Origin of the sequence: Amycolatopsis sp. FBCC-B4732 (genome assembly GCF_023008405.1) — a bacterium.
Taxonomy (GTDB): domain Bacteria; phylum Actinomycetota; class Actinomycetes; order Mycobacteriales; family Pseudonocardiaceae; genus Amycolatopsis; species Amycolatopsis pretoriensis_A.
In genome coordinates, this window is record NZ_CP095376.1 from 6,555,067 (window position 1) to 6,612,737 (window position 57,671).

Here is a 57,671-nt window from a genome sequence, read left to right on the forward strand (position 1 = left end):
AGCGTCACGGTCAGCGAGTCGCCGACCTTGACCGGCGTGAGGAAGCGCAGGTTCTCTAGGCCGTAGTTGGCCAGCACCGGGCCGGGCTCGGGCGAGACGAACAACCCCGCGGCGAACGAGACGACCAGGTAGCCGTGCGCGACGATCCCGCCGAACAGCGGGTTCGCGGCGGCGGCCTCGGGGTCGGTGTGGGCGTAGAACGTGTCGCCGGTGAACTCGGCGAAGTGGTCGACGTCGGACTGCAGCACCTCACGCGGCCCGGCGGTCACCGAGTCGCCGATGCGCAGCTCGGCCAGGGACTTCCGGAACGGGTGGACGTCGCCTTGCGCGCGCGGGGCGCCGGTCACCCAGCGGCCGGTCACCGAGCTCAGCACAGCCGGCGAGCCCTGGACCGCCGTGCGCTGCATGTGGTGCAGCACCCCGCGGATGCCGCCCATCTCCTCGCCGCCGCCCGCGCGGCCGGGGCCGCCGTGGACCAGCTGCGGCATCGGCGAACCGTGGCCGGTGGACTCCTTCGCGTCCTCGGCGTCCAGGACGAGCAGGCGGCCGTGGAACGGCGCCGCGCCGAGGACGACCTCGCGCACGAACTCCGGGTCCGCGGAAACGACCGACCCGGCCAGGCTGCCGCCGCCGCGCGCGGCGAAGTCGACGACCTGCTCGGTGGACGTGTAGGGCATCAGCGTCGAGACCGGGCCGAACGCCTCGACCTCGTGCGGCTCCGAGCGCTCCGGGTCGGCCTTGAGCAGCACCGGGGAGATGAACGCGCCGCGCTCGGCGTCGGCGTCGACCACGTCGACCTTCTCCGGGTCGCCGAAGACGACGCTGCCGGCGTCCAGCAGCGCCTTGAGCGAGCGCCGGACCTCCTCGCGCTGCTCCAGGCTGGCCAGCGCGCCCATCCGGACACCCTCGGCCGCCGGGTTGCCGACGGTCACCTTCGCGAGCCGCGCCGACGCGGCAGCGGCGACGTCGTCGAGCAGCTCCGCGGGCACGAACGCGCGGCGGATCGCGGTGCACTTCTGGCCCGCCTTGACCGTCATCTCGCTGGTCAGCTGCTTGACGAACAGGTCGAACTCGGTGGTGCCCTCGACCGCGTCCGGGCCGAGGATCGAGCAGTTCAGCGAATCGGCCTCGGCGTTGAACCGGACGGCGTTGCGGATGATCGCCGGGTGCGCCCGCAGCTTCTGCGCGGTCGAGGCCGAGCCGGTGAAGGACACCAGGTCCTGCGCGGTGACGTGGTCGAGCAGGTCGCCGACGCTGCCGGCGATGAACTGCAGCGAGCCCTCGGGCAGGATCCCCGACTCGATGATCAGCTCGACCAGCCGCGCGGTCAGGTACGCCGTCGAGCTGGCCGGCTTGACCAGGCTCGGGACGCCGGCGAGGAACGCGGGGGCGAACTTCTCCAGCGGGCCCCAGACGGGGAAGTTGAACGCGTTGATCTGGACGGCGACGCCCCGCAGCGGGGTCGCGATGTGCTGGGCGACGAACGTGCCGCCGCGCGAAAGCGGCTCGACCGCGCCTTCGACGTAGACGGTGTCGTTCGGCAGCTCGCGCTTGCCCTTCGAGCCGTAGCTGAACAGGACGCCGATGCCGCCGTCGATGTCGAACTTCGAGTCACCCAGCGTGGCGCCGGTGCGCGCGGAAAGCGCGTACAGCTCTTCGCGGTGCTCGCGCAGGTGCGAGGCGAGCGCCTTCAGCAGGGCCGCGCGCTGGTGGAACGTCAGCTCCCGCAGCGCCGGGCCGCCCACGCGGCGGCCGTACTCCAGCGCGCCCGCGAAGTCGACGCCCGCCGACGAGATCCGGGCGACCTCCTCGCCCGTGGCCGCGTCGTGCAGCGGGACGCCATCGCCGGACGCCGTGTGCCACTCCCCGGAGACGTAACTGCGCAGCAATGCCATCAAGTCCGACCTCTCCCGCCGAATTACCTACCGGACGTTCAGTAATTGCCATGGTAGCCGCCGGCCCCGGAGATCGGAAGGGGCGGTGCTTGACACGGCCCCGAGCACTGCCTTTACTGAGCGACACCGCGAGGTGACCGTCCATTCGGTCAGTCTGGAGAGCGAGCACATGACCAACGCCGCGCACACCATGTTCGCCGCCGACGAGGCTTCCCGCGCGCTGGGGATCGAACTCGCCGAAGCGGGCGAAGGCCGGGCCGTGGCGACCATGACGATCACCCGCGAGATGGTCAACGGCCACGACATCGCCCACGGCGGGTACGTCTTCCTGCTCGCCGACACCGCGTTCGCCTGCGCCTGCAACACCCACGGCCCGGTGACCGTGGCCGCGGGCGCCGAAATCTCGTTCGTCGCGGCCGGCCGGCTCGGCGACCACCTCGTCGCCACGGCCACCGAGCGCACCCGCTACGGCCGCAACGGCATCTACGACGTCACCGTGCACCGGGAGACCCCCGGCGGGCCCGAGGTCGTCGCCGAATTCCGCGGCCGCAGCCGCGCCATCTCCGCGAAACGGGGCGACGCATGATCGAGGCGAACATCGGCGCGGACGAACTGGCCGCCCTCCAGCTGGAACGTCTGCAGTGGACGCTCAGGCACGCCTACGCGAACGTGCCCGCCTACACGCGGAAGTTCGACGCCGCCGGCGTGCACCCCGACGACTGCAAGGAGCTCGCCGACCTGGCGAAGTTCCCGTTCACGACCAAGCAGGACCTGCGCGAGAACTACCCCTTCGGGATGTTCGCGGTGCCGCAGGCCGACGTCCGGCGCATCCACGCCTCCAGCGGCACCACCGGCAAGGCCACCGTCGTCGGCTACACCGAGCGGGACATCGACACCTGGGCGACGGTGATGGCCCGGTCGATCCACGCCGCGGGCGGGCGGCCCGGGCACAAGGTGCACGTCGCCTACGGCTATGGCCTGTTCACCGGCGGGCTCGGCGCGCACTACGGCGCGGAGAAGCTGGGCTGCACGGTGATCCCGGCGTCGGGCGGCATGACCGCGCGGCAGGTGCAGCTGATCACCGACTTCCGGCCCGAGATCATCATGGTCACGCCGTCGTACATGCTGACGCTGCTCGACGAGTTCGAGCGCCAGGGCGTCGACCCGCGTTCTTCTTCGCTGAAGGTGGGCATCTTCGGCGCCGAGCCGTGGACCGAGCAGATGCGCGCGGAGATCGAGGAGCGGTTCGCGCTCGACGCCGTCGACATCTACGGGCTGTCGGAGGTGATGGGGCCGGGCGTCGCGCAGGAGTGCGTCGAGACGAAGGACGGCCTGCACATCTGGGAGGACCACTTCTACCCCGAGGTGATCGACCCGTACTCCGAAGAAGTCCTGGGCAGCGGGGAAACCGGCGAGCTGCTGTTCACGTCGCTGACCAAGCAGGCGCTGCCGATCATCCGCTACCGCACCCGCGACCTCACGGCGTTGCGCCCCGGCACCGCGCGCCCGGCGTTCCGGCGGATGGACAAGGTGACCGGCCGCACCGACGACCTGATCATCCTGCGCGGGGTCAACGTCTTCCCGACGCAGATCGAGGAGATCGTGCTGCGGACCGAAGGGCTGAGCCCGCACTTCCAGCTCGTCCGGTCCACGCGCGGACGGCTCGACCACCTGACCGTGCTGGTCGAGGCGCGCCACGACGCTCCGGGCGCCCTGCGGGAAGCGGCGGCTGCCGCGCTGGTGAGCGGGGTGAAGGACGGCGTCGGGGTGACCGTGTCGGTGGACGTCGTCGACCCGGACACCCTCGAGCGGTCGATGGGCAAGATGCGGCGGATCGTCGACCAGCGGGAGACGCCGTGACCGCGCCCCGCCGCGGGCGCCCCGGCTACGACCTCGAATCGCTGCTGCAGGTGGCGGTGAAGCTGTTCAACGAGCGCGGCTACGACGGCACGAGCATGGAGGACCTCTCCCGCAAGCTCGGCATCACGAAGTCGGCGATCTACCACCACGTGCCCAGCAAGGAAGAACTGCTGCGGCTGTCGGTGGACCGGGCGCTGGACGGGCTGTTCGAGGTGGCGGCGTCGACCGACCGGCTCGACGGCCCCGCGATCGACCGGCTGGAGCACCTGGTCCGCGGCAGCGTCCTGGTCCTCGCCGACCGGCTCCCGTTCGTCACGCTGCTGCTGCGCGTGCGCGGCAACACGAAAGTGGAGCGCGCCGCGCTCACCCGCCGGCGCGAGTTCGACCGCCTGGTGACCGACCTGGTGAAGCAGGCGGCGGCGGAGGGCGACCTCCGCCCGGACGTCGACCCGGCGGTGACCGCGCGGCTGGTCTTCGGCATGGTGAACTCGCTGATCGAGTGGTACCGCCCCCGGCGCGGCTCGTCGGCGGAGGAAGTCGCGGACGCGGTCTGCAAGGTGGCGTTCGAGGGCCTGCGCACCGGCTCGTGAGTCACTCGCCCGCGGTCCGCGGGGGACGGCCCGACTGCCACAGCAGTGCCTCGCGCAGCTGCTCGATCAGCCGTTCGTCGTCCGCTTCGGACGGGTCGATGCCGAGCGGGATCCACTGCTCGGAGACTTTCGCACCCTCGTCGTAGCCGGTGATCACGATGCCCGAGTACGAAAGCGATTCCTCGTCCGCGCAGTCGCCGTCCGGCGGTGGCTCTTCGACCTCGAAGCCCTCGTCGAAGCTGACGTGGCGATGCTGCAGGCGGACACTCACCCAGCGTCCGGCCTGCCGGATCGGCGCGTCTTCTTCGGTCATCGGCTCCTGCCACCGGTCACGGGTCCCTGCCGTCTCGTCGCATCCGGGTGCCGGGGAGTTACCGGCGGGTTGTTCCGGTTGCGTAACGGCGGCGGCCGGCGTGAAACATGCCGTGCCCGCCACCGGAGCCACTCCTCTTGACGAGGGGTCAACTACTTGTTGACAGGCTGCCGATCCCCCGCGAGGCTGAGCGGATGACCAGTGGCACCCGGCCGCGGCGCCGCCGCCTCGAACCGGCCGAGCGGCGGGCGGAGATCCTCGCCGCCGCGCGGCGCCTGTTCGGGGCGGGCAGCTACGCGTCGGTGTCCACTTCGGACATCGCCGAGGCCGCCGGGGTGGCGCGCCCGCTGATCAACCACTACTTCGGCGGGAAGCGCGAGCTCTACCTGGAAGTCGTGCGGCAGCTGATGATCGTGCCCGCGCCGGTCACCGAAGCGCTGCCGGACACCACGATGGAGCAGCGGCTGGCGATCGGCGTCGAGCGCTGGATCGAAGTCGTGGACCGCAACCGCGACGCGTGGCTGACCGTCATCGGGCCCGAGTCGGCCGGGCGCGACCCCGAAATCGAGCGGATCATGCTGGAGGCCGACGAAATCGCCGCCGACCGCGTCCTGGAGGCCGCACTGATGACCGGCGTGACCGAAGGCCGCGAAGAGCTGCGCGCGATGATCCGGTCGTTCGGCGGGATGCTGCGGGCGGCGTCGCGCGAGTGGCTGATCCGCGGCACGCTCGACCGCGCGGCCCTGCGCACCTTCCTCACCGACTCGATCCTGAACCTGCTGAAGCTGACCTACCCGGCGGTGCTTGCCGAGCGGCGCGGAAGCGACGGGCGAACGCCGCCGGCGTCATCCCGGTCCAGCGCTTGAACGCGTAGATGAAGCTCGACGCCTCCGCGTACCCGAGCCGGTAGGCGACGTCCTCGACCGACAGCACGCCGGTGTCGAGCAGCTCTTCGGCCAGCGTGTGGCGGACTTCGTCGACGAGTGCCCGGTAGCTCGTGCCCGCTTCGGTGAGCCGACGGCGCAGCGTGCGCGTGCTGAGGGTGAGCTGGCGGGCGATCTCGTCCATCCCCGCGTCGACCCCGCCCAGGCGGACCAGCCGTTCCCGGACCTGCTGCGAGATGCCCGAGCGCTGCCGCCGCCGCGTGACGAGCGCTTCGCACTGCGCGGCGCACAGGGCGACGGTCTGGTCGTTGGCCTGCGGCAGCGGGAGCATCAGCAGCTCGGGGTCGAGCGTCGCGCGGCAAGCGCCGGCGTCGAAGCGGGGACGCAGCCCGAACGTCGTCAGGTAGGCGTCCGGTACCCCGGGCTGCTCGTGCCGGAAGCTCAGGTCGTCCAGCGCGATCTCCGGCAGCAGGTCGCGCATCACGGTGAAGATGGCGGCCAGGTCGCGCAGCACCAGGAACCGGGCGACGTCGGCGGGGACGCGGGTGTCGTCGAGCTCGAGCGTCAGGCGGTCGCTTTCGAGCGTGACGCGCGGGATGCAGAAGGCGAAGCTGAGGTCGAAGTAGCGCAGCGCGAACAGCATCGCGTCGCGCAGCGTCGGGCTGCTGATGCAGGCGAAGCCGAAGATGCCGAAGGTGGTGACGCGGTAGCGGCTGCCGAGCTCCAGCGCCGTCGCGTCCGAACCGTCCAGTTCGCTCAGTGCCCGGACGACGGCGAGTTCCTGGCGGGCGTCGACCTGGACGCCGGCGTCGGTGAGCAGCTCCGGCGACAGCGTCGTGGCGGCGAGCAGCTTTTCGGCGGGCAGGCCGCGTTCGGCGGCGAAGCGGGTCATCAGTTCGATGCTCGCGGTGCCGCGCGGGAAGTCCCAGTCCCCGACGGCGGGCGCGGCGAGCTCGGCCATGGCCGGAAGTATGGATCACGCGCTATCCGCGTGCAATCGAGGACCGGAACTGTCCGGGGTGATCGTTAGGGTGAGCGCCGTGGAGACCTTGAGCCGACGGGCCCTGAACCGGGCGACGCTGGAGCGCCAGCTGCTGCTCCGCCGCGCGAAGATGTCCGCTTTCGAGGCGGTGGAGCACCTGGCCGGGCTCCAGGCGCAGGCGCCGTTCCCGCCGTACTACGCGCTGTGGCCGCGGCTGCACGGTTTCCGGCCGGCGGATCTGGCCTCGCTGCTTGAGAGCAGGCAGGTGGTCCGGATCGCGCTGATGCGCGGCACGGTCCACCTGGTGACGGCGGCGGACGCGCTGGCGTGGCGCCCGGTGGTCCAGGTGCTGTACGAGCGCGACCTGAAGTCGAACACCCAGCACGCGGCTCCGCTGGCCGGGCTGGACCACACCGAGGTCGCCGCGGCAGCGCGTGAACTGCTCGCGCGCTCGCCGCTGTCGAGCACGGCCCTGGGCGCGGAGCTCGCGCGGCGGTGGGACGCGCCCGCGGCGTCGCTGACCCACCTGGCACGGGGGCGGCTGCCGCTGGTGCAGACCCCGCCGCGCGCGATCTGGGGCAAGGCCGGGCAGACGACGTACGCGTGCTTGGAGGAGTGGGTGGGCTCGCCGCTCTCACCGCCTTCGCCGGCTTCGCTGATCTCGCGCTACCTGCGCGCGTTCGGCCCGGCGTCGGTGGCGGACGTCCAGACGTGGGCGGGCATCACGCGCCTCGGCGAGGTGGCGGCGTCGATGGACCTGCGGCGCTACCGCGATCCGGACGGCCGGGAGCTGCTCGACCTGCCGGAGCTGTCGGTGCCGGACCCCGACGTGCCGGCGCCGCCGCGGCTGCTGGGGCCGTTCGACCAGACGATCCTGTCGTACGCGGACCGGACGCGGGTGGTTTCGGACGACTACCGCAAGCGGGTGATCACGCAGAACGGGCTGGTGAAGGGGACCTTGCTGGTGGGCGGGTACGTCCGCGGGTTCTGGGAGATCAAGACGGCGAAGAAGGCGGCGGTCGTGGAGCTGACGCCGTTCGAGAAGCTGCCGAAGCGCGACTTGGCGGCGTTGGAGAGCGCGGCCGGGCAGCTGATGAGCTGGGCCGAGCCGGCCGCGGAGACCCAGGAGGTCAGGGTGCTGGCCGCAGCGTGACGCCGGCGGCTTCGAGCACTTCGCGGACCCGCGGCACCTCGGGGCCCACGACGGTGAACGGGGCGGTCGCACCGGAACCGCCTCTCAGGCAGTCGGCGAGCGCGTCGAGGTTCCGGCCGAAGTACCCACCGGCCATTCGACCCGGTCGTGCCCGGCCCCAAGGTTCTTCGCGGCCGGGGTCCAGCCGGCCACAGCCCCCGATCGGCCGCGCGGCCGGCGCGGGCGGGTCGTGGAGCGGCTCGCGCAGCACGAGGTCCGCGTGGCGGCCACCGCGCGGAAACCACTCGGCGATGTCGAGCCGGAGCAGGCAGCGCACAGCCCCCGCAGCCTGAGCGGCGCTCCCCCGGGGCCGGTGAACACGCCTTCGGCCGCCGCGCACGGGATGCGCCGGTCGCCGTCGTCTTCGACCAGCACACACCGCGGGAGCCCGTCCCGACCCTGTCGTGGCCGGAAATCTCGATCTAGTGACCGATCGTGTCCTGTTGTCACAGCTTCCCGATGCGTAACTTCCCCTGCATGAGTAGTTCGGCGAAGGGGCCGTCGGTGCTGATCGTGGGCACCGGGTTCGGCGGGATCGGGACGGCGATCGAACTGCGGCGCGCCGGGTTCACCGACTTCACGATCCTGGAGAGCGCCGCCGAGGCCGGTGGGGTCTGGCGCGACAACACCTACCCCGGCGCCGCCTGTGACATCCCGTCGCCGCTGTACTCCTTCTCCTTCGAGCCCAACCCGCGGTGGCCGAAGCGGTTCTCGCACCAGCCGGACATCCTCGCCTACCTGCGCGGCGTCATCGCCAAGTACGGGCTCGAGCCGCACATCCGGTACCGGACCGAAGTCACCTCCGCCGCCTTCGACGAAACACGCGGGCTCTGGCGCGTCGAGACCGAAGACGGCGAGACCTACGAAGCGAACGTCTTCGTCCCCGCCGTCGGGCAGCTGTCGCGGCCGGTGCTGCCCGCCATCCCCAACCGCGAGAACTTCACCGGTGACGCCTTCCACTCGGCGCGGTGGGACCACGACGTCGACCTGACCGGCAAGCGCGTCGCCGTGATCGGGACCGGGGCCAGTGCCGTGCAGTTCGTGCCCGAACTGCGCAAGCACGCCCAGCACGTCACCGTCTTCCAGCGGACGCCGCCATACGTCATGGCGAAGTCCGATCCGAGCTACCGGCCGTGGCAGCACTGGCTCTTCGAGCACCTGCCGCCCACGCAGCTGCTCGGCCGGCTGCGGATCTTCCTGCTCGCCGAGTACGCGACCTACGCGATGACGAAACACCCCGTGCTGGCGAAGATGTTCGAGCTGCGGACCGCGCAGCTGCGCCGCCGCCACATCAAGGACCGGGAGCTGCGCGCGAAGCTGACGCCGTCCTATCCCCTGGGCTGCAAGCGGATCCTCTTCACCAACGACTACCTGCCCGCGCTCGCCCAGCCGAACGTCGACGTCGAGACGCGGCGGATCACCGAGATCACCGAGAAGGGCGTGCGGGTCGAGGACGGGACCGAGCTCGAAGCGGACGTCCTGGTCTACGGCACCGGGTTCGCCGCGACGGAGTTCCTCGGCCGGCTGTCGGTGACCGGCCTCGGCGGGCGAACGCTGCAGGACGAGTGGTCCGGCGGCGCGCGGGCGTACCTCGGCATGGCCGTGCCCGGGTTCCCGAACCTGTTCTGCGTCTACGGCCCCAACACCAACCTCGGCGCCGGGTCGATCATCTACATGATCGAGCGCCAGGCCCGGTACATCCGGCAAGCGGTGGAGCAGCTCGCGCGTCCCGGCGTGTCCTATTTGGACGTCCGGCCCGAAGTCGAGCAGCGCTACGACGACGAAGTGCAGAAGCGCCTGGGCCACAGCGTGTGGAGCGCCTGCACGAGCTGGTACCGCCAGGCCGACGGCCGCGTCACGACGAACTGGCCCGGCCTGGTCACCGAGTACGACCGCCGGACCCGGCGGCTCGACCCCGCGGACTACCGCATGGGAGCAGTGGCGTGACGGACTACGACGTCCTCGTGATCGGCTCGGGCTTCGGCGGCAGCGTGACGGCGTTGCGGCTGACCGAGAAGGGTTACCGCGTCGGCGTGCTGGAGACCGGGCGCCGGTTCGCCGACGACGAATTCGCCAAGACGTCGTGGCGGCTGCGGAAGTACCTGTGGGCGCCCGCGCTGGGCTGTTTCGGCATCCAGCGGCTGACCCTGCTGAAGAACACCTTCGTGATGAGCGGTTCCGGCGTCGGCGGTGGTTCGCTGGTGTACGCGAACACGCTGTACGAGCCCCCGGACAAGTTCTACGAAGACCCGCAGTGGGCGCACATCACGGACTGGAAGGCCGAACTGGCGCCGTACTACGACCAGGCGAAGCGGATGCTCGGCGTGGTCGAGAACCCGGCGACGACGCCCGCGGACCGCGTGCTTCGCGAGGTGGCCGACGACATGGGCATCGGGCACACGTACCGCCGCACGCCGGTCGGCGTCTACTTCGGACAGTCCGGGGTGGACCCGTTCTTCGGCGGCGCGGGCCCGGCACGCCAGTCGTGCACGCTGTGCGGCGAGTGCATGACCGGCTGCCGCGTCGGCGCGAAGAACACGACCGTCAAGAACTACCTCTACCTGGCCGAACAGGCGGGCGCGGTGGTCCACCCGCTGACGACGGCGGTGTCGGTCCGGCCGGTCGACGGCGGGTACGCGGTGGACACGGTCCGCACCGGCCGCCGGTCGCGCCGGACGTTCACCGCGCAGCAGGTGGTGTTCTCCGCGGCCGCGCTGGGCACGCAACGGCTGCTGCACCGGCTGCGGGACAACGGGACGCTGCCTTCGCTGTCGCCGCGGCTCGGGCTCTTGGCGCGGACGAACTCCGAAGCGGTGCTGGCGGCGCGGTCGTTGCGCGGCGACACGGACTACACGCGCGGCGTCGCGATCACGTCGTCGATCCACCCGGACGAGGTCACGCACGTGGAGCCGGTACGGTACGGCCGCGGCAGCAACGTGATGGGCCTGATGGCGACGGTCCTGGTGGACGGCTCGCCCGGGCGTCGTCGCTGGGTGCTGGGGTTGCGCGAGCTGTGGCGTTCTCGCCGCGACCTGCTGCGGATCCACAACCCGCGCCACTGGTCGGAGCGGATGATCGGGCTGCTGGTGATGCAGACGCTCGACAACTCCGTGACGACGTACACGAAACGCGGCCTGTTCGGCCGCCGCATGACGACCCGCCAGGGAGCGGGCTCGCCGTCGCCGGAGTGGATCCCGGCGGGCCACGAGGTGACCCGCCGGGTGGCGGAGAAGATCGGCGGCCTCCCGCAAGGCGCGTGGACGGACATGGCGAACATCCCGATCACGGGCCACTTCATCGGCGGCTGCACGATCGGCGACTCCCCTTCGACGGGCGTCGTCGACCCGTACCAGCGGCTGTACGGGTATCCGGGGTTGCACGTGGTGGACGGTTCGGCGATCACGGCGAACCTGGGTGTCAATCCGTCGCTGACGATCACGGCGCAGGCGGAGCGGGCGATGGCGTTCTGGCCGAACCGCGGGGAGGCGGACCCCCGTCCCGAGCTGGGCGCGAAGTACCGGCGGGTGGCGGCGGTGGCCCCGAAGAACCCGGCGGTGCCGTCGGACGCGCCGGGAGCGCTGCGATTGCCGGTGGTGGAGCGGTGATCAGCGGCCCCAGGTGGCGGGGCCGCTCGAGGTGATCAGGACGCGCTGGGCCACGAACCGGATGAGGTCGAGGTCGTAGGTGAGCAGTTTCGATTCCCGCCCGAAGGGACGCAACGGCTCTCCTCGGCCGTTTCCGCCTTCCTTGCCGTGGACGATCCGGCAGCGCAGGTCGTAGATCCGGTCGGCGACCTGCTCGACGAGAGACGCGCTGGTGTCCTTCGGGTTGAGCAGCCGGACGTCGGAGATCCGCTTCTTGTCGGCCATCGCCGCGGCGCCATGGGGATGACCTTCGAGGTAGCCGACGAGCGCACTGGCGTCAACGCAGCGTGTCACGGTCGCCTTCAACTGCTCCCGCTCGGTCGCCGAGGCACGACCCGTGTCGGTGACCATCTCGATGATCCGGCCGAGCACGACATCGTCATCGTGGTCGAAGCGGGGATCTCTGAGCACGTCGCGGAGCTTCTGGATGGCGGCCACTCGCGCGTACTTCGGCATGAAGAATTCGAGCACCTGGTAGTAGGCGAGGTATTCCAGCAATGGCGCCGACACCAGCGTTCGCGCGTAGAGGTACAACGACGCCGCGTCATAGTTGTGCGCGAGAACGGGAAACCTCGGCATCTTGGTCGACAAGGCATCCTCGTCGCTCGGTTCGGAAGCCCACTCCACACGGTAGTCCTTCTTCAGCCGGAACGCTAAGCCGTAGCTCAGATCGAGGTCGATGAAGAACGAGGTGGAGATCTCCTGAAGGAGTCCTAGCGCTTGGTCGTGCCGTTCCGTGGTGACACCGGTGATCGCGACGCCCCACGTGCGCGGATTCTCCCGGCAAGCGACTCGTAACGCCCTCGGTGGCGGCCGCTGAATCGTGATCGACAGTCCTTCCACAGATGGGTGTTCGACACGCAATCTGACCGGTTCACGGAAGGCGGTCTCAGTCAGCGCCTCGCCCTCACGTGGGGCCAGGTCCGGGTCGTCCTCCGGCATCGGCACCAGCCCCGGGATCTTCTTCTGAGCAAGACCGAACCCGTCGGCCGTGTACCCGAGGGCAGCGACCACCGTGCCGGACGACCGGTCGAGGAAGGCATCGTAGTCACCGAGGAAAACCCAGTGCGCGAAGTCGGTCGAAGCCCAGTCCGCCGCGTCACGCCGCGATATGCGCACTTCCCGCTGGGCGCGGCCGGCCGGGAATTCGACACGAAGCTCCGGCTCGCCGACGATCGCTACGGTCGGGTGAGCGTTCCAGCGCAGGGTCCACACCTTCAGCCCGGCAGCGTGCGCACGATCGGCGATCTCCCGCAACTCCGGGGCCAGCTCGTCATCCTGCTCCGCGTCCGAAGGAGTCACGGTCGCAGAGCCTGGCACATCCAGCCGCCCACGAGCAATTCTCGCTAAGCTCGCCTCCGTGCAGCCCAACGAGGTCATCGACGTCCTGAACCGCCCCGCCAGCCAGGAACTCCTCGCCCGGACCATCGCGCGGCTCGGTTATGTCGCCGGAGACGGGACACCGCGGGTGGTTCCGATCGGGTTCACCTGGAACGGTGCGGAATTCGTTCTCTGCACGGCCAAAAACGCCGCGAAAGTCCGGTCGCTGCGGAAGAATCCCGCCGTCGCCTTGACGATCGACACCGAAGCGCAGCCGCCCAAGATCCTGCTGATCCGCGGGAACAGCACCCAGGAGGCGCTCGATGACCTCCCCGCCGAGTTCCTGCGGCAGGCCGCCGGAATGCCGCCGGAGCAGGCCGCCGCTTGGGAAGCCGAGGTCCGCGATCTCTACGCCGACGGCATGGTGCGGATCAAGGTGACACCGTCGTGGGCGAAGCTGATCGACTTCGAAACCACCCTGCCCAGCGCCGTCGAAGAGCTGGTCCGCCGCAAGAACGGCTAGCCCGCCGACAGTTCCGCGGCCACCGAGACGTACGCGCGGATCGCTTCGTTCTCCTCCGACGCGCGCCACACCGGGACCGCGAGCATCGGCGGGATGTCCGGCACCGGGATCACCTTCAGCCCCGGGAACGGGTAGCGCTCCAGCAGCGAGACCACCGAGATGTGCAGGCCGATGCCGCGCGCCACCAGGGAAAGCATGTCCTCCGCGCCGATGCGGGTGCGGCCGATCAGCTGCGGGACGTCCTCCTCCGTGCGCGGGATCGGACGGCCCGACGGCGTGACCGGCGGGGCCCACAGGTCGCGTGCCACCGGATGGAGGGCCTTGCCCGGGTCGAGCAGCCGGTGGTCCGCGAGGTCCTCCAGGCTGACCGTCGTGCACGAGGCGAGCGGGTGGTCGTCGCGCAGCAGGAGGCCGCGGGGCACCGTCAGCAGCGCCGGGCCGGTGCGCAGGTTGGGTTGCGCGAACGAGCGCGTGTCGCCGCCCGGGGACCAGTGCAGCACCAGGTCGAGGTCGCCCTCGGCGAGCAGGTCCGTTTCGTTCCAGCGCTGGCCGATGCGGGTCGGGGTCAGGGTGACGCGGCACGCCGGGTGGCGGCGTTCGAACTCGGTCGTCACCCGCGTCACCAGGTCGCCGCCGAGGCTGGCCACGTAGCCCACGCGCAGGCGGCCGCCGATGCGGCGCTCGGCCAGCCGGGTCTCGGTGAAGATCGCCGCCAGCTCGGCCACGCCCGCGCGAGCGCCCGTGCGCAGCCGCTCCCCCAGCTCCGTCAGCCGGACGCCGCTTTCGCCGGACACCACCAGCGCGCCGCCGATTTCGGCTTCCAGCTCGCCGATCTCCTTCTCCAGTACGTCGGCCGTGCTGCGGACCCGCCACGCCGCGGCCTCGAAGTCGCCTTCGCGCGCCACGATCAGCAACGTCGCGACCGCGCGGATCGCGGCCAGCTCGATCAAGGACCCGGTCCGGGCGCCGGCCCGCGCGAGCGGCGCGTCCAGTTCGGGGTCACCGGCCAGGATCCGGCGGTGCAGCTCCCGCAGCGCCGGGCCCGGGTCCGCGCCGAGTGAGCCCGCCAGCCGCCGCCGGACGCGCTCGAAGTGCGCCAGCGCGTCCGCCTGCCGGCCGCTGCGGTAGTAGGCGAGGATCAGCTGGCCGGCCAGCCGCTCGTCGAACGGGTGGTCCGCGGCGGCCCGGGGCAGCTTCGCCAGCAGCGCCGCGTGCCGCCCGAGCCGCAGCGAGACGTCGTTGCGGTCCAGCCGGGCCGCGTGCCGCTCGGCTTCCAGGCCCTCCCGGACCTCGGTCAGCCACGGCGAATCCAGCCCGGCGAACGGTTCGCCCCGCCACAGCGCCAGCGCGTCGTCGAACAGCGCGGCCGCGGTGACGTCGCCCGCCGCGGCGCGCGCGAGCGCCACCTTCTCCCGGAACCGGTGCAGGTCGAGCGCGTCCAGGTCGACGCGCAGCAGGTAGCCGTGCGCGGTGCGGTCGATCGCGCACCCGGCGGCGCGCAGCCGCGAAAGGTAGCTGCGGACCGTCGCGGCCGCCCGGTGCGGCGGGCTCGCGCCCCAGACGCGCGTGACGAGCTGGTCGAGCGGCACCGGCCGGTTCGGCTCGGCCAGCAGCGCCGCGAGGACGTAGCGCCGCCGCGCGTGGCCGACGTCGAGGAGCGTGCCGCCGGACTCGGCTTCGAGGGTGCCGAGCACGCTGTAGCTGACCACCGCACTCCCTCCCCGACCTGCGGATTCCACGATTCCGCAACGTTCGCACACGCCGCGTCCGGCAGTGTAAGCGGCGCAGGCGCGGGTGCCGAGGGGACGGCGCGCGCCCGGCTGGGGGTGTCATGAAGGGGCCCTTCCGGACCTGGTCCGGAAGGGCCCCTTCATGGCGAGAACGGTTACGGCAGGCCCGCGAGCCCGGCCGAGACCGTGTTGGCGAACGCGTAGCCGTTCGTCGCGTCCCAGTTGATCGACCACGTCATCGCGCCGCGGATCGCCGGGTAGGTCGCCGACGGCTTGAACGAGCCGCACGACGTGCCCTTGGCCAGGCAGTTCAGCGCCGAGACCGTGTTGGCCGGTGCCTGGTAGCCGCCGCCCGCCGCCTGCGACGACGCCGGCAGCCCGAGCCCGACCTGGTCGGCGCGCAGGCCGCCCTGCAGCTGGATGCAGGCCAGCGCGGTCAGGAAGTCGACCGTGCCCTGGGAGTAGACGTTGCCGTTGCAGCCCAGCATCGAGCCGGAGTTGTAGTACTGCATGTTGACGATCGTGAGGATGTCCTTGATGTTCAGCGCGAGCTGGAAGTAGCCGCCCTGCGTGGACTGCATGTCGATCGTCTGCGGCGCCATCGTGATGACCTTGCCGCCGCCGTTGTGGATGCTGCGCAGCGCCTGGCCCATGTAGGTGGCGTTGATGCCGTTCTCGAGGTCGATGTCGACGCCGTCGAAGCCGTAGTTCGAGATCAGCGACTTGATGCTGTTGGCGAAGTTGTTCGCCGAGGTCGAGTCGCTGACGCTGATCGTGCCGTTCTGGCCACCGACGCTGATGATGACCTTCTGGCCGCGCGCCTGGACCGTCTTGACGTCCGCCTTGAACTGCGCGTCGGTGTAGCCGCCGAGCTGCGAAGACAGACCGGAGTCGAGCGTGAAGCTCACCGCGCCCGGCGAGCCGGTGGCGTCGGCGAACGACACGGCGATGATGTTGTACTTCGTCGGGACGTCCGCCAGCTTCAGCGCCTTCGCGCCGTTGTAGAAGTTCTGCCAGTAGCCGGTGAGGACGTGCTTCGGCAGGTCACCCTGGGTCGGCGGCGGCGTGGTCGTCGTCGGCGGGGTGGTCGTGGTGGGCGGGGTCGTCGGCGTCGTCGGCGTCGTCGGCGTCGTGGGGGTGGTCGGGGTCGTCGGCGGCGGGGTGCCCGGGCCGTCGAGGTTGACGTCGTCGGCGTAGTAGGTCGGCTGGCCGTACCAGCCGTGCAGGTACACCGTCAGCGACGTGCTCGAGCCGGTCGTGAAGTTCAGCGACAGCTGCTGGTAGCCGCTGGTGCCCGGCGTCCACGTGCTGGTCGTCGCCGACCCGGAAACGCCGAGGTAGACGTAGCTGCCCTGGACCCAGGCCGACAGCTTGTACGCGGTGTTCGCCGAGACGGTGAGCGTCTGCGAGCACTGCGCGTTGTCCGACGACGACGGCGACGCGCTCAGCGCGCGGCTCCCGCTGTGCACCGGGGTGCTCACCGCGGTCGGCGCGGTGGTGCAGGTCCAGCCCGAAGTACCGGCTTCGAAGCCGGGGTTGGCCAGGATGTTCGCCGCCGAAGCACTGCCGGCGAGCACGAACGTCACGCCGAGACTCAGCGTGACCACGGAAAGTAACGAAAGCAGAGCGATGCGAACCTTGGGGACCACGGAAGACCTCCGCTGTGGTGAGGCAGGTCACCACAAAATGGACTAGACCAATCTGATTGTCAAGGAGCCCCATCCGAAAGTCGGGGCGGCGGAAACGGCAGAATGTGACGATCGAAGCCAGGCGAAGCGGGAGCGTGTTGGAGTGAGCGTGTCGGTCGAGCAGAAGATCGCCGAAGAACTGGGCGTGCGCGAAGGACAGGTCAAGGCCGCCGTCGACCTGCTCGACGGCGGGTCGACCGTGCCCTTCATCGCGCGCTACCGCAAGGAAGTCACCGGCATGCTCGACGACGCGCAGCTGCGCACGCTCGAAGAGCGCCTGCGCTACCTGCGGGAACTCGACGAGCGGCGGCTCGCCGTGCTCGAGTCCATCCGGAGCCAGGGCAAGCTGGACGAGGCCCTCGAGGCCTCGATCCTCGCCGCGGACACGAAGTCGCGGCTGGAGGACATCTACCTCCCGTACAAGCCGAAGCGCCGCACGAAGGCCATGATCGCGCGCGAAGCGGGTCTCGAGCCGCTGGCCGACGGCCTGCTGAGCGACCCGGCGACCGACCCGCAGGCCGCGGCCGCGGTGTTCGTCGACGCCGACAAGGGCGTCGCGGACGCGCAGGCCGCCCTCGACGGCGCCCGCGCGATCCTCGTCGAGCGCTTCGCCGAGGACGCCGACCTGATCGGCGAACTGCGCGAGAAGATGTGGGGCCAGGGCCACCTCGTCGCCAAGGTCCGCGCGGGCAAGGAGGAGGACGGCGCCAAGTTCTCCGACTACTTCGACTTCTCCGAGCCCTACACCAAGCTCCCCTCGCACCGGATCCTCGCGATGCTGCGCGGCGAGAAGGAGGAGGTCCTCGACCTCACCATGTCGCCGGACGAGCCGACCGACGAGCCGCAGGTCGGGCCGACCGACTACGAGGCGCGGATCGCCGCGAAGTTCGGCATCTCGCAGCAGGGCCGCCCGGGCGACAAGTGGCTCGGCGACACCGTGCGCTGGGCGTGGCGCACCAAGATCCTCCTGCACCTGGGCATCGACCTGCGGATGCGGCTGCGCCAGGCGGCCGAGGACGACGCCGTGCGCGTGTTCGCGTCCAACCTGCGCGACCTGCTGCTCGCCGCGCCGGCCGGCACCCGCGCCACGATGGGCCTCGACCCGGGCTTCCGCACCGGCGTCAAGGTGGCCGTCGTGGACGCGACCGGCAAGGTCGTCGACACCCACGTCATCTACCCGCACCAGCCGGCGAACAAGTGGGACCAGTCGATCGCCGAGCTCGCGGCGCTGTGCGCGCGGCACAAGGTCGACCTGATCTCGATCGGCAACGGCACGGCGTCGCGCGAGACGGACAAGCTCGCGATCGAGCTGATCAAGAAGCACCCCGAGCTGAAGCTGACGAAGGCGATCGTGTCCGAGGCGGGCGCGTCGGTGTATTCGGCGTCGGCGTTCGCTTCGGCCGAGCTGCCGAACATGGACGTCTCGCTGCGCGGCGCGGTCTCGATCGCCCGGCGGCTGCAGGACCCGCTGGCCGAGCTGGTCAAGATCGACCCGAAGTCGATCGGCGTCGGGCAGTACCAGCACGACCTGTCCGAAGTTTCGCTGTCGCGCTCGCTGGACGCGGTGGTCGAGGACTGCGTGAACGCGGTCGGCGTGGACGTGAACACGGCTTCGGCGCCGCTGCTGACCCGCGTCTCGGGCATCACGACGGGGCTGGCGGAGAACATCGTTTCGCACCGCGACACGAACGGGCCGTTCCGCTCGCGGACGGCGCTGAAGGAGGTCGCGCGCCTCGGCCCGAAGGCGTTCGAGCAGTGCGCGGGCTTCCTGCGCATCCCGGACGGCGACGACCCGCTCGACTCGTCGTCGGTGCACCCGGAGGCGTACCCGGTGGTCCGGCGGATCCTGTCGACGACCGGCACGGACCTGCGCTCGCTGATCGGCAACACGCGGACGCTGTCGTCGTTGAAGCCGGCGGACTTCGTCGACGACACGTTCGGCCTCCCGACGGTGACGGACATCCTCGCCGAGCTGGACAAGCCGGGCCGCGACCCGCGCCCGGCGTTCAAGACGGCGACGTTCGCGGAGGGGGTCGACAAGATCGGCGACCTCAAGCCGGGCATGCGGCTGGAGGGTGTGGTGACGAACGTGGCGGCGTTCGGCGCGTTCATCGACGTCGGCGTGCACCAGGACGGCCTGGCGCACGTTTCGGCGCTGTCGAAGAACTTCGTGAAGGATCCGCGCGAGGTCGTGAAGCCCGGCGACATCGTGAAGGTGAAGGTGCTGGACGTCGACGTGCCGCGCAAGCGCATCTCGCTGACGCTGCGCCTGGACGACGAGCCGGGCGCCCCGTCGGGCAATCGCGGCGGCGGAGGCGGCGGCCAGCGCGACCGCGGCCAGGGCGGCGGCGGCGGCGGTCAGCGCCGCGGCGGTTCCGGCTCGGGCGGCGGTCAGCGCGGCGGTGGCGGCGGTGGCGGCAGCCGGGGCGGGAACTCCGGAGGCGGCAGCGGCTCGATGGCGGATGCCCTCCGCCGGGCCGGGTTCGGCAACAAGTAGCGCGAGGTTCGTGAAGGCCGTCTTGAGGAACTCGACGTTCCTCAAGACGGCCTTCACGGCGTTTGGGGAGGGCAATCACCCGGTCGGCGCAACATTGGTGACGGAACGGATACGGTGGACCGGAGATCGTAACGCTGCGCGACAGCGGGCCGAACTATTCACCGTTCAGCCCCGCACGCCGGGGATTTTCCGCCCGAACCCGGGAGACGCCGCCATGACCGCTCCGTACTCGCCGCCCCCGGCCGGCTACCCGTACCCGGCCCCGATGCCCGTCAAGAAGCCCGCGAAGTTCGCCGCGCTCGCGTGGACCGCGGTGATCCTCGGCATCGTCGGGGTGGTCGGCTCGCCGGTCATCTTCCTCAACAACCTCACCGCCGTCGTCGCCGGCGTCGGGTTCGTGCTCGGCGTGATCGCCCTCTTCGGCAGCAAAAAGGTGCTCGCCGCCATCGGCGTCGTGCTCAGCGTCCTGGCGATCGTGTTCACCGTCATCGCGCAGAACGCCGCCGTCGAAGACCTGAAGGACAGGCTCGGGCTGCCCGCCACCGACGACAACGCGAGCGGCCAGACGTACTCGATCGGGCAGACCCACCGCGGCACCGACGTCGACATCACCATCGCCGACGCCAAGGCCTTCACGACCAGCGACGTCGCCGCGCCGAAGCAGAACGCGCCGGCCACCAGCTTCCAGGTCACCCTCGCGAACCACTCCGCCGAGCCGTGGTCGGCGGCCATGCTCATCATGCAGGCGACGGCCGGCAGCACCACCGCCGAGCAGGTCTACGACACGGACTTCGAGGGCTCCCCCAGCCAGGACATCCTGCCCGGCAAGGAACTCACCTACCGCATCGCCTTCGTGGACGCCCCGGGCGACCTGACCATCCAGGTCGGTTCCGTCGGCGGGGACAAGGTGTACTTCGTCCACAAGCGCTGAGTCACCCGCACTGCAGGGTGCACCTCGCCCGGTCGAAGCGGCCCGCTTCGAGGTCGTCGGACCGGATGACCCAGTACAGCATTCCGGCGTCGCCCCAGATCATGTCCGCCTCGTCGTCGGTGTCGATCTGGGCGAGCAGCACCCACTGCGCTGCCTCCTCGGCCAGCCCGGGGTCCCGGTAGCCGCCGAGCACGTGCGCGGCGATCTCGTTCTCCACCGCGCCTTGGACGGGTGCGGCGAACCCGCCGACCTGGTGCTCCGGACCTCGTCCCCGGGCCTGCGCGGCCAGCTCGCCGAAGACCTCGGAGCCGACGAATTCCCCGGGGATCTGCACCTCCTCGGCCGCTTCGTCCAAGGTTTCCCCGCTCGCGGTCCTGGTCTGGTCCAGCAGGATGTGCTCCCGCTCCGGAGCCGTGGCCACGACCTCGCCGAACAGGTCCCGCGCCGGGTAGGGGTCAAGGCCATCGGGTGCTGCTCGCTCGGCGGACGGCCCGCCCGCCGGCACGAAGACCACGCGGGCGGCATCGACGTCTTCGAGCACCGGGATGTCGTCGGAGCCGCGGCGATCGGCGTCGAAGTAGAAGAACAGCAGCGTGCCCGCCGCCGGCAGCGGAATGCTCAGGGACTCCCGCGGCAGCGCGGCGCAGTCCACCGATGCCAGGAAGTCGAGCGGCCCGCGCCCCGGCCACTCGGGCCACTGCGCGTCCGCGGGCAGCACCGGAGCCCCGCCGAGCCGGCCCACGCGGGCGCCTTCGCCGTCGGTCACCAGGCGGATGCCCGGCCGGAACAGCCCCGTCCACGCGGCGGCCAGTTCGGCGGGCAGGTGTTCGCGGGCCAGGGCGCTGAGTCGATCTCTCCAAGACGTCACGGGAGGATCTTGGCAGGGGGCACCGACAAAAACGGCTCAGCGGAGCGCGAAGAGCCCGATCGCGAACAACGCCACCGGAACGACGGCCGCGGCCGAGCTGATCACCCCGGTCCCGTTGCGCCAGCCGGCCGGCGAGTCGTCCAGCACCAGCCGCCGGACCAGTGCCGCCTCGATCACCGCCAGCAGCAGGAAACCGAAGCCGACGCTGAAGATCGCCGCCGCACCGACGAACAGCAGCCCCGATGTCGACGCCGCCCCGAGCGGCGCCGCGACCTCCCACCGGACCACGCCGGCGGCCGCCGCGAGCAACGCCAGCAACAGCACGAAGGCGACCAGGAAACCGATCCGCGCGGTGGACTGGTGCTGGCCGCGCGAGAACCACCAGAGTCCGGCGTCGAGCGCCACGACGAGCACAGCGAGCACCACGAAGCCCGGGCGGAGTGTTTTCACCTGATCACTTTAGCCAGACTGTTGCAAGAAGCCTGGCTGCGGCGACTCAGGAGGACGTCACGTCCCCGACCCGAGGCAGGCCGCCCCCATGCCGGTATCGCCACGACGGCGCCGCGTGCTCTTCCGGCTGACCGTCGCCGCCGCTGTCGCCATCACCGGCGTCGTGGCCTTCGTGCTCCTGACGAACTCGCTGGAGAACAACGACGCGTACAGCAGCATCGCCGGGATCCTGCTCAGCCTCGTCACGACGTTCGTCACGCTCGCGCTTGTGCTTCGGCGCCCCGAACCACCGCTGCAGGTCGACGCGGCGGCCAGTGACCTCGTCGATCGGCTGCGCACGCAGTGGGACCAGGAGATCCGGCACCGGCGCGAACGCTTCGGCGACGCGAGGACGATCCCGCTGACCTGGGCGGAAGCGCCCGCACTGACCGCGGATCCCGCATCGGTGTTCGGCAGTGCCACCCCGGTCGGCGAGGTGCGGCTGAAACTGAGCGGCCGGCTGGACGACAACCCGGACAAAGCCGGGAAGCAACTCGCGGAAGCCTTCGAGGAGATCACCAGCAAACGACTCGTCGTGCTCGGCGAACCCGGTTCGGGCAAGACGTTCCTCGGCATCACGCTGACCACCGGCCTGCTGCGCGCGTGGACGCCGGGCAAGCCGGTGCCGGTGTTCCTCTCGCTGTCGTCGTGGGACCCGGTCACCGAACCCCTCGATTCCTGGCTGGTGCAAGAGCTGTCGACCCACTACGGCGGCGAGGAGCGGACGCCCCGCGCCCTGCTGGCCCACCCGAGGCTCCTCCCGGTGCTCGACGGCCTGGACGAACTTCCCGAACATCTGCGGCGCAGCGCGATCGGCCGGATCAACGACCTGCTGGTGGGTGACCAGCCGCTGATCCTGACCTGCCGATCGGCCGAGTACACCGACGAAATCACCGGCGGCGCCCCGAAACTCCTGCGGGCCCCCGTCGTCGAGATCCGGCCGGTCAGCCGCGCGGACATCGAGGCCCAGCTGGACCAGGACCCAGCTTGGAAAGCGGCGGTGAACCACGTCCGGCAGGCGAAGACCAGCCCGTTCGTGACAGCGCTCGGCACCCCGCTGATGCTGTCGCTGTTCAAGTCGGCGTACGCGGGCCGCGACCCGGCGGAACTGTTCGACCAGACCCGGTTCGACACCCGGCACGCGGTGGAGGACCACCTGATCGACACGATGATCAAAACGGCGTACACCGAGGAGGCCACCAATTCACGGCGGCATCGCTGGACCGCCGACGAGGCCTGGCAGTGGCTCAGTTACTTGGCGAACTACCTGCACAAGCACGGTGAGCGCGATCTGAACTGGTGGCAGCTCGCGTCCCGGACGCTCTCGCCGTGGGCCGCCGTGGCGGTGGGTTTACCCGTCGGCTTCGCCGCGGTGGTGGTGACCGAAGTGCTCGACGACACCGTCCTGGACTTCTGGTCCACACGCGGACTCGTCGAGGAGATCCTCAGCTCCCCTTCCCTGCCCGGCACGATATTCGGGAGCGTGGTGGCCGCCCTCTGGCTGGCCGGCGCCCGTCAGACCACGGTGCGACGCGGCCGGGTACCCGAGCGCGACCGCAGGCGGCCGGGCCTGGCAGCGCTCACGGGGGCAGCTTTGGTCTTCCTACCCGGTTTCCTACTCTGGTTGACGTGGACCAACACGCGAACCGCGTCGGACACCACGGAATCGACCGCACTCCTCGGTGCCCTGCTCGCGCTATCCCTTGTGGCGAGTGCCGCCGTGGGCTGGCCCGAGCTGCCGACTCGAAAGCTGCGGCGCTCCGCGCCGCCGGATCCGACGGCCCTGTTCCGCCGGGAACGCCGGTCGGCATTGCTTTCCGCCGGGGCCACAGCGCTGATCGTCGCGACATCCGCCGTGCTGACCACCACCATCGCCGCGGCGCTCGGCGGGCACCTCGGGCAACGCATCGCGCTGCTTCTGAGCCAGCCCGCGATCGTCCGCCTGCACCTTCCCCCGGTCGAGACCCACGTGCCGTGGACGCTGGGCTGGAACGGCCTGCCGTCGCTGATCGTCATCAGCGTCCTGCTGGGCGCGCTGTTCGCCCTCGGGATTCTGACGATCCGCGCGTGGCCCCGGTTCGCCGTAGCCCGACTCCGGCTCGCGGTGCGCGGCGAGCTGCCGTGGCAGTTGATGGAATTCCTGGCCGACGCGCGTGACCGCGGGCTGCTCCGTGTCGCGGGCAGCTCGTACCAGTTCTGGCACGTGCGGCTGCAGGAGCGGCTGGTCGCCGTCCCGCACCAGCCCGAGCCCACGAATTCCCGGCGCTGGAACCACCTGCCCGCGCTGATGACGGTGGTCCTCGCGGCTTCAGCCGTCTTGGCGATCGTCTCGGTGGAACCGAACGACTGCCGGCACGTGGGGATCGGACAGGTCGACGACCGCGCACAACGGGTCGTGATCGGCGACATCTCCGGGTGCTACATCACACTGACCGCCGAAGACTGGACGGACCTCGATGTCGGCCCCGCCGACCGCGACGCCCTCACCGAACTTAAGACAGCGAAATCAGGTTCGGTGCAGACCGTGATGGTCGTGGGTGAGCTGGACCGTGTCCAAGCACCAGAGTGGAGTCAGATCCTGGCCGGGCTGAGCAAGGCGAACGAAGCCGATGACAACGAACTCATCGTGAGGCTCGTGCAGAAGGACATCGGTGATCTGAGGGCCGTCGACGCGAACAGGCTGACGTTCGAATACTTCCGTTCGGGGTCGGCTGGTGCACCTCGCCTCACCGTACTTGACCTGGACGGCGGGAAGTCGGAACTCAACGACTACGGCAGCCAGGCGATCATCGCCAACACCGATCTGGATTTCCGCGCGTTGACCGACGCCTACCGTGAGGCATTGGTCGCCTACGCGATCACGTATGCGAGCGCCGGCTCTACCCCGCCTGTCATCGCCGACGGGCTCGACGACCAGGAATGCGCCACGATCGGCCGGTTCCGTGCCACCGACCGGGTTTTCACGTTCGACTTGAGGAGAATCGCCCCCACTGTTCAGCTCCTGAACCGGCTCTCTCAATGCGGCGGTGGGGAAGCGATCGTCGCCGCCGACCAGGTCCAGTTCCTCAGCTCCGTAGTGCGGAACTTGCCGAAAGTCACCTTGACGCGGATCGATGACGAGTCACCGACGATCCTCACCGATTGCGGAGTCACCTCGGTACCCAGCACCTTGGCGGAACGGACCTGCGTGGCGACGCTGGCGGGAGTCACCGACTTCCGGATGTCCACGACAGCGGTCAAGGAAGAGTGAACCGCACTTCGACGCTGCCCAGCTCGCCGAAGTCCGCCAGCACCCACCCGCCCGCGCGGATGGGGCACGGCGGGGTCGCCGTTCCCGTCGTCACGATGTCGCCGGGGCGCAACGCGAGGCCGTGGCGAGGGAGCTCCATCGCCAGCCAGTGCAACGCCAGCCTCGGGTCGCCCAGGACCAGGCTTCCGCTGCCGCGCGAAAACTCTTCGCCGTTCGCGTGCAGGACCACCGGGCGGCGGGGGAGGTCGAGGTCGCGCCAGCCCGGGACCGGGCGGCCCTCGACGAAGCGGCCCGCGCACGCCATGTCCGCCAGCAGCTGCGGGCCGCCCGCGTGCTGGTGGTCGGTGTAGCGGCTGTCCGGGAGCTCCACCGCCAGGAACATCGTGTCGACCGCGTCGAGCACGCCGGTCAGGGACGGCGACAGGCCCGGGTCGGCCTTCAGGCGGAACGCGAACTCGGGTTCGGCGACGCCCATCGTCATCGTGTCGGCCGGGACCGCCTCGCCCTCGGTGTGCTGGAAGCGCGCGAACATCGCGCCCGGCAGCGGGCCGGGGACGTCCAGGTACTGCCGGGCGTACACCGTGGTCGCGGCGATTTTCCAGCCCGACACCGGACCGGCCAGCTCGGCGAGCGCCGCCTGGGCCGCCATGCCCTCCGCGGCGTCGCACGGGCGGGCGTCGGGCGGCAGCCCGTCCAGGCGCTCGCCGGTCTGCCACGCGTCCCAGATCAGCTCCGCCGCCCGCTCTCGGTTCACGCTCTTGATCTTGCCAAGCGGAACACCGGGTGTCGATCGGCTTCCGCCGCGAAGACGTCCGCCGGGTCGCTGAGCTTCGCGTCGAAGAACGGCGCCGTCACCGGGATCTTGCGGACGTAGGTGCGCAGCACCGGGCCGGCCGTGGCGGCACCGGCCTCCTCGACCTCCCACGTTTCGCGCCTGCGGCCGCGCCGGAGCCGGGCGGCCGGGTCGGCGCGCAGGTTGTGCACCCAGCCGACCTGGCCGTACGGCGAGACGAGCCAGCGCTCGCCGTCGACCTCGAGGACGTTGACCGGAGTGGTCCGGTCCACGCCGGTGCGGCGCCCGCGCGTGGTGAGCAGGAACCCGGTGCCGCCGGTGACCGGGATCCCGAGCGCCAGCAACGCCGTCACGACGACGTTCGCGGCCTTCCGCGTCACGCCCAGCCGGTACTTCCTCGCCATCACGGGGTCATAGCGTAGACCCCGGAGAGCTCCCGCACGCGGGCCCAGACGTTCTCGAACCGCGCGGTGTCCACCACCGGCTTCCGCACCGCGGCCAGGGCGATCGCCTGCTGGGCTCCGGTCGAGCTCGCCTTGCCGTTGAGGTCCACCGCCGCGGCGCTGAAGTCCTGCACCAGCACCGCGAAGATCTGGTCGGCGACCTCGTCGTCGAGCCCGGTGATCCGGGCCTGCTCCAGGACCAGCTGGCCGTACACGATCAGCGTGAACAGCTCGGTCAGCGCGAGCCCGAAGTCGAGGTCGGCCTGCTGCGCCTCGTCCGGCGCCGCCTCGGTGAGCAGCTTGACCAGGTACCCGGCCTGCTCGGTGAACAGCGCGACGTTCGGGATGTGCGCGGCTTCGGCGTACGCGGTCTTCCAGTCGTGGAAGCGCACCTTCGACAGGCCGCGCGCCGGGCCCTGGCGGAAGAGGAACTCGTCGTCCGCGGCGTCGGTGCGGGTGCCGACCGGCGCGTACTCCTGCGGGGCGAACAGGTACGCGGGCATGAACTTCGCGATCAGGGCGAGGTTGACGGCGACCGTGCCTTCGAGCTTCGGGAGCCCGTCGATGTCGTTCTTGGACATCGCCAGGTAGGTGTCGGCTTCGAAGCCCTTGGCCGCCACGACGTCGGCGACCAGGCCGATCACCTTCTGCGCCTCGGTCGTCACCTTCATCTTGGTGATCGGGTTGAAGAGCAGGTAGCGGCGGTCGTCCGGGTTCGCGCTGCGGAAGTAGTCGACGGCGCGGTCGGAGAACAGCTTCATCGCGGTCAGCCGCGCGTACGCCTCGACGAATTCGCGGCGCACGTGCGGGAAGTCGGTGACCGGATTGCCGTAGAGGACGCGGTTGTGCGCGTGCGTGATGGCCTCGTACAGCGAGTGCGTCGCCATGCCGATGCCGCCGAAGCAGAGGTTGAACTTGCCGATGTTGACCGTGTTCAGCGCGGCGCTGAACGCTTCGGCGCCGACGTGCAGGATGTCCTCGGCGCGCACCGGGTAGTCCTCGAGCCGGAACTCGGCGACGTACATCTGCGACGGCACCACGTTCTTGACCACGTGGTAGTTCGGGTGCTCGGAGTCGGCGTAGAAGAAGACGTACTGGTCCGGGCCCTCGACACCGTCGATGCGGCCGAAGACCGACACCGTGCGCGCGCAGTTGCCGTTGCCGATGTAGTACTTCGAGCCGGTCGCGCGGTAGCCGTCGCCGTCCTCGGTCAGCACCAGGTCCGACGAGTAGATGTCGGCGCCGTGGTCCTTTTCGGACAGTCCGAACGCGCCGACTCCCCCGGCGTCCAGCGCGTCCGCCGCGCGCTTGCGGGCGACGTCGTTGCCGCTCTGCCACACCGGGCCGAGGCCGAGGATCGTGACCTGCCACGGGTACCAGTAGTTCAACCCGTAGAACCCCAGGATTTCCGAGAGCGCGGCGACGCGGGCGGTGTCCCAGCGCTTGTCCGGGTTGCCGCCGGCGTTCGCGGCGGGGGTCAGGAAGGTCGAGAACAGGCCTTCCTTGCCCGCGAACTCGAGGAAGTCCGCGTAGAAGGTGCGGCTGTGGTAGTCCTCGGTCAGCTTCGCCTTGCCGCGCTGTTCGAACCAGTCGATGGTGGCGCGCAGCAGGCGCCGGGTCTCGGCGTCGAAGTGCGCCGGGTCGTACTCGCGCGGGTTCAGCAGCATGGGGGTCCTCCTCGATTACCGACCGGTAACTTAGCAAGGCGGCGCGAGTGCGGGCAATCTCACTGGGGGTACGTCACCCTTCCCCGCTATACTGATCATGCGGGCCGCTCAGTTCTGCCTCGGCCCGCTGCTGTTGTCGACTACCACGCGCCGCGGCCGCACGCCGGTCTGCGCCGGGCAGGACAACCCTTCTCATGTTACGGAGACCAGGGCACCCGCGTGCCCGCACGACTTATGAGTACTTTCGCTGAACTCGGCCTGCCCACCCCGCTCGTGGCGGCGCTGGCCTCCCAGGGCGTCACCGAGCCCTTCCCCATCCAGGCGGCGACTCTGCCGCACACCCTCGCCGGCCGGGACGTCCTCGGCCGCGGCCGCACCGGCTCCGGCAAGACGTACGGCTTCGTGCTGCCCGTGCTCACCCGCCTCGCCGCGGGCCCGACGCGGCGCAAGCCCGGGCGCCCCCGCGCGCTGATCCTCGCGCCGACGCGCGAGCTCGCGACGCAGATCGAGGCGTCGATCCTGCCGCTGGCCAAGCCGCTGGGCCTCCGGACCACCACGATCTTCGGCGGCGTGAGCGCGAACCCGCAGATCACGAAGCTGCGTGACGGCGTCGACATCGTCGTCGCCTGCCCCGGCCGGCTCGCCGACCACATGCGCTCCGGGCACGTGAAGCTCGACGCGATCGAGATCACCGTGCTGGACGAGGCCGACCACATGGCCGACCTGGGCTTCCTGCCCGAGGTGCGGCGGATCATGGACCAGACGCCCTCGCGCGGGCAGCGGATGCTGTTCTCCGCGACGCTGGACAACGGCGTCGACGTGCTGGTCAAGCGCTTCATGAACGACCCGATCACGCACAGCGTCGACTCGGCGCAGTCGCCGGTGTCGACGATGGAGCACCACGTCCTGCACCTCGAGGAGACCCACCGGCTGCCGGTGCTGGTCGACCTGACCGCGGCGCCGGGCCGCACGCTGGTGTTCACCCGGACGAAGAGCCGCGCGAAGGCGCTGACGCGCAAGCTCGTGGCTTCGGGCGTGCCGGCGGTCGAACTGCACGGCAACCTGGGCCAGAACGCGCGGACGCGCAACCTCGAGGCGTTCTCCTCGGGCACGGCGAAGACGCTGGTCGCGACCGACATCGCGGCCCGCGGCATCCACGTCGACGACGTCCGGCTGGTCATCCACGCCGACCCGCCGGTCGAGCACAAGGCGTACCTGCACCGCTCGGGCCGCACGGCGCGCGCGGGTGCGTCGGGCACGGTGGTCACGCTGATGACCGACGCGCAGGTCCGCGACGTGCGCGACCTCACGCGCAAGGCGGGCATCAAGCCGACGACGACCCAGCTCGGACCGGGCCACCCGCTGCTGGCGGAGCTGGCCCCGGGCGAGCGGACGTTCTCGAAGGCCCCCGCGGTCGACAACCGCCCGAAGAAGGTGACGGCGTCCGGCGCGGCGCCGGGTACCGGTTCCGGACGCGGGCGTCGCGGCGGAGCGCCGAAGGAGAACCGCGGCGGCCAGCAGGCCCGCGTGCGGCGTGAAGACCAGCCCGGTTCGGGCCGCTCCGGCGGCGATTCGCGCCGGTCGGGTGGCACTTCGGGCGGCTCGCGCCGCTCGGGTGCGCCGGCTTCGGGCGGCGCCCGCCGGTCGGACGCCCCCGCTTCGGGCGGTGCCCGGCGCACGGGTGGCGCGGCCACGTCCGGCGGCTCCCGTCGCGCGGGCGCCCCGGCCACGGGCAACCGCACCGGCGGCGCGGCGGCTTTCTCGTCGGGCACCCGCGCGGGCGCCCGGCGCACCGGCCGCTGAGCTCAGCGTTCGTGAAGGCCCCCTTGCGGAACTCGAAGTTCCGCAAGGGGGCCTTCACGCATGTCAGAGGGCCGGCAGACCGCGGGCGGCGGCCCGGGCGGCCGCGGCGTCACGACGTTCCTCGAAGCGCGCGGCCTGCGTGTCCAGGGTCTTGATGAACGCGGCGAGCTCTTCGCGCGCGGTCTCGCCGACCTCGCCGAACCCCTCCCGGTCGAACACCCTCCAGTAGCGCAGCAGCGGCATCACGACGTCGTCGTGGTGGATGCGCAGGTCGTAGATGCCGGCCTTGGCGATCAGCGCCGCCTTGCGGGCGAAGCTCGGGATGACCGCGCCGGGCATCGCGAAGTCGACGACCTCGTCGGTGATCGCCCGCATCATGGCGTCCGGCGAGATCTCGAACGCCGCCTTCACCAGGTTCCGGTAGAAGACCATGTGCAGGTTCTCGTCGGTGGAGACACGGGCGAGCAGCTTCTCGGCCAGCGGGTCCTGGGTGTAGCGGCCGGTGTTGCGGTGCGAAAGGCGCGTCGCGAGCTCCTGGAACGAGACGTAGGCGCAGACGCGCAGCAGCGGCTTGTCGCCGGTTTCGTAGCCGGCCTGCATGGTCTCCATGCGCATCCGCTCGAGCTCGACCGGGTCGACCGCGCGCGTGACGAGCAGGTAGTCCCGGATGCAGATGCCGTGCCGGCCCTCCTCGGCCGTCCAGCGGTGCACCCAGGTGCCCCAGGCGCCGTCGCGGCCGAAGGCGCGCTCGATCTCGCGGTGGTAGCTGGGCAGGTTGTCCTCGGTCAGCAGGTTGACCTCGAGCGCGGTCCGCGCGATCGGCGTGACGCGCGACTGCTCCGGATCCCACGCCTCCCCGCCGAGGTCGGCGAAGTTCCGCCCCTCACTCCACGGCACGTATTCGTGCGGCATCCATTCCTGCGCTGCGGCGAGGTGGCGGTTGAGGTTCTCCTCGACCGTCCCCTCGAGCTCGTACATGAGTGCGGTGCTCTCGGGAACGGTCATGCGCGCGTCCTTCCGGGGATCGGGGGGCGTGACCTACGGAACCGTAACTTACGGAGCCGTAGGTAACGACAACGAACGCGGAACCGGAAGCGTTCCGAGAGCGATGTCACCTTCGCCGGCTTTTCACCCACCACCAGGCCCCGGCCCCGGGAACGAGCGCGAGCAGCCCGGCCGACACCCCGGCGGGCAGCAGCGCGACGGCGGCGCACAGCTCGGCGAGGAGCAGGGCGGCGCCGATGACGACGACCCGCAGGAGGCGGATGGTGTTGCGGGTCCGCTCGGCCGAGGCGACGACGTGGGTGAAAGCGTCGACCACCTTCACCGCGCCAGCTCCCGGGCTTTCGAATCGCGAAGGGCGAAGCGGAGGGCCGGGAGGCGGCTGAAGAGGCGGAGGACGTAGAGCAGCTGAGCTCGGCGAGGGCGGGCCGACTGGGCGAGGTCGTCGAGCTCGCTGAGGTACTCGTCGAAGTAGCGCTCGCGCTCGACGGCGGGGACGGCCCGCGACGCCCATTCGGCGGCTCGCTGGGACGCGCGAGCCACCGGCCGCCGAGGCACCACGGCCGGAGGGCCGTCCGGCTCGGGTGTGGCGGCAGTCGACCGCGCTTCCGCCAGCGCTCGGCAAAACGCCTCGAGCTCGATGACCGCTTCGACGAGCCGCGCCTTCACCGGCGCAGCGGCTCCGGCTTCCAGCAGTTCATCGGCCCAGACAAGCTCCGCCTCGGCCGCCGAGCGGCAGAATTCGCCTCCGTACTGCTGCTCCAAGGTCCGGAAAGCGCGCGTCGCGGCCTCGACTTGGCGCACTTCGACCATCCCGATCCGCTCGGGCACCGGCCGACGCCACGGGGAGGTGCCCGGCTCCGATCCGAAGACCGCCGCGCCCATGGTCACCTGGTAGGCGTGCGCGAGAAACTTTCGCCGCTTCGCCGCTTCTTCTTCGTCGACCGGTGCCACCGTGGTTTCGTCGTAGGCGAGGCCCAGGTAGCCGCGCGGAACGCCGAGACCGTCGGCGATGCGCTCGAGCACGTCGTAGGCCCAGACGCCGCGTCCTTTGACGATCTCCGCCACCTCGGACTGCCGGTGGCCGGTCATCGCGGCGATCCGGCGCTGCGGGACACCGGACTCCCGCAGCAGGCGGAAGACCTTGCCGATGTCGCGCACCGCGAGCGCGGCTCGCATCTCGCGCCTTTCCCACATGTCCGCGGGAACGTTCACGAGGTTTCCCCCGCCCGCCCCGGACGCAGCCGGCCCAGTGCCTTGGCCGCCGGGGCCGCCCGGTGCAGGGCGGCCCGGACCGTGGCGAGGTTGTTCGGGTCGAGGCGGTAGTACCGCCGCCGTGGCCGGCCCTCTTCGCGGGCGTCGATCTCCTCCCAGCGGCTGGTCAGCCAGCCCGCCTTCTCCAGGCGGGCCAGGATCGGGTGGATCGTGCCGCTGGGGAGGCCGGCCGCCTCGCAGAGCTGGAGGCCGTACATCTCGCGGTCCGGGTCGTCGATCAGGACGTGCAGGACGAGCTGCGTGGGCAGCGTCATGCGTGGTCCGCGGTCACCAGCCATGCTAGAACTCTACCTAGGGGTCCTACAGCGAAGCAGTAAGCCCCCGCGCGCGCAGCACGGCCCGCTCCAGCGGACGGAACACCAGCAGCTCGATCCCCACCCCGACCAGCAGGATCAGGAAGATCGCCGCGATCACCGTCTCCATGCTGTTGAACGACGAGCCCTGGTTCAGGTACGCCCCCAGCCCGATCCCCAGCTGCGGGGACAGCGCGATCAGCTCCGCGGCCATCAGCGAGCGCCACGAGAACGCCCAGCCCTGCTTCAGCCCCGCCAAGAAGCCCGGCAGTGCGGCCGGCAGCAGGATGTGGCGGGCCGAGGACAGGCGGTTCGCGCCCATCACCTGGCCGACGCGGGGCAGGATCGGCGGGATCTGGTCGATGCCGGACACCAGGCCGTTCGCGATGGACGGGACCGAGCCCAGCAGGACGACGAAGTAGATCGCCGCGTCGTTGATGCCGAACCACAGGATCGCCGCCGGGACCCAGGCCACCGACGGGAGGCTCTGCAGGCCGCTCAGCAGGGGGCCGATCGCGGCGCGGACCAGGCGGACCTTGGCCACCACCAGGCCCAGCGGGGTACCGATCAGGACGCCGACGAGGAAGCCGAGCGCCGCGCGGTGGACCGACGTCCAGACGAAGCCGAAGACCTTGCCGTCGGTGACGTTGCTCCAGAACTCGTCCCACACCGCCAGCGGCGCCGGCAGCTGCGACTCGGGCCAGAACGCCGCCGCCCAGAGGATCTGCCAGACGACGACCAGGAGTACGAGCGCGCCCAGGGGCGGCAGGAACCCCCAGGCGAAGCGCTTCCAGAAGCTGGGCCGGCGTTCCCCCACCGGGGCGTCGAGGGCGTCGAGGCCGGACCCGACGGCTTCGAGGTCCTCGACCTCCGCACCGGCCCGGTCAAGCTGCGGCATGGGTGCTGATCACCTCGCGCAGGTGGCCCGTGATTTCCTCGGTCAGCTCCTCGGCGTCGGCCAGCGGCACGTCCGTCCACTCGCGCACGACCCGGCCGGGCCGCGACGACAGGAGCACGACCCGCTGGCCGAGCCGGACCGCTTCGCGCACGTCGTGCGTCACGAACAGCACCGACGTGTTCGTGCTGCGGTAGACGCGCAGCAGCTCGCCCTGGAGGCAGTCGCGGGTGATGGCGTCGAGCGCGGCGAACGGCTCGTCCATCAGCAGCAGCGACTGCTCCGGGTCACCGCCGACGCGCAGGGTCGCCGCCAGCGCCCGGGCCAGCGCGACGCGCTGCCGCATGCCGCCGGACAGCTCGTGCGGGCGCTTGTTCGCCGCGTCCGTCAGCCGGACCAGTTCCAGCAGCTCGGCGGCCTTTTCGCGGCGCTCGGCCCGGCCGAACCCGGCCAGCCGCAGCGGCAGCTCCACGTTGCGGGACGCGGTCAGCCACGGCATCAGCGCGGCCTCCTGGAACATGACCGCGGGCCGCGACGTGTTCAGCGTGATCTCCCCCGCCGACGGCGCGTCCAGCCCGGCGACGAGGTTCAGCAGCGTGCTCTTGCCGCAGCCGGACGCGCCCAGCAGGCAGACGAACTCGCCGGGCGCCACCGTCAGGTCGACGCCGTCGAGGGCGACGACCGCGCGACCGGCCGGGCCGAACGTCTTGCGCACGCCGTCGAGCCGCACCGCGGTCGCGCCGGTGAACCGGGGCCGGCCGCTCGGGAGGGTCGTGGTGGTCATCGCTGGCTGCCTCTCCAGATCACTTGGTCAGTTCGGGAGCTTCGACGGCGGGCAGGTTCTTGGCCTTCAGCACCTCGTTCAGCGGGCCGAAGTCGGCGAAGCCCTTGAGCGCCACCGCCGTCTTCACCACGCCTGCCGTCACCGAGTCCTGCGCGAGCTGCGGGAATTCGGCGGCGACGGGGTCGGTGGTCAGCTCGATGCCGGAGAACGCGCGGTCCAGGACCGCGGCGCTCAGGGTACTGCCGGCCAGCTCCTTGAGAGCGCCGTTGACCACGGTCTTCGCCTCCGCCGGGTTGGCCTTGGCCCAGTCGATCGCGGCGAGCTCGCCCTTCAGCAGCGCGCGGACGGTGTCCGGGTGCTGCTGCAGGAACTCGCTGCGCACGATCACGACGGTGGTCGGGAAGCGCCCGCCCGGCCACAGGGTCTTCTCGTCGACGAGCACCTTCGCGCCGGCGTCGAGGACCAGCCGGGACGCCCACGGCTCGGGCAGCCAGCCGCCGTCGACCTCGCCCTTCTTGAAGGCGTCCAGCGTCTTCGGGTTGTCGGTGTTGGTGATCTTGACCTGGTCGGTCAGCTTCTTGCCGGCCAGGAACTTCTTGAGCGCGACGTCCTGGGTGTTGGCCAGCTGCGGCGTCGCGATGTTCTTGCCCTTGAGCTGCTCGACGTCGGTGATGTCGGGCTTGACGACCAGCTGCGCGCCACCGGAGACGGCACCCGAGATCAGCTGGATGGCACCCTTGGACTTGGTGAAGGCGTTGATCGCCGGGCCGGAGCCGAGGAAGGCGACGTCGAGGGAGCCGCCGAGCAGGGCGTTGACCTCTTCGGGGCCGGCGTTGAACGTCTGGGTGGTGAGCTTGGTCGAGCCGAGCTCGTTCTTGAAGAAGTCCTTCTTCGCGCCGATGAGCGCGGGAGCGTGGGTGACGTTCGGGAAGAACCCGACGCGCACCTCGCCGGCGGCGCCCTGGTCGGCGGCCGGCGCGGCGCTGCTGTCCGCGCGTGAACAGCCGGCGAGCACGCCCACGACGGTCAGGGCGGCCAGCGCCGAGGCCAGGAAGCGGGTTCTGTGGTGGGTGCGCACGTCAGCGTCGCCTTTCGGGATCGGTGTTCGGGGCGAGGTTCGCACGGTCACCCACTAGGGCGCATAGCCATCCGCATCCCGGGAATTCTCGTGAGATTCCTTGACATCGGCGGCGGGTGTCCCTACTGCGGACCGTTCGACCAGGTGGAGCGTGGTGCGGCAAGAGCATGCTGGGTCGGCGGGCCGGACGCGAGGGCCCGCGCTTTCTTCCCGGCATCCGGGAAGAAAGGCCGCTTCGGAGAAATCCCGTAACGCGGGCAACCGCCGGCGTCACCCGAACGTGGTATCGGTGAGGACCGATCCGGGAGGGAAGAGATGACGAGCACCGCACCTCGACGAGGCCACGGCGTCGCCGGCGTCCGCGTGGCGCTGGTCGTGCTGTTCATCGGACTGGGCCAGGCGTCCTTCGAGTGGCTCCGGTCACTCGGCATGGACGCGGTGACGAGCCTGGTCGTCTGGGCGATCCCGGTCGTGACGGGCGCGGCCGTGGCGCTGGTCCTGTGGCTGGCCTCGGATCGCGCGTTCTCGCTGCGGACGTGGCTGCCGGTGGCGATCTGCATCCCGGTCTACATCGCGGGCGCGTTCGGCCTGGCCACGGCAACGGCGAGCCTGGTGGCCTCGATCGTCAGCGGCGTGGGCCTGGGCATCGCGGTGGTGGCGGTGGCCGGCCTCCTCAGGTCCCGCCGGATCGAGGCCGGCCACTAGCGGGTCAGCGGCGCAGCAGCAGCGACACGTCACCGAACTCGTGCCACAGGTACCGGCGCTCCACCGCCGCGTCGTATGCGTGCTGGACGCGGTCTCGGCCGACCACCGACTCCAGCAGCAGCAAGTGGGACGCCTCCGGGGCGTGCAGGCCCGTCACGATGCCGTCCACCAGGCGGGCCGGGTGGTCCGGGCCCAGGACCAGGTCCGTCCAGCCCGCCGCCGCGTGCGCCTCGCCGGAAGCGAACGCCGACTCCAGGGCGCGGGCCGCCGTCGTGCCCACCGCGATCACCCGGCTGCCTCGCGACCGGACCCACGAGACCAGCGCCGCCGTCGTCGGCGGGACGCGGAAGCGCTCCGGCTGGGGTGGCTCGTCCGCTTCCGGGGACGACACCCCCGTGTGCAGCAGCAGCGGCGCGAACAGCACGCCGTCCGTCACCAGGCGGGTCACCAGCTCCGTCGTGAACGGGCGGGACGCCGAGGGCATCTCCGCGCTGCCCGGCTCGCGGGCGAACACCGTCTGGTAGTCCGACAACGGCCACGCGCCCGGGACGTACCCGTAGCGGATCGGACGCCCGGCCGCGGCGAGGAAGCCCGGGACCGGGCCCTCGACCGCCACCGAAGCGCGCCACAGCCGCTCGGTCACCGGGGATCGCAGTGTCAGCGACGCGCCGCCGGGCAGGTCCAGGACCTCGCCGGGACGGCCGTCGAGCAGCGGGCCGCCGGGGGCGCGCAGCTCCACCACCCAGCCGCCGTCGTCGAGCGGCGAGGCGAAGTGGACGACCACCGGGCGCCCGGCCCGCACGGCGTCCACCGCCGCCGGCAGCGTCCCCGACGTGTTCACCACCAGCAGGTCACCGGCGGACAGGAACGAGCCCAGCGCCGAAAACACCGTGTGGTGGACGCCCGAGGGCCCGGCCACCAGCAGGCGGACCTCGTCGCGCGCCAGGCCGCGGGCCTCCGGCGGGGCCGACGCCGAGAGCTCCGCGGGCAGTTCGAACCGGATGTTCATGCTCATAAAGCCTCCGGGCGCGAAGCGCCTCCGTTGAGGGCGGTGGCGGGGGCATGGATGGACGGGAGGTCCGCCGCGCGGTAGCGGCCGCTGGGCGGGCGCTCGTCCAGCAACCTCAGGAACGCCGGGACGACCGACGACGGCAGCGGCCGGTCCGAGATGTCCTCGCCGGGGAACGCGCGCTGGTGCATCGCCGTGCGCAGGTCGCCCGGGTCGACCGCGTACACCGCCAGCTCCGGGTTTTCCGCGCCGAGCACCGCCGTGAGCTGGTCGAGCGCGGCTTTCGCCGAACCGTAGGCGCCCCAGCCTTCGTAGGCTTCGACGGCCGCGTCCGAGCTGATGTCGAGCACCGTCCCGCGCGCGGCCGTCAGCGCGGGCAGGAGCAGCTGCGTCAGCGCCAGCGGCGCGAACACGTTGACGCGGTAGACGTCCTCCAGTTCCGCCAAGGGATAACCGGAAAGCGGCGGCAGCGGGCTGACGCCCAGCGAGCTCGCGTTGTTGACGAGCAGGTCGAGCGACGGGCAGGCGGCGGCCAGCTGAGCGCGGTGGGCCGGGTCGGCGACGTCGCCGGGGACGGCCGTGAAGCCGGTTTCCCGTGCCGCGGCGGACAACGCGGCCGCGTCCCGGCCGTCGCCGACGACCGTCCACTTGCGACTCACCAGGGCCGCCGCGAGCGCGCGGCCCAGACCGGCGGACGCGCCGGTCACGAGTGCGGTTGGCATGGTTCCTCCTCCGAGGGGTACCACACCATCGTGAAACCTCTATATTACTTGAGGTCAACCCGCGACCGGCCGCGCAGCAAAAAGTACGCTGCCAGCGAAACGACGAGCCCGACGTAGTAAGCCAGATCCGCGCCGTGCAGCGCCGCCGCCACCGGTCCCGTGTACAGGGACGTGTTCATGAACGGCACCGCCGCGCCGAAGCCGAGCACGAACGCCACGAGCGCCGCCCACGGCCGCACGGGAACCGAAGCCAGGACGTCCACCCGCTGCCCGCCGCGGGTGCGCGCGAGCCAGTCCGGGACGACCACGCCGAGGAACGGCGGGATCCAGTAGCTGACGAACAGCAGCACGTTCTGGAACTTGGCCGCCAGCTCACCGCTGTGCATCCAGAGGATCAACGCGAACGCGAGCACCGTGACGACCACCGCGGAGACCGGGCGCCGCAGCCGGACGCCGACCGTCTGCAGCGCCAGCGAGCCGCTGTAGTCGTTCATCGCGTTCGACGACACCGCCGCCAGCGCGATCACCGCCAGCGCCAGCGCGCCCAGGAACCCACCCCCGAGGAGCGCGGCGACCCCGGTGGCCGTCTGGTCGCCGAGCGAGGAACCCAGCGCGAGCCCGAGGGTTTCGCCGATCGCGTACGAAACGACCAGCCCGAGCAGCGTCGCCCAGAAGACGCGCCGCGACGACGTCGAAGCGGGCAGGTAGCGGCTGAAGTCCGACGCGTAGGGCGCCCAGGAGATCGCCAGCGACAACGTGATCGTCGTGAACAGGACGACGCCGCCGGCCAGGTCGGCACCCGACGCCGTGTCCGCCGCCGCGATCGGGTGTCCGGAAAGGACCTTCACGGCGAGCGCGGCGAACGCGAGCACCAGCAGCACGCTCATCACCGCCTGGACGCGGTGGATCAGCGCGTAGCCGAACACGCCCAGCGCGCACTGCAGCACCAGCACGATCAGCACCGCCGCCCAGAACGGCAGCCCGGTCAGCTCGGCCAGCGCCTCACCGCCGAACAGCCCGACGAGCGCGTCCCACGCGATCGAGCCGAGCCACTGCACCAGGCCGGGCAGGACGACCCCGCCGCCGAACGGCAGCCGGGCCAGCGGCAGCTGGCCGGTGCCGGTGCGCGGGCCCCAGGTGGACAGGTACGCGACCGGCAGCGACCCGAGCACGGTCCCCGCGAGCATCGCCGCCAGCCCGGTCCAGAAGCCGAGGCCGAGCGACGCGGCGAGGGTGCCGGTGAACACCGCCGTCATCGTCAGGTTGGGCGCGAACCACACGCTGAACAGCCGCCACGGCCTGCCGAACCGGTTGCCCTCCGGGACCGGCGCGATACCGTGGGTTTCGATCGCCAGGTCACCGCCGCCGGTGGGCATCCGCCCGCCGAAGACCTCGGCGTCCAGACCACGTCCGCTCATTTCCTGCCTCTCGTTCGCCCCGGGCTTCACCCTAAAGCGCCGCCGCCCGGTGTAACGCGAGAGCCCGAACGGGCGAATCACGGTTTGCGTGGCCGGGAGCACACCGGGAGGGGTGGGCGTGGCGCAGCACCCGCGGACGCTCGTGATGACCGGCCTGCTGATCGCCGGTCCGGCCCTCGGCGTCACCGCGCTGACGCTGAAGGCGGCCGACGGCGACCATTCCGCGCTCGACACCGCGCTCAGCACCGCGACCGGGTTCCTCTTCCTGCTCGCGGGCGCGGTCGCGCACGTCCGGCGCCCGGCCAACCCGATCGGCGTGCTCATCGCGCTCGCCGGCGTCGCGCTGTTCCTCGAAGACCTCCAGTTCACCCGCGACCCCGTGCTGTACACGATCGCCGTGCCGCTGCGCGCCGCGTCCAGCCCGGTGATCGCGCACCTCGTGCTCGCGTTCCCGCACGGCAGGCTGCGCACGCGGGGGGAACGGCTGCTCGTCGCCGCGGCCTACCTGGTGGTGCTCGGTTCCGGCGTGGTCGGGCTGCTGGCTGGCGACGACCCGCGCGACCTGCTGGCGATCCGGCCCGGCCCGGGCGGCGGCGCCTTCGCCGACCGCGCTCTCGAGCTCGCCGCGACGGCGATCAGCGCCGGCGTGGTCGTCGTGCTGCTCTACCGCTGGCTGACCGGACGGCTGCCGCAGCGGCGCCTGCTCTCGCCGGTCGTCGCGATCGCCCTGCTGGGCGCGCTCACGTCGGGGGCGGGCACCGCGCTCGGCGACGGGCACCCGCTGTCCGAGCCGCTGCTGCAGGCGTACCGGATCCTGTTCTGCCTGTGGCCGCTGGCGTTCCTGGCCGGAGTGCTGCGCGCCCGCGTCGGCAACGCGGAGATGATCCGGCTGCTGCTGGAGCGCGACGGCAGCGGGCTGGCCGCGCTGGTGCAGGACGACGAGGTCTGGAAGGACAGCCGGTCGATCGACGCGCTCGACGCCGCGGCCGGGCTGGTGCTCGACAACCAGCGGCTCACGGCGGAGCTGGAGCAGCGGCTGGCCGAGGTGCGGGCGTCGCGGGCGCGGCTGGTGGCGGCCGGCGACGACGAGCGCCGCCGGCTGGAGCGCGACCTGCACGACGGCGCCCAGCAGCGGCTGGTGAGCGTCGTGCTGCTGCTGCGGATGACCGGCCGCCGCTACGGTGACGACCTGCCGCCGGAGGTCCGCGCCCTGCTCAGCGGCTCGGTCGACGAGCTGCAGACGGCGATCACCGAGCTGCGGGAGCTGGCCCGCGGCATCCGGCCGGCGATCCTCACCGAGGCCGGGCTGGTCGCGGCGGTCCGCTCGCTGGCCGACCGCAGCCCGATGGAGGTGGCGCTGTCGGTCGGCACGGTGCCCCGCCTCGACGCGGCGGTCGAGGCGACGGCGTACTTCGTGGCGTCGGAAGCGCTGACGAACGCGTTGAAGCACGCGGAAACCGACCACGTCGGCGTCCGGATCACCACCGAGGGCGCCGAGCTGCGGGTCGAGGTGACCGACCGGGGCGTCGGCGGCGCGTCCCTCGACGGCGGCACCGGCCTGGCCGGCCTGCGCGACCGGGTCGAGGCGCTGGGCGGCGAGCTGACCGTCTCGAGCGGCGACGGCGGCACCGCGGTGCACGCGGTCATCCCCCTGGTCGCCGAAACGCCGTGAAGGCCACCTCGAAGTTCCTCGAGGTGGCCTTCACGAACTTGGCGCGGTTGCCTAGACGAGCAGCAGGAACAGCAGCCCGTTGGGCGTGCCGAGACCCGTCACGTCGTCGTAGCCCGGGGTCGTGTGGATGGTGAGACCCTGGTAGTCGAGCGTGCGCACCGAGGTGAGCAGGCCGCCCGAAGCGTCGGTCGAGTTGGCGTAGTCGACCCGCTCCACCGCGGCGTCCACGTGCTTCACGTCGCTGATCGCCGGTGTCCGCGACGTCAGCTTGTAGATCACGGGGTTGATGAAGCCGTGGTGGAAGTGGTCGAAGCTGTCGGCCACCGCCATGATGCCGGCGAACACCGGCGACGCGAGGCTCGTGCCGCCGATCCGGTACTGGTCGTAGTAGGCGCCGTCCGGGAAGGTCTGCGTCTGGCCGACCAGGAAGCCGGTGTTCGGGTCGCCGATCGCCGAGATGTCCGGCACGACGCGGCCCTTGTTGTTGCCGGTCTGGTTCTTCTTCGCCAGCGCGTCCGGCACGACACCCTTCTGGTAGAAGGGCTGCGCGAACAGCCGGCTCGTGCCGCCACCGGAACCGCTGGTGTAGGCCGCGGGGCCGTAGACGCCGTTGGTCAGCGAGGACTTGCTGGTCTCCCAGCCGGTCTCGAAGATCCGCTTGCCGTCCTTGCCGATCGCGATGGACGTGCCGCCGACCGCGGTGATCCACGGCGCCGAGGCGGAGAAGTCCGGCGACGGCGTGCCGAGGCGCGCGACCTCGTCGCCGTTGTCACCCGAGGAGAAGTAGACGCCGATGCCCTCGAGCACCGCCTGCAGCGAGATCTGGTTGAACACCTTGACCTCGTCGGCCGGGATGTCCTCGCCGGTGTCGCCGTAGGAGTTCGACACGATGTCGGCCTTGTGGCCGGCGATCACGTAGTTCAGCGCCACGTCGAGGGCGTTGTCCTCGCAGGACTCGCCGCCGACGTAGAGGATGTCGGCGCCCGGCGCGAGACCGTGGGCGGCCTCGACGTCGAGGGTCTCCTCGCCGTACCAGCCCGCCGCGTCGCACTGGTCCGGCGGCTCGAGGACCGGGTTCGCCGGGAAGACGTGCTGCTTGAACTGGCTCTGCTTCAGCGGGTGCTGCGGGTCGTTCTTCTTGGCGTACGTGCTCGCGTCGGCGTAGATGGTCGGCGAGGCGAACGCGTCCACGATGGCGATCGTGGTGCCCTTGCCGTCCGCGCCGACCTTGTCGACACCGTAGGCCGAGCGCAGCTGCGCCGGGGTGTAGCCGCAGGGGGCGTAGGGCAGGTTCTTGCCGTTGTAGGCGGGATCGGTGGTGTCGATCTTCTCGCCGTAGTAGGCACTGCACGGCCGCGCGTTGCGGAAGCCGGGCCCGGGCGCGACGTCGGACGGCGTCCCGGAACCGGTGGCGTGGTCGGGCTTGAACAGGTTGGTGGCCTGGTCCACGCCGACGACGCCGAGGACGTCGTTCGCCAGGTTCGCCGGCACCGACAGGTTCTTGTCGGCGGCGCGCAGCGTCTGGCCCTTGACCTTGTACTTGCTCAGCTTGACGTCGAACGCCTGCTGCGTCTGGCCGGCGGTACCGGTGGCCTCGACGTAGGCGCGGTTCGACGGCACCTCACCGATGCTGAAGCCGTTGCCGGTCAGCCACGACTTGACGGCGTCGACCGTGGCGTCACTGGCGGCGAACCGGTCGCGCACCTGGTCCGGGCTCAGGTACTGGCGGTAGGTCTTGCTGTCCGGATCGGACACGGCCTGGGCCAGCGCCTCGGCACCGGCGTTGTCGCGCTGGTTCAGGTAGACCCGGAAGCTCAGCTTCGCGGCGGGCGCCGTGTCGGCGACCTTCGCCTGCGCGTTCGCCCACAACGGGTGCGACTGCGGAATGTCCTGACGCCCCTGCGCGGACGCCGTCGCCGGCAGGGCGCCGGTCAGGCCACCCACCACCGCGAGCGAAAGGAGCAGGGTGGAGCTTCTTCGCACAGAAATCTCCCTCTTCGAAACGGCCCCCGGAAAACGGGCCTTGCAACACCGGGTGAGACTAGATCGGTGTTCCGCTCGCGGGGAAGTGCTTGCGGAACCGTTATCTCGTCGCGAATTCACGCGATGTGGGGGGTGGTGCGGAAATCCGATTTGTCGGACGAAAAACGCGAGGAATGCTCCGCGGTGTGCGTTAAGTCCGGTTTCGCGCACCATGGGCGACAGCCGCGCGCCACCTACTAAAGTCGGGTGCTCCGTCCACTCGGGACAGTTCACGCCGTGACGGTACTTCGGCCGTGGTCAGCGCGGTGCGGCCAGCCTGCGGTCCACTTCGGCCGTCGAAAAGACCGTGTCGACGACCATCGCCACCGCGCCGCCGAGCGCGTCGCCGCGACCGCCGATTTCGACGCGCAGGTGCTGCGTCGCCCGCGGGAGCGCGCGCCGGTAAAGCTCTTCGCGGACGCCGGCGACGAAATGCGGTTCGGCGAGATCCCCGGCGACGACCAGCACGCCCGGGTTGACCACGCAAACGAGCGTCGCGAGCACCTCCCCCACCTGGCGGCCCGCGACTTCGGCGAGCCGGACCGCCGCCGGGTCGCCCGCCAGGAGGCGGTCGCGCACGCCCGAGCCCGACGTCGTCGGCAGGCCCAGCTCGGTCAGGCGCGCGGCGAGGGCGCCTCCGCTGGCGACGGCCGCGAGGCAACCGAGCGAACCGCACTGACAGCGGGCGCCGGGGTGGCCCGGCAGGCGGATGTGGCCGATGTCGCCCGCGCCGCCGTCGATGCCGCGGTACACCTCGCCGCCGAGGACGATCCCGGCGCCGATGCCGGTTGACACCTTGACCACCACGAGCGCGGCCGAGTCCGGGTGGCGGGCGCGGTGCTCGCCCAGCGCCATCAGGTTCGCGTCGTTCTCGACCAGCACTGGGGCGGCAAAGCGGGCGCCGAGGTGGGTGTCGATCGGGTAGCCGTCCCAGCCCGGCATGATCGGCGGCTGCGTCACGCGGGCGCGGCCGGGTTCGACCGGGCCGGGGACGGAAACGCCGACGCCGCACACCGGCCGTCCGGCCTCGGCCAGCAGCTCGTCGAACCACCCCGCGATCCGGTCGAGCACCGGTTCCGGGCCGTCGGCGACGCGCAGCTCGCCTTCGCGGTGGGCCAGCCGCCGTCCGGCCAGGTCGGTGACCGCGGCCTCGGCGTGCGTGGTGTCGATGCTCGCGGCGAGGACGACGGCGTGCTGGTCGTCGAAGCGCAGCTGCCGCGCCGGGCGGCCGCCGGTGGAGTCCTCCTGGCCGCCCTCGGCGAGCAGACCGGCCGCCTGGAGGCGGTCCAGGCGCGCGGTGAGGGTCGACCGGGACAGGCCGCTGCGGGTGAGCAGGGCCTTGCGCGTGGTCGCCTCCCCCGTCTTGACCAGCTGGAACAGCTCGCCGGCACTGGTCGGCATCCGACGTCTCCCCCCTTTTGTCTATTGACACTACACAAGTCCGAGATAAGTTGGACATATGGATGTAACACGAGCCGCGGCCGTACTGGCGGGCAACTGGCTCGGCTCGTCGACCGTGCCCTCGCGATCGCTCTACCCGCACCAGTGGAGCTGGGACTCGGCGTTCATCGCGATCGGCCTGCGCCACCAGGCGCCCGAGCGCGCACGGCGCGAGCTGCGGACGCTGTTCGCCGCGCAGTGGCCCGACGGCCGCGTCCCGCACATCGTGTTCGACCCGGGCACCCCGCCCGAGGCGTACTTCCCCGGCCCGGCCTTCTGGCGCGCCGGGCGGACGTCCGGCATCGTCCAGCCACCGGTGCACGCGCGCGCGGTGCTGGCGGTGCACGAAGCCGCGCCGGACCGCGGATTCCTCGCGACGCTGTACCCGAAACTGCGCGCCTGGCACGAATACCTGCGAGGATCACGCGACGCGGGCGGGCACGGCCTCGCGGCGATCGTGCACCCGTGGGAGTCCGGGATGGACAACAGCCCGGCGTGGGACGAGCCGCTGGCGCGGGTCACGCCGTCGAGCGGCTTCGTCCGCCGCGACCTGGCCCACGGCACCGAGGCGGACCGGCCGAGCGACGCCGACTACGGCCGGTACGTCCGCCTCGCCGCGGACTACCGCGACAGCGATTACCGGGACTTCGGCGACTTCGTCGTCGAGGACCCGGGCTTCAACGCCCTGCTGGCCGACGGCGAACTGGCGCTGGCCGAGATCGCCGAGGAGCTCGGCCTGCCGTCGGAGGAACACCGCGAATCGGCGGCGCGCATCGCGAAGGCGTTGCAGGACACGTTGTGGGACAACGGCTTCTTCTTCGCCCGCGACGTCCGCACCGGGGCGCTGACCCGGCAGCACACGTGCGCCGGGCTGCTGCCGCTGCTGCTCCCGGACCTGGCGGTCGCCCCGGCCCTGCTGGCCACGGCAACCGGCCCGCGCTTCGGCCTCGGCCGCGTCCACGGCATCCCGAGCTACGACCTGACGGCCCCGGACTTCGACCCGGCCCGCTACTGGCGCGGCCCGTCGTGGTCCAACGTCGGCTGGCTCCTCCACCGCGCCCTGCACCACCACGGCGAACACGCGCTCGCCACCCGGCTGCGCACCGACCTCCTGACGACGGCGGTGGCCACGGACTTCGCGGAATACTGCGACCCGCTGACCGGAGCGGGCCACGGCACCCGCTCGTTCAGCTGGACCGCGGCGCTGGCCGTGGACCTGCTGGCTCAGCCCGCGTAGGCCGAGCCCAGCCAGGTTTCGTCGATGCGCAGGCGCTTGTAGCGCGTGCTGTCGCTCGAGGCCGCATACGTGCTCGTCACCCGCAGGCGGACGTACCTCGTCGTCGTCGCCGGCAGGTCGATGAACTGGACGCCGCGGTGGCTCGGGAGGGTGCCGGACTTCAGGGCGCTCCCCCAGTTCTTGCCGTCGGCCGAGACGAACACCTGGTAGGCCTTGATGCGCGCGGACTGCTCGGTGTCCGACCGGGCGTAGCTCACCGAGTCTTCGCGCTGGTTGAGGCCGACGTACCGGACCGGCCGCGCGGCGCCGAGGTCGTAGTCCAGGTCGACCGGGAGCGTCTTGCCGTTGTCGAAGTACGTCAGGTAGTCGCCGTCGCTCGCGGACTGTCCACTGTGGCCATTGGCGGACGCGCTCGCCTTCAGCGTCACGGTACGCGGGTCGTACGTTCCCGTGCGGCCCGCCGTTTCGACCTTGAACACCGTGTCGTAGGCGTCCCAGCCCGACAGCCCGGACAGCGTCAGGGTGCCGCCACCTTGGCCGAACGAGATCGCGGCGCCGGTGCGGAGGTTCGTGACACCCGAGACGCGGTAGCCGTTGTCGCGGATCTTCAAGGTGCTCCCCGACGGCTTGGTCAGCACGTGCACGTACTGCGTTCCGCCGCGGATCGTGATCACGCCGTGCGCACCGTCGTTCCAGAAGCCCGGTTGCATGCCGCCGTACATGTACCCCGCGCCTTCGGTGCCGTCGAGGGATTCCGCGATCGCGCCGAGGTAGCCGGCCGCGAAGTTGTTGAACGCCTCCTGGTTCGCCGGGAACCGGCCGTTCACCATCGCCGTCTCGGCCATCAGGGACTTGATCGACGAGCCGGCGTTCGTCACCAGGCGGCCGAGGTTGAGCGCCTGGGTCACCGGCGGGTTCGAGCCGCCGTACCACCAGGAACCGGTGTCGGGCAGCTTGAAGCACGCTTCCGTGAGCCGGGGCATCGCCGTGTACGTCGCCTGCGGGTAGTCGTACGACGGCGTCATGCCGGTCTTCTGCTCGTTGCTGATCGTGTCCATGATCGGCGTGTCTTCGTTGTTGTTGCTCAGCAGGTAGTCCGGGCGCTGCTGGTAGATCTGCCGGTACAGGTCGTGGGACTCCCAGTAGGCGTTGTCGTTGTCGATCCAGAACCCGCCGAGGTCCGGGTAGTTCTTCATGACCTCGAAGAAGTTGTCGTAGCTGAACTGGCCGAAGCCGTCCTGGCCGTCGAGGTCCACCGTCTTGCCCTTGTACTTCGAGTAGCCGGCCGAGTCGAGCCACTCGTGGCCGCCCTCGTCGTGCCATTGGGCGTCGTTGGTCATGTAGAGGATGACCTTGAGCCCCTCGGTCTTCGCCGCGGCGACCAGCTCGCCGAGGAAGTCCCGTTTGGTGCTGCAGCTGCCCGGGATCTTCGACGGCCACGCCCGCGAGTAGCCGAGGCGGCTGTGGAAGGAGGCCAGCACCAGGTAGGAAGCGTGCAGCTTCTTCGCCTCGGTGACCCAGTAAGCGGGACTCCACCCGCCGTCGGTGATCGCCTTCTCCCAGGCGCTGCAACTGGTGTAGCCGGGCGAGGTGCGCATGCCCCAGTGCAGGAACAGGCCCGCCTGGCTCTCACGCAGCCACTGCTGGGAGGGTTTCTGCAGATCGGCCGACGCCGGCGCGGCGGTGAGCCCGGCCACCGCCAGCAGAGAAGCGCACACGACACCCAAGCGACGCAAGAACATCGATGACCTCCAGTGGTCTGGTCCACCCGGAGTGGTACTCCTCCGGTTCGCCGTCGGTCAACCCTCTGATCCGACCTTTGGCACCCGTTTCGCCCATCGGTACACCGAAGTACCCGCCATTCGGGTCAAGTATCTGATATATGACTTAAGAGGTCGGACCTCTATTGACCGGCTCCCGCGAGGCGAGTACATGTTCTCCGTGGGAAGCGCTTTCGCTCCCCGACCACCGCTCCGGCGAAACGGGTAGCACGCCGCGCCCCAGAGCCGGCCGGGATGCCGACGGACGGCGGATCGGCATCCCGGCCACCTCTTCGCACCACCCGCGTCGCGGGGGCCAGTGCAGGAAAGGGACGACGCATGTCCGAGCACCCCCTTCGCCCGACCCGGCGCGCGGTCCTGACCGGCACGCTCGGCGCGCTCGGTGCCCTCGCCGCGGCGGGCCCCCTCGCGCGCGCGGCCGACCGGCTGCCCCCGATCGGCGGTGCCGCGCCGCCACCGGACTGGTCGCGGGCGGTCATCGACTCGACGATGAAGCGCTACACGCCGGGCACGATCGGCGGCTGGGGCTACACCCTCGGGCTGTACCTCTACGGTCAGTACCTCTTCTACCAGCGCACCGGCGAACAGAAGTACCTCGACTACATCGTCGCCTGGTACGACCGGTTCATCACCGACAGCGGGATCTCCAACAGCTTCACGAACCTCGACTCGATGCGCTCGTGCCAGCTGCTGCCGCTGCTCTACGCCGAAACGGGCCGCAAGAAGTACAAGACGGCGGCCGACCAGCTGCGCAAGCGGTTCCCGGCCTACCCCCGCACGTCCGACGGCGGCATGTTCCACGCCACGAGCAAGGTCGGCCAGCTGTGGGGCGACGGCGTGTACATGGCCCAGCCGTTCCTCGCGCTCTACGGCGCCGCGTTCGACGACGGCGCGTACTGCTTCGAGGAGGCGGCGAAGAACATCTCGGTGTACTTCAGCCACCTCCGCGAGCCGGCGAAGGGCCTGCTATACCACGCTTACGACGAGGACGGCTCCGAATCCTGGTCGTCGGGGACCGGGCACCACTCCAAGTACCACTGGGCCCGCGCGATCGGCTGGTTCGGCATGGCCACGATCGACATCCTCGAGGTGCTCCCGGCGGACCACCCGCGCCGGGCCGCGCTGATCGACGTCGTGCGGTTCCTGGCCGCGGGCTACCAGCGCTACCAGGACCCGGCCAGCGGCCGCTGGTACCAGGTCGTCGACCGCGGCGGCGAGACGAAGAACTGGCTGGAGACGTCGGCGTCGTCGATGTACGCGTTCACGATCGCCCGCGGTGTCCAGCGCGGCTACCTGCCCTCGTCCTACCAGGCGGTGGCGGACAAGGGCTACGCCGGCGTGCTGAAGAAGATCTCCCTCGGCTCCGACGGCCTCACGAACATCACCGACATCTGCGAGGGCACCAACGTCGGCGACCTGTCCTACTACTACGCGCGGGCCCGCAAGACGAACGACTTCCACGGCCTGGGCGCGTTCCTGATCATGAACGAGCAGTTCCACCACTGACCACGAGGCGCGCCGCAGGAGGGGCCCCGGCTTTCCGGCCGGGGCCCCTCCGTTTTCGTCAGCAGTCCGAAGTGGACCCCGTCGCGTTCACGCGCAGCGCCGAGTCCCGGACGCAGTAGCCCGCCACCGCCTGGAAGCCGATGTCGTACGGGCTCTTACTGCCTTTCTCCGCGGTGAAGTGGTCGAACGTGATGTCCGAGCTGTTGTTGACGATGCTCGCCGGGCGGCCGTCGTCCTTCCCGAAGTCCACCGAGCTGTCCACGAACCGGATGCCGGCCGCGTAGTGCAGGTACCAGCCGTAGGACGGGCGGGTGCCGATGCTCTTCGGGTTGTAGTCCGTCGCGTCGTTGCTCGGGACGCCGGTGCCCGCGGTCCCGTTGCCACCGGGCACGGTCAGCTCGACACCGGTGAAGGTGACATCGGAGACGCGGTGACCGCTGTCCGCGCCCCAGATCGTCGGGCTGAAGTTGCTGCCGGTGTGCGTGCCGGTGACGTTGTCGAACGTGATCCCGCTGATCGAGCCGACGCCGGGGTTGTTCCCGCACCGTTTCCGCGTGCCGATCTTCATCATCACCGGCGAATACGTGCCCGACATCGTGATGTTGCGGTAGTGCACGTCGGAGATCTTCGCGCCGTCCATGGAGACGATGCCGAGACCCGATTTGTGCGCACCGGTGATCGCGATGTCCGAGAACCGGTAGCCGGTGAAGTCACCGCAGGTCTCGGACCCGAACATCAGCGCGTTGCAGCACACCGCCGAGAGTTTCGCGCCGGTCACCGTGACGTTCCCGTTCGGCAGTTTCGCGCCGAGCGCGTAGTCGCTCTTGAACACGAGCGCGTCGTCGTTGGCCGCGATGGCGGCGTTGGTGATGGTGACGTTCGTGGTGCTGATGATGTTCCAGCCGTCGCGATCGCCCGCCGTGTCGATGGTGAGGTGGTCGGAGACGACGTTCTTGCACCCGTTGACCAGCGCCGCGAAGTGCCCGCCGCGGCGCAGCTTGATGCCGGACAACGTCAGCCCGTCGCACCGGGTGAGCGACAGGATCTTGTCCGCCTCACCGGATTTCGGGTTGCCGGTGATCAGGTTGCCGCCGCCGTCGATCGTGCCCGCGCCGGTGAAGCCGATGTTCGTCAGCTTGTCGCCGGCGAACATCGCGTTGTGGAAGTGGCTGTGGCCGTAGTCCTGGTAGTCGTCCCAGGGGTTCGATTCGGGCTTGTCGTAGGTGTCCGCACCGGACCCGGTGATCGTCGCGCCCGCGTCGAGCTGGATCGTCACGTTGCTCTTGAGGTGCACCGTGTTCGCGGACTTGTACGTACCCGAGGGGAACCGGACGGTGCCGCCGCCCGCGGCGTTGGCCGCCGTGATCGCCTTGTCGACCGCGGAAGAGTCGTTGGCGGAACCGTTGCCCTTCGCGCCGTAGTCCTTCACGTCGTAGACGCCGCCGGGCGCCGCCGCGGAGATTCCGGTACCGGCCACCACCAGCCCGGCCACCGCCCAGCTGATCAGCAAAGATCTTTTCACCGTGAGACCGCCTTGTCATGGAATCGGGAAATTCGGCATGACGGCGGAGAACCCAGATTACGAGTGGCGCCAACGGACTGTCAAGATCGACTGGCTCGGGGGACCCGCGCCACCCCCAGTCGGACGCGGGTCCCCCGAGGTCCTTTCGGGATTTCCGCAGTCTACCGCCGGCGCCCCCGGGGATACCGTGCGAATTTCACGCCCGGACCGAGAATCCCGCATGATCAGGCGAACTCTAGCCCGGACGACAGCAGTGTGAACGCCCGATCGGCCGCCTCGACGGCCGCGGGAAAGCGCTGTCCCGCCGGGACGCCGGGCTCGTCGCACAACCCGGTCACCGGTGCACGCTCGTCCAACCCGCGCAGGAACGCCTCCCGCAGCGCTTCGAGGGGACCCGGCCCGGGCCGGCGGGCGCGGACGACGGCCGCCGCGCCCGCCACTTCGGCGACCCCGACGGCGTCGGACCCGCGCCCGGGGAAGAGCCGGATCGCCGCCGTCGAGACCGTCGTCCGCGTGCGGAGCTTCTTGCGTTCCCGCGGGCCTGGTCAGACCTTCTGCAGGCCAGGCTTGCCCGCTTGCACTACGTAACTGACATCGTTCTTGATCACGACCGACGCCGGGTCGTAGACGCTGGTGTCCGACGTGGTCATGAAATCCGCTCGCGTCTGCCCGGGCGTGGTCGTGACGCGGACGTAGCCGCGCTCGCCCTTGCAGTACTTGACGTGCGGGTTGTTCGCGTACCAGGCCGCGCTCGGCGCGGTCGCGGTGTCGCTGTTGCTCGTCACCGACGTCGTGACCAGCTCCGAGCCGATGACCGGGTCGCTGTGGTCGAAGTAGTCCAGCCGCAGGTCGGCGGCCCAGTGCCGGTGGACGTCGCCGGTGAGGACGACGGGGTTGGCGACCTTGCGGTCCACCCAGCCCTGCTGGATCCGGTTGCGGGAGGCCTCGTAGCCCTGCCAGGAGTCGGGGCTCTCGCAGGTGGCCTTGTTCCCGTCGCCGTCGCGCGTGGCGAAGAAGACCTGCTGGCCGAGGAAGTCCCACGTCGTCGGGTGCGACTCGAACTGCTTGAGCAGCCAGGCTTCCTCGGCGCTGCCGAGGATGCTGCGCGAGGTGCTGCGCGTGTCCGTGCACGACGGCCCGGTCGAGCCGGACGGGTCGGCCACCTGGGCGCTGCGGTACTGGCGCGTGTCGAGCATGTGGAAGCGGGCGAGGTTGCCCCAGACGAACTGGCGGTACAGCTGGATCAACGAGCCGTTCGGCTTGGCCGTGGACCGGATCGGGGTGTTCTCGTAGAACGCCTGGAACCCGGCGGCCTTGCGCGCGGCCGTCGCGGGCGAGGTGGTGCCGTTCCAGTTGTTCATCACCTCGTGGTCGTCGAAGACCACGATCCACGGCGCGATCGCGTGCGCGGCCTGCAGGTCGGCGTCGGTCTTGTGCTGCGCGTGGCGGGCACGGTACTGCGCGAGCGTCGTCACGTCCTCGGTGAAGGCCAGGCTGCGCGGGTTGCGTTCGGCTGCGGCGCGGCCCGACTTCTTCTCGTAGATGTAGTCGCCGAGGAACAGCACCAGGTCCGGGTCGTCGGCCACGATGCCCTTGTACGCGTGGTAGTAGCCCTCCTCCCAGTGCTGGCAGGAGCTGAAGCAGTACTTGAGCTGGTTGACCGCGGCACCGGCGGCGGGCGCGGTGCGCGTCCGGCCGACCGGCGAAAGGTAGCCGCCGGTCTTGAAGCGGTAGAAGTACTCCCGCGCGGGCTGCAGGCCGGTCGGTTCGATGTGGACGCTGTGCGCGGCCGCGCGGACGGCGCTCACCTGGCCGCTCTGCACGATCGAGCTGAACGCCTGGTCGTTCGCGATCTCCCAGTCGACCGCGTAGGTGGCGTCCGGCATGCCGCCGAAGCCGTCCGGGTCGAGCGGGGCCGGCGCGAGTCTCGTCCACAGGACCACGCTGTCGGGCAGCGGATCGCCGGACGCGACGCCGAGCTGGAAGGGATCGTGGACGGCCGGGGCGGCGGCCGTGGTGCGGGCGTTCGCCCACGACGGCAGCGCCGCCGAAGCCGCGGTGGCGGTGACCGCGGCGAGGCCGCCGAGGAGCACCTTGCGCCGGTTGACCTGACCCATGGTGGAAAGCCCTTTCTCTTCGGGTGGACGCGGTCAGGCCGCGAAGTCGGTGAGGCCGTCGCTGCAGGACTTCAGGTCCGGCTTGCCGGTGGTGTAGTCGGCGACGCAGACCTTGTAGAAGACCCAGCCGCCGTGCGGGACGGAGACGGCCTTGTCGGCCTTCGTGCCCTCGCCACCGGAGTTCCAGACGTAGAACGGCCCGGCACCGCCCTTGAGCCAGTAGGCGACGACGGCGGAGTAGCCGTCGGCGTTCGTGTCGTAGACCAGGAAGTGCGAGTCGGACGAGCGGTACTGCCCTTCGCCGGCACAGGCGTCGGCGCACTGGGCGCTGCCCGTGCCGACCCCGCAGTCCGGCGCGATCCGCGTGTCGGAACCGGTGTAGACGTAGGTGTCCGAGATGTACCCGCCGAGCGCGGGCACGTAGTCCCAGAGCGTGCTGGTGCCGTAGGTGCCGGTCACCGAGGAGCCGGTGAGCTGGCAGTCGATGGCCACGGTCGCGCCGTTCGCGACGGTCTTGACGGCCGTGGCGCTGGCGGTCGGCGCCCGGCGGACGTTGAGCGGGTCGCCCGCGGTCTTCACGGTGCCGCTCGCCGCGGCGGACGCCTCGAGCGCGCCGCCGGCCGCGAGCGAGCCGATCGCCGCCACGATCACCCCGAGTCCGGCGATACGCCGGAGGTTCAAACGCTTCATGGCGGGAGCGTGACCGCGGCCCGTACACGTCTCGTACAAAGCCCGTCCTCGCGCGCACGCGCGCGCCCAGACACTCCGAATGGATCTATCGCCCGAGGTCGGGCGGTCATAGCATCCGCTCATGGGGGAACTCATCGGGCAGGTTGAGACCACCTCGCTGACCATCCGCGTGCTCGGCCCGCTGGAGGTCACCGCCGCCGGGCGGGTGATCGCGCTGGGCGGGCCGAAGCCCCGGCTGCTGCTGGCCGCGCTGGCGCTGCAGCCGAACGTCGTCGTGTCCACCGACGTCCTGGTCGAAGTGCTGTGGCCGGAATCGGCGCCGCGGTCGGCCGCGGCGAACATCCGCACGTACGTCCATTCGCTGCGAAGGCGTTTCGCCGAAATCGACCCCGGTCTCGGCGAACGGATCAGCAGCCGCGCGTCCGGCTACCTGCTGACCGCGTCCCCGGCGGAGCTGGACCACCTCGCCTTCGCGGCATTGGCGGGCGAAGCGCAGGAAGAGCTCGATCGCGACCGGGCCGAGAGCGCTCTCAAGCTGCTCGACCGCGCCGACGCGCTGTGGCGCGGCGAAGTCCTCGAAGGACTGCCGCACGACCACAGCTGGGGCGCGACCGTCGCCCGGCTCGCCGAACTCCGGCTGTCGGTGCAGGAACAGCGCCTGCGCGCGCGGATCGGCCTCGGCCGCTGCGGCGAGGCCGTCGCCGAGCTGCGGGGGCTGGTCACCGAGCACCCGCTGCGCGAAGAGCTCTGGGCGCAGCTGATCGTCGCGTTGCGCGCCGCGGGCCGGACCGCCGACGCGATCGAGGCGTACGAGTCGGCCGAGCGCGTCCTGCGCGAAGAGCTCGGCGCCGGACCGGGTGCGCGGCTGCGCGAGCTGCGCGCGACGCTGGTGCCGGAGACCGTCGCCGCCCCGCGCCCCGCCGACGTCGCCCCGGTCTGCCAGCTGCCGCTCGACCTGCCGGACTTCACCGGCCGTGACGACGTGATCCGCGACGTCGTCGCCCTGATGCGGGACCGGGCCGGCTCGGGCACGCCCGCCGTCATCGTGCTCACCGGCGCGCCCGGGGTCGGGAAGTCGGCGCTCGCCGTCCGCATCGCGCACGCGGTCCGCGAGGAGTTCGCCGACGGCCAGCTGCACGTCGACCTGGCCGGCACGTCGTCTTCGCCGCGCGCGCCGATGGGCGTGCTCGCCGAGCTGCTGCACGCGCTCGGCGTCCCGGACGCGGGCCTGCCGCGGGAGCCGGCCGAGCGGTCGGCGCTGCTGCGGTCGCGGCTGGCCGGGCGGCGGATGTGCGTCGTGCTCGACGACGCCGGGAGCGCCGCCCAGGTGCGGCCGCTGCTGCCCGGGGCCGGCGCGTGCGCGGTGCTGGTGACCAGCCGGATCCGGCTGCCGGGGCTGGCCGGCGCGAAGGCGGTCGACGTCGACCTGCTGCCCGAGGCCGAGGCCGCGCGGCTGCTGCAGGGCATCGTCGGCGCCGAGCGGGTGGCCGCCGAGCCGGAGAGCGCGGCGGCGATCCTGCGCCAGTGCGGGCACCTGCCGCTGGCGATCCGGGTGGCCGGCGCGAAGCTGACGCACCGGCCGGGCTGGACGCTGCGGCTGCTGGCCGACCGGCTGCGCGACGAGCACCGGCGGCTCGACGAACTGCGCGTCGGCGACCTCGCCGTCCGGGCGAGCGTGACGCTGTCCTACGACCTGCTGCCGATGTCCGCGGCCACCGCGTTCCGCGGGCTCGGGCTGCTCGGGCCGGTCCAGTTCCCGCCGTGGGCGGTCGCGGCCGTGCTCGGCCGCCGCGACGCCGAAGACGTGCTCGACGTGCTGGTCGACGGCCACCTCGTCGAGCTGGTCGGGTCCGATTCGGCGGGGCAGCCGCGGTACCGGCTCCACGACCTGCTGCGCGTGTACGCGGTCGAGCTGGCTGAACCGACCGACGCGGCGTCGGTGCGCCGGGTGCTGGAGGGCTACCTGGCGCTGGCGCTGGAGGCCGCGCGCCGGATGCCGCTGCACTTCTTCGGCATGTACTGCGACGACGAGCTGCCGCGCCCGGCGGTGCCCGCGGACGTCCTGCCCGACGACCCGGCGGCGTGGTTCGCGGCCGAGCGCCACACCAGCGTCGCGGCGGTTTCCCTGGCCGCGGACAACGGCTTCGACGACCTGGCCTGGCAGCTGGCGTCGGCGCTGGCACCGTACTTCGACCTGCGCGGCCACCAGGACGACTGGCACAGCACCCACCTCATCGCCCTGGCCGCGGCCCGCCGCACGGGCTCACTGCGCGCGGAGGCGATCGTCCAGCGCAACCTCGGGCAGTACCTGCTCTACCAGGACGAATACGCGGGTTCGCGGGTGGCGTTCGAGGAGTCCCGGGCGCTGTTCGAGCGGGTCGGCGACGCGCAGGGGGTCGGCATCGCGCTGACCGGGCTCGCGACGATCCTGCGCATCGAGGGCGAGGACGACCGCGCACTCGACCACTGCCACGAGGCGCTCAAGCTGTTCGCGGAGGCGGACGACCCGCACGGCGAAGCGGTGGCGCGCATCGGCGCGGGCGCGGTCTGGATGTCCCGAGGCTGCTACGCGGCGGCGAAGCGCTGGTTCACCGACGCCTTGGAGCTGTCCGCGGCGATCGGCGACCGGCACCGCGAGGCCCACGCGTTCAAGCGCCTGGGCCTGCTGTTCCAGCACCAGGGCAACCTGGCGGCGGCCCGCGAGCACGTCGACCGGGCGATCGCGATCTTCACCGACCTCGGTGACGACCATTGTGTGGGGTACGCGAACCAGAACCTCGGTGAGTTGTGCCTGCACAGCGGGGACTTCGCGCATGCGCAGCTGTTGCTGGTGAACTCGCTGTCGGTGCACCGCCGGAACGGGGACCGGCGGTCGGAGGCGGAGGTCTCGCAGCTGCTCGGGGAGCTGCACCGGGCGCTTTCGCAGCCGGAGCGGTCGCGGGACTACTCGGAGCGGGCGCTGGCGATCTGGCGGGAGCTGTCCTCCTCCCGGCCCCCGGCTCCCGCGGCGCCCGCCGAGCCACCGCACATCGTTTCCGCCTGACGCCCGGGTGCACAACCTGCTTGTACGGATCATGTACGTCGTCCCGTCAGTCTTTCGCCACGTTCGAGTGAACAGGTGCGAAGGGAGAACCGGGGATGATCCGGATCAGGAAGGCCGGCCGCGTGACCGCGGCGGTTCTGGCCGCGGGGGCGGTGACGGCGCTGGCCGGAGCACCCGCCCAGGCCGCGACGAAGACCGATGGCGCGAGCTGGACCGCCGACGTGTCCACTGTGGACACCGATGACGTCAACGTCGCCGGCACCGGCGGAACGCTGACGCTGGCCGACGCCGCGTGGCACAGAACCGCAAGGGTTTTCGCCGGCAGTGAAGGCAGTCTCACCACCGCCGAACACGCGCTCGGCTCCGCCGCCAACCGCGTCAGCGCGGAACTGGCCGCCGACACGCCGAAGGGGACCTCGGTCGACGTCGACGTCCGCGGCCGGACCGGGGTGAACGACTGGACCGAGTGGACGCCCGCGGGCACCACGCTCAAGACCGCCGTCTCCGCCGTGCAGGTGCGCATCAGCCTGCACAGCAGCACCGACGGCGTGCGGCCGACGGTCAAGGACGTCAAGCTCAGCGCCGACAACGCCCCGCAGGTCAACGCGCTGGCCGCGACCGCCGCGCTGACGTACAAGGTCTACGGCACCCGCGAGGGCCTGATCGGTGGCACGACCGCGAACGGTCACGTCATCACCAGCCGCGACCACTTCGTCGCGCTGCCGTCCGGAAAAGGCTTGTCCAGTAAGGGATCGGGCACCTACTCCGTGCGCGTCTGCCGCACCGACGGCAGCAAGTGCGAGTACGCGCCGGTGTGGGACATCGGCCCGTGGAACGAGCAGGACGACTACTGGAACCCGGCGGCGACCCGGACCAAGTTCAAGGACCTGCCGCAGGGCCAGCCCGAGGCGTACGCCGCTTACTACAACGGGTACAACGGCGGCAAGAGCGGCCTCGGCTACAAGGTGGCGAACCCGGCCGGCATCGACCTCGCCGACGGCGTCTTCTGGGACGGGCTCGGCATGTCCGACAACGGCAACGTCAACGTCACCTACCTGTGGACCGGCTCCGGCCCGACCGGCGTGGTCAGCACCGCGGGCGACCCGATGAACGTCCGGGCGAGCGCGAGCACGTCGGCCGCCATCAAGGGCCTCGCGGCGAACTACGCCAAGGTGACCATCGAGTGCTACGTCGAGGGCGACACCGTCACCGGCAAGTTCGGCACCAGCAACATCTGGGACCGCATCGGCCCCGGCCACTACGTGTCGGACACCTACCTGCAGACCGGCTCCGACCTCCCGGTGGCGCCGAAATGCTGAAGCACTGAAGCGCGGCTCGAGTGAGCCTCGATCATCGCGTGGTTGACTGCCCTCACCCCCGCGATAACAGCGAAGGCCCGGTGTCCCCCACCGGGCCTTCGCCCTTTTCTCCGCCATTCCCGCTCAGCGGGACGTCAATTCACAAGCGTGAATGCGAGTTCGCCGGGTGTACAACTCACGGGTGACCGTGCAAAAATTCCGGGCACTTTCCCCGCACGGAATGGCGGTCCCCTGTGAGCGTTTCCCGGAGAACCCTGCTGACCACCGCGGCCGGTGCCGCGGTGGCCGCGAGCAGCCCGACCCCTGCTTTCGCGGCCACCCCCGAACTTCCCGACCAGGCCACCGTGACCCGGACGCTCCGCCAAGCGGCCGATTACGCGGTGGCGAAGCTGCGCGCGGTGGCCCCCGGCGTCACCGCGTTCCCGGTCGGCACGAAGTTCGAGAAATGGACCTATTCGCAGAATGGCGACTGGGTCGGCGGATTCTGGCCCGGCCAGTTGTGGCTGGCCTGGCTGCACAGCGGCGAGGAACAATTCAGGACCCTCGCACTGGCGTCCGCGGAGAAACTCGCGCCGCGCCGGACCGACACCGGAACGCACGACCTCGGCTTCCTCTTCTACCCCTCGTGGGTGACCGCCTGGCGGCTCACCGGCGACGAGAAGTGGCGCGCGGGCGCGATCCAGGCCGCGTCATCGCTCATCAAGCGCTACAACCCGGCCGGGAAGTTCATCCGCGCCTGGGGTGCGCTGAACGACCCGGGCAATGCCGGCCGCGTCATC

General features: G+C 71.0%; 47 protein-coding genes and 1 pseudogene (2 of these 48 only partly in view). 19 read left to right on the forward strand and 29 right to left on the reverse strand.

Features of this window, described 5'->3' with window-relative positions; all coding sequences use genetic code 11:
- Positions 1-1,895, reverse strand: partial view of a phenylacetic acid degradation bifunctional protein PaaZ gene (gene paaZ, locus MUY14_RS28700; protein ID WP_247013738.1) — the 5' portion only. Its footprint begins 136 nt before the window's first position; the window shows 1,895 of its 2,031 coding nt (coding positions 1-1,895); its start codon is at positions 1,893-1,895; its stop codon lies beyond the left edge, outside the window.
- Positions 1,896-2,064: 169 nt separating this feature from the next.
- Here paaZ and paaI point away from each other — a divergent pair, with 169 nt between their 5' ends.
- Genes paaI through MUY14_RS28715 form a run of 3 tightly spaced genes read left to right on the forward strand, consistent with a single transcriptional unit; the run spans position 2,065 to position 4,345 of the window.
- Positions 2,065-2,481 (forward strand): hydroxyphenylacetyl-CoA thioesterase PaaI, encoded by a 417-nt coding sequence (paaI, locus tag MUY14_RS28705; protein ID WP_247013739.1) that lies wholly within the window; start codon positions 2,065-2,067, stop codon positions 2,479-2,481.
- On the forward strand, positions 2,478-3,755 hold the full coding sequence (gene paaK / locus MUY14_RS28710; RefSeq protein ID WP_247013740.1) for a phenylacetate--CoA ligase PaaK: 1,278 nt from the start codon (positions 2,478-2,480) through the stop codon (positions 3,753-3,755). Before paaI ends, paaK begins: the two co-directional genes overlap by 4 nt.
- Complete coding sequence (locus MUY14_RS28715) at positions 3,752-4,345, forward strand: TetR/AcrR family transcriptional regulator (RefSeq protein WP_247013741.1); 594 nt, start codon at positions 3,752-3,754, stop codon at positions 4,343-4,345. The genes paaK and MUY14_RS28715 overlap by 4 nt, the downstream gene beginning before the upstream one ends.
- A 1-nt stretch (position 4,346) precedes the next feature.
- Here MUY14_RS28715 and MUY14_RS28720 read toward each other — a convergent pair whose 3' ends face one another.
- Entirely contained in the window at positions 4,347-4,658 is a 312-nt protein-coding gene (locus MUY14_RS28720; RefSeq protein ID WP_247013742.1) for a hypothetical protein, read from the reverse strand.
- Between the two features lie 194 nt (positions 4,659-4,852).
- Between MUY14_RS28720 and MUY14_RS28725 the strand changes: the two genes are divergently transcribed.
- On the forward strand, positions 4,853-5,524 hold the full coding sequence (locus tag MUY14_RS28725) for a TetR/AcrR family transcriptional regulator (protein WP_247013743.1): 672 nt from the start codon (positions 4,853-4,855) through the stop codon (positions 5,522-5,524).
- Here the strand turns inward: MUY14_RS28725 and MUY14_RS28730 are convergent.
- Positions 5,415-6,503 (reverse strand): AraC family transcriptional regulator, encoded by a 1,089-nt coding sequence (locus tag MUY14_RS28730; protein WP_247013744.1) that lies wholly within the window; start codon positions 6,501-6,503, stop codon positions 5,415-5,417. The genes MUY14_RS28725 and MUY14_RS28730 overlap by 110 nt on opposite strands.
- A gap of 79 nt (positions 6,504-6,582) precedes the next feature.
- Between MUY14_RS28730 and MUY14_RS28735 the strand changes: the two genes are divergently transcribed.
- Complete coding sequence (locus MUY14_RS28735) at positions 6,583-7,677, forward strand: winged helix DNA-binding domain-containing protein (RefSeq protein ID WP_247013745.1); 1,095 nt, start codon at positions 6,583-6,585, stop codon at positions 7,675-7,677.
- Here the strand turns inward: MUY14_RS28735 and MUY14_RS28740 are convergent.
- Entirely contained in the window at positions 7,655-7,993 is a 339-nt protein-coding gene (locus tag MUY14_RS28740; RefSeq protein WP_247013746.1) for a barstar family protein, read from the reverse strand. The genes MUY14_RS28735 and MUY14_RS28740 overlap by 23 nt on opposite strands.
- Before the next feature lie 200 nt (positions 7,994-8,193).
- On the opposite strand from MUY14_RS28740, the gene MUY14_RS28745 reads away from it, so the two are divergent.
- Both MUY14_RS28745 and MUY14_RS28750 read left to right on the forward strand, forming a co-directional pair.
- The gene (locus MUY14_RS28745) at positions 8,194-9,663 is read left to right on the forward strand and encodes an NAD(P)/FAD-dependent oxidoreductase (RefSeq protein WP_247013747.1); all 1,470 of its coding nucleotides are present in this window, start codon (positions 8,194-8,196) and stop codon (positions 9,661-9,663) included.
- Positions 9,660-11,321: a GMC oxidoreductase gene (locus tag MUY14_RS28750; protein WP_247013748.1), complete on the forward strand. Its 1,662-nt coding sequence runs from the start codon at positions 9,660-9,662 to the stop codon at positions 11,319-11,321. Before MUY14_RS28745 ends, MUY14_RS28750 begins: the two co-directional genes overlap by 4 nt.
- Here the strand turns inward: MUY14_RS28750 and MUY14_RS28755 are convergent, their stop codons facing one another.
- On the reverse strand, positions 11,322-12,662 hold the full coding sequence (locus MUY14_RS28755) for a hypothetical protein (RefSeq protein WP_247013749.1): 1,341 nt from the start codon (positions 12,660-12,662) through the stop codon (positions 11,322-11,324).
- Positions 12,663-12,720: 58 nt separating this feature from the next.
- Between MUY14_RS28755 and MUY14_RS28760 the strand changes: the two genes are divergently transcribed.
- Positions 12,721-13,203: a pyridoxamine 5'-phosphate oxidase family protein gene (locus MUY14_RS28760; RefSeq protein WP_247013750.1), complete on the forward strand. Its 483-nt coding sequence runs from the start codon at positions 12,721-12,723 to the stop codon at positions 13,201-13,203.
- Here MUY14_RS28760 and MUY14_RS28765 read toward each other — a convergent pair.
- Positions 13,200-14,912 carry a BTAD domain-containing putative transcriptional regulator gene (locus tag MUY14_RS28765; RefSeq protein WP_247013752.1) on the reverse strand — a complete coding sequence of 571 codons (1,713 nt, stop codon included), beginning with the start codon at positions 14,910-14,912 and terminating at the stop codon, positions 13,200-13,202. The genes MUY14_RS28760 and MUY14_RS28765 overlap by 4 nt on opposite strands.
- Positions 14,913-15,088: 176 nt before the next feature.
- Positions 15,089-16,582, reverse strand: coding sequence for a chitinase (locus MUY14_RS28770; protein WP_247013754.1), 1,494 nt, complete (start codon positions 16,580-16,582; stop codon positions 15,089-15,091).
- A gap of 142 nt (positions 16,583-16,724) precedes the next feature.
- Here MUY14_RS28770 and MUY14_RS28775 point away from each other — a divergent pair, with 142 nt between their 5' ends.
- A complete protein-coding gene (locus tag MUY14_RS28775; protein ID WP_247013756.1) occupies positions 16,725-19,118 on the forward strand; it encodes a Tex family protein in 2,394 nt (797 codons plus the stop codon).
- 214 nt (positions 19,119-19,332) lie between these two features.
- The gene (locus MUY14_RS28780) at positions 19,333-20,049 is read left to right on the forward strand and encodes a hypothetical protein (protein ID WP_247013759.1); all 717 of its coding nucleotides are present in this window, start codon (positions 19,333-19,335) and stop codon (positions 20,047-20,049) included.
- Between the two features lies 1 nt (position 20,050).
- Here MUY14_RS28780 and MUY14_RS28785 read toward each other — a convergent pair whose 3' ends face one another.
- Positions 20,051-20,917 carry a YwqG family protein gene (locus MUY14_RS28785; RefSeq protein WP_247013761.1) on the reverse strand — a complete coding sequence of 289 codons (867 nt, stop codon included), beginning with the start codon at positions 20,915-20,917 and terminating at the stop codon, positions 20,051-20,053.
- A gap of 36 nt (positions 20,918-20,953) precedes the next feature.
- The gene (locus MUY14_RS28790; protein ID WP_247013763.1) at positions 20,954-21,367 is read right to left on the reverse strand and encodes a hypothetical protein; all 414 of its coding nucleotides are present in this window, start codon (positions 21,365-21,367) and stop codon (positions 20,954-20,956) included.
- Positions 21,368-21,455: 88 nt separating this feature from the next.
- On the opposite strand from MUY14_RS28790, the gene MUY14_RS28795 reads away from it, so the two are divergent.
- The gene (locus MUY14_RS28795; RefSeq protein ID WP_247013765.1) at positions 21,456-24,656 is read left to right on the forward strand and encodes an NACHT domain-containing NTPase; all 3,201 of its coding nucleotides are present in this window, start codon (positions 21,456-21,458) and stop codon (positions 24,654-24,656) included.
- On the opposite strand, the gene MUY14_RS28800 is transcribed toward MUY14_RS28795, so the two are convergent.
- The 3 genes from MUY14_RS28800 to MUY14_RS28810 are packed head-to-tail and all read right to left on the reverse strand — an operon-like array spanning position 24,643 to position 27,559.
- Positions 24,643-25,410: a 2-keto-4-pentenoate hydratase gene (locus tag MUY14_RS28800; RefSeq protein ID WP_247013767.1), complete on the reverse strand. Its 768-nt coding sequence runs from the start codon at positions 25,408-25,410 to the stop codon at positions 24,643-24,645. The genes MUY14_RS28795 and MUY14_RS28800 overlap by 14 nt on opposite strands.
- Positions 25,407-25,853, reverse strand: coding sequence for a nitroreductase family deazaflavin-dependent oxidoreductase (locus MUY14_RS28805; protein ID WP_247025281.1), 447 nt, complete (start codon positions 25,851-25,853; stop codon positions 25,407-25,409). Before MUY14_RS28805 ends, MUY14_RS28800 begins: the two co-directional genes overlap by 4 nt.
- Positions 25,853-27,559 carry an acyl-CoA dehydrogenase gene (locus MUY14_RS28810; RefSeq protein WP_247013769.1) on the reverse strand — a complete coding sequence of 569 codons (1,707 nt, stop codon included), beginning with the start codon at positions 27,557-27,559 and terminating at the stop codon, positions 25,853-25,855. The genes MUY14_RS28805 and MUY14_RS28810 overlap by 1 nt, the downstream gene beginning before the upstream one ends.
- Before the next feature lie 234 nt (positions 27,560-27,793).
- On the opposite strand from MUY14_RS28810, the gene MUY14_RS28815 reads away from it, so the two are divergent.
- Positions 27,794-29,362, forward strand: coding sequence for a DEAD/DEAH box helicase (locus MUY14_RS28815; protein WP_247013771.1), 1,569 nt, complete (start codon positions 27,794-27,796; stop codon positions 29,360-29,362).
- 63 nt (positions 29,363-29,425) lie between these two features.
- Here the strand turns inward: MUY14_RS28815 and MUY14_RS28820 are convergent, their stop codons facing one another.
- The 7 genes and pseudogenes from MUY14_RS28820 to MUY14_RS28850 form a co-directional block, all read right to left on the reverse strand.
- Positions 29,426-30,367, reverse strand: coding sequence for an acyl-ACP desaturase (locus tag MUY14_RS28820; RefSeq protein WP_247013773.1), 942 nt, complete (start codon positions 30,365-30,367; stop codon positions 29,426-29,428).
- 106 nt (positions 30,368-30,473) lie between these two features.
- The gene (locus MUY14_RS28825; protein ID WP_247013775.1) at positions 30,474-30,689 is read right to left on the reverse strand and encodes a hypothetical protein; all 216 of its coding nucleotides are present in this window, start codon (positions 30,687-30,689) and stop codon (positions 30,474-30,476) included.
- A 302-nt stretch (positions 30,690-30,991) separates the two neighbouring features.
- Positions 30,992-31,543, reverse strand: a pseudogene (locus MUY14_RS28830) (helix-turn-helix domain-containing protein); the annotation flags it as partial.
- A gap of 32 nt (positions 31,544-31,575) precedes the next feature.
- Complete coding sequence (locus MUY14_RS28835; RefSeq protein ID WP_247013777.1) at positions 31,576-31,893, reverse strand: PadR family transcriptional regulator; 318 nt, start codon at positions 31,891-31,893, stop codon at positions 31,576-31,578.
- Positions 31,894-31,939: 46 nt separating this feature from the next.
- The gene (locus tag MUY14_RS28840) at positions 31,940-32,830 is read right to left on the reverse strand and encodes an ABC transporter permease (RefSeq protein WP_247013779.1); all 891 of its coding nucleotides are present in this window, start codon (positions 32,828-32,830) and stop codon (positions 31,940-31,942) included.
- Positions 32,817-33,611, reverse strand: a complete 795-nt coding sequence (locus MUY14_RS28845) for an ABC transporter ATP-binding protein (protein ID WP_247013781.1) — start codon at positions 33,609-33,611, stop codon at positions 32,817-32,819. The genes MUY14_RS28840 and MUY14_RS28845 overlap by 14 nt, the downstream gene beginning before the upstream one ends.
- 19 nt (positions 33,612-33,630) lie before the next feature.
- Positions 33,631-34,689 carry an ABC transporter substrate-binding protein gene (locus MUY14_RS28850; protein ID WP_247013783.1) on the reverse strand — a complete coding sequence of 353 codons (1,059 nt, stop codon included), beginning with the start codon at positions 34,687-34,689 and terminating at the stop codon, positions 33,631-33,633.
- Between the two features lie 315 nt (positions 34,690-35,004).
- Between MUY14_RS28850 and MUY14_RS28855 the strand changes: the two genes are divergently transcribed.
- Positions 35,005-35,394, forward strand: coding sequence for a hypothetical protein (locus MUY14_RS28855; RefSeq protein WP_247013785.1), 390 nt, complete (start codon positions 35,005-35,007; stop codon positions 35,392-35,394).
- Between the two features lie 4 nt (positions 35,395-35,398).
- On the opposite strand, the gene MUY14_RS28860 is transcribed toward MUY14_RS28855, so the two are convergent.
- From MUY14_RS28860 to MUY14_RS28870, 3 genes are read right to left on the reverse strand one after another with little or no spacing between them, the layout of a single operon-like run.
- Positions 35,399-36,403 carry an S-adenosylmethionine:tRNA ribosyltransferase-isomerase gene (locus tag MUY14_RS28860; protein WP_247013787.1) on the reverse strand — a complete coding sequence of 335 codons (1,005 nt, stop codon included), beginning with the start codon at positions 36,401-36,403 and terminating at the stop codon, positions 35,399-35,401.
- Positions 36,404-36,405: 2 nt separating this feature from the next.
- Positions 36,406-37,125, reverse strand: coding sequence for an SDR family NAD(P)-dependent oxidoreductase (locus MUY14_RS28865; RefSeq protein ID WP_247013789.1), 720 nt, complete (start codon positions 37,123-37,125; stop codon positions 36,406-36,408).
- Between the two features lie 44 nt (positions 37,126-37,169).
- Positions 37,170-38,543 (reverse strand): cytosine permease, encoded by a 1,374-nt coding sequence (locus MUY14_RS28870; protein ID WP_247013791.1) that lies wholly within the window; start codon positions 38,541-38,543, stop codon positions 37,170-37,172.
- A 145-nt stretch (positions 38,544-38,688) separates the two neighbouring features.
- Here MUY14_RS28870 and MUY14_RS28875 point away from each other — a divergent pair, with 145 nt between their 5' ends.
- Positions 38,689-40,215 (forward strand): sensor histidine kinase, encoded by a 1,527-nt coding sequence (locus MUY14_RS28875; protein ID WP_247025283.1) that lies wholly within the window; start codon positions 38,689-38,691, stop codon positions 40,213-40,215.
- Positions 40,216-40,266: 51 nt separating this feature from the next.
- Here the strand turns inward: MUY14_RS28875 and MUY14_RS28880 are convergent, their stop codons facing one another.
- Both MUY14_RS28880 and MUY14_RS28885 read right to left on the reverse strand, forming a co-directional pair.
- Complete coding sequence (locus MUY14_RS28880) at positions 40,267-42,198, reverse strand: protease pro-enzyme activation domain-containing protein (RefSeq protein WP_247013793.1); 1,932 nt, start codon at positions 42,196-42,198, stop codon at positions 40,267-40,269.
- A 297-nt stretch (positions 42,199-42,495) separates the two neighbouring features.
- Positions 42,496-43,638 (reverse strand): ROK family transcriptional regulator, encoded by a 1,143-nt coding sequence (locus MUY14_RS28885; RefSeq protein WP_247013795.1) that lies wholly within the window; start codon positions 43,636-43,638, stop codon positions 42,496-42,498.
- A 58-nt stretch (positions 43,639-43,696) separates the two neighbouring features.
- On the opposite strand from MUY14_RS28885, the gene MUY14_RS28890 reads away from it, so the two are divergent.
- Complete coding sequence (locus MUY14_RS28890) at positions 43,697-44,914, forward strand: amylo-alpha-1,6-glucosidase (RefSeq protein ID WP_247013797.1); 1,218 nt, start codon at positions 43,697-43,699, stop codon at positions 44,912-44,914.
- Here the strand turns inward: MUY14_RS28890 and MUY14_RS28895 are convergent.
- A complete protein-coding gene (locus tag MUY14_RS28895) occupies positions 44,902-46,656 on the reverse strand; it encodes an alpha-L-fucosidase (RefSeq protein ID WP_247013799.1) in 1,755 nt (584 codons plus the stop codon). The two genes, MUY14_RS28890 and MUY14_RS28895, sit on opposite strands and share 13 nt — an antisense overlap.
- Positions 46,657-47,013: 357 nt before the next feature.
- Between MUY14_RS28895 and MUY14_RS28900 the strand changes: the two genes are divergently transcribed.
- Positions 47,014-48,201 (forward strand): glycoside hydrolase family 105 protein, encoded by a 1,188-nt coding sequence (locus tag MUY14_RS28900; protein WP_247013802.1) that lies wholly within the window; start codon positions 47,014-47,016, stop codon positions 48,199-48,201.
- Between the two features lie 58 nt (positions 48,202-48,259).
- On the opposite strand, the gene MUY14_RS28905 is transcribed toward MUY14_RS28900, so the two are convergent.
- The 4 genes from MUY14_RS28905 to MUY14_RS28920 form a co-directional block, all read right to left on the reverse strand.
- A complete protein-coding gene (locus MUY14_RS28905) occupies positions 48,260-49,723 on the reverse strand; it encodes a glycoside hydrolase family 28 protein (protein ID WP_247013804.1) in 1,464 nt (487 codons plus the stop codon).
- Between the two features lie 224 nt (positions 49,724-49,947).
- Positions 49,948-50,163 (reverse strand): hypothetical protein, encoded by a 216-nt coding sequence (locus tag MUY14_RS28910; RefSeq protein ID WP_247013806.1) that lies wholly within the window; start codon positions 50,161-50,163, stop codon positions 49,948-49,950.
- A gap of 105 nt (positions 50,164-50,268) precedes the next feature.
- Positions 50,269-51,840, reverse strand: coding sequence for an alkaline phosphatase (locus tag MUY14_RS28915; RefSeq protein ID WP_247013808.1), 1,572 nt, complete (start codon positions 51,838-51,840; stop codon positions 50,269-50,271).
- A gap of 33 nt (positions 51,841-51,873) precedes the next feature.
- Positions 51,874-52,530, reverse strand: a complete 657-nt coding sequence (locus MUY14_RS28920; RefSeq protein ID WP_247013810.1) for a hypothetical protein — start codon at positions 52,528-52,530, stop codon at positions 51,874-51,876.
- Positions 52,531-52,651: 121 nt separating this feature from the next.
- On the opposite strand from MUY14_RS28920, the gene MUY14_RS28925 reads away from it, so the two are divergent.
- The 3 genes from MUY14_RS28925 to MUY14_RS28935 form a co-directional block, all read left to right on the forward strand.
- Positions 52,652-55,573: a BTAD domain-containing putative transcriptional regulator gene (locus tag MUY14_RS28925; RefSeq protein ID WP_247013812.1), complete on the forward strand. Its 2,922-nt coding sequence runs from the start codon at positions 52,652-52,654 to the stop codon at positions 55,571-55,573.
- Positions 55,574-55,668: 95 nt separating this feature from the next.
- On the forward strand, positions 55,669-56,892 hold the full coding sequence (locus MUY14_RS28930) for a hypothetical protein (protein ID WP_247013814.1): 1,224 nt from the start codon (positions 55,669-55,671) through the stop codon (positions 56,890-56,892).
- 233 nt (positions 56,893-57,125) lie between these two features.
- Positions 57,126-57,671, forward strand: the 5' end (the start) of a protein-coding gene (locus MUY14_RS28935) for a glycoside hydrolase family 88 protein (RefSeq protein WP_247013816.1). Its footprint extends 684 nt past the window's final position; 546 of the gene's 1,230 nt are visible here — the first part of the coding sequence; its start codon is at positions 57,126-57,128; its stop codon lies beyond the right edge, outside the window.

Excerpts from the sequence above, each read along its gene's own strand:
- paaI (WP_247013739.1), top strand. The coding sequence starts at position 2,065 with ATGACCAACGCCGCGCACACCATGTTCGCCGCCGACGAGGCTTCCCGC.
- paaK (WP_247013740.1), top strand. The coding sequence starts at position 2,478 with ATGATCGAGGCGAACATCGGCGCGGACGAACTGGCCGCCCTCCAGCTG.
- MUY14_RS28720 (WP_247013742.1), bottom strand. The coding sequence starts at position 4,658 with ATGACCGAAGAAGACGCGCCGATCCGGCAGGCCGGACGCTGGGTGAGT.
- MUY14_RS28725 (WP_247013743.1), top strand. The coding sequence starts at position 4,853 with ATGACCAGTGGCACCCGGCCGCGGCGCCGCCGCCTCGAACCGGCCGAG.
- MUY14_RS28730 (WP_247013744.1), bottom strand. The coding sequence starts at position 6,503 with ATGGCCGAGCTCGCCGCGCCCGCCGTCGGGGACTGGGACTTCCCGCGC.
- MUY14_RS28745 (WP_247013747.1), top strand. The coding sequence starts at position 8,194 with ATGAGTAGTTCGGCGAAGGGGCCGTCGGTGCTGATCGTGGGCACCGGG.
- MUY14_RS28780 (WP_247013759.1), top strand. The coding sequence starts at position 19,333 with ATGACCGCTCCGTACTCGCCGCCCCCGGCCGGCTACCCGTACCCGGCC.
- MUY14_RS28795 (WP_247013765.1), top strand. The coding sequence starts at position 21,456 with ATGCCGGTATCGCCACGACGGCGCCGCGTGCTCTTCCGGCTGACCGTC.
- MUY14_RS28805 (WP_247025281.1), bottom strand. The coding sequence starts at position 25,853 with ATGGCGAGGAAGTACCGGCTGGGCGTGACGCGGAAGGCCGCGAACGTC.
- MUY14_RS28810 (WP_247013769.1), bottom strand. The coding sequence starts at position 27,559 with ATGCTGCTGAACCCGCGCGAGTACGACCCGGCGCACTTCGACGCCGAG.
- MUY14_RS28815 (WP_247013771.1), top strand. The coding sequence starts at position 27,794 with ATGAGTACTTTCGCTGAACTCGGCCTGCCCACCCCGCTCGTGGCGGCG.
- MUY14_RS28820 (WP_247013773.1), bottom strand. The coding sequence starts at position 30,367 with ATGACCGTTCCCGAGAGCACCGCACTCATGTACGAGCTCGAGGGGACG.
- MUY14_RS28835 (WP_247013777.1), bottom strand. The coding sequence starts at position 31,893 with ATGACGCTGCCCACGCAGCTCGTCCTGCACGTCCTGATCGACGACCCG.
- MUY14_RS28840 (WP_247013779.1), bottom strand. The coding sequence starts at position 32,830 with ATGCCGCAGCTTGACCGGGCCGGTGCGGAGGTCGAGGACCTCGAAGCC.
- MUY14_RS28845 (WP_247013781.1), bottom strand. The coding sequence starts at position 33,611 with ATGACCACCACGACCCTCCCGAGCGGCCGGCCCCGGTTCACCGGCGCG.
- MUY14_RS28855 (WP_247013785.1), top strand. The coding sequence starts at position 35,005 with ATGACGAGCACCGCACCTCGACGAGGCCACGGCGTCGCCGGCGTCCGC.
- MUY14_RS28860 (WP_247013787.1), bottom strand. The coding sequence starts at position 36,403 with ATGAACATCCGGTTCGAACTGCCCGCGGAGCTCTCGGCGTCGGCCCCG.
- MUY14_RS28865 (WP_247013789.1), bottom strand. The coding sequence starts at position 37,125 with ATGCCAACCGCACTCGTGACCGGCGCGTCCGCCGGTCTGGGCCGCGCG.
- MUY14_RS28870 (WP_247013791.1), bottom strand. The coding sequence starts at position 38,543 with ATGAGCGGACGTGGTCTGGACGCCGAGGTCTTCGGCGGGCGGATGCCC.
- MUY14_RS28875 (WP_247025283.1), top strand. The coding sequence starts at position 38,689 with ATGACCGGCCTGCTGATCGCCGGTCCGGCCCTCGGCGTCACCGCGCTG.
- MUY14_RS28885 (WP_247013795.1), bottom strand. The coding sequence starts at position 43,638 with ATGCCGACCAGTGCCGGCGAGCTGTTCCAGCTGGTCAAGACGGGGGAG.
- MUY14_RS28890 (WP_247013797.1), top strand. The coding sequence starts at position 43,697 with ATGGATGTAACACGAGCCGCGGCCGTACTGGCGGGCAACTGGCTCGGC.
- MUY14_RS28895 (WP_247013799.1), bottom strand. The coding sequence starts at position 46,656 with ATGTTCTTGCGTCGCTTGGGTGTCGTGTGCGCTTCTCTGCTGGCGGTG.
- MUY14_RS28900 (WP_247013802.1), top strand. The coding sequence starts at position 47,014 with ATGTCCGAGCACCCCCTTCGCCCGACCCGGCGCGCGGTCCTGACCGGC.
- MUY14_RS28915 (WP_247013808.1), bottom strand. The coding sequence starts at position 51,840 with ATGGGTCAGGTCAACCGGCGCAAGGTGCTCCTCGGCGGCCTCGCCGCG.
- MUY14_RS28920 (WP_247013810.1), bottom strand. The coding sequence starts at position 52,530 with ATGAAGCGTTTGAACCTCCGGCGTATCGCCGGACTCGGGGTGATCGTG.
- MUY14_RS28925 (WP_247013812.1), top strand. The coding sequence starts at position 52,652 with ATGGGGGAACTCATCGGGCAGGTTGAGACCACCTCGCTGACCATCCGC.
- MUY14_RS28930 (WP_247013814.1), top strand. The coding sequence starts at position 55,669 with ATGATCCGGATCAGGAAGGCCGGCCGCGTGACCGCGGCGGTTCTGGCC.